At 59.4% G+C, this 57671-nt stretch carries 51 protein-coding genes (2 of these 51 running past the window's edge); 35 read left to right on the plus strand and 16 right to left on the minus strand.

Annotated elements, in window-relative coordinates; genetic code table 11:
- A protein-coding gene (locus KGB18_RS08585; protein ID WP_123723104.1) for a hypothetical protein crosses the window boundary here: on the minus strand, positions 1 to 54 show its 5' end (the start). It extends 390 nt beyond the left edge of the window; the window shows 54 of its 444 coding nt (coding positions 1-54); the start codon lies at positions 52 to 54; its stop codon lies off the left edge, out of view.
- 193 nt (positions 55 to 247) lie between these two features.
- Here KGB18_RS08585 and KGB18_RS08590 point away from each other — a divergent pair, with 193 nt between their 5' ends.
- From KGB18_RS08590 to KGB18_RS08610, 5 genes are all read left to right on the plus strand, one after another.
- Entirely contained in the window at positions 248 to 1240 is a 993-nt protein-coding gene (locus KGB18_RS08590; RefSeq protein WP_123723105.1) for a 2-dehydro-3-deoxygalactonokinase, read from the plus strand.
- Positions 1241 to 1259: 19 nt separating this feature from the next.
- A complete protein-coding gene (locus tag KGB18_RS08595; protein ID WP_123723106.1) occupies positions 1260 to 1880 on the plus strand; it encodes a 2-dehydro-3-deoxy-6-phosphogalactonate aldolase in 621 nt (206 codons plus the stop codon).
- A 45-nt stretch (positions 1881 to 1925) separates the two neighbouring features.
- Positions 1926 to 3074, plus strand: a complete 1149-nt coding sequence (gene dgoD / locus KGB18_RS08600; protein ID WP_007903915.1) for a galactonate dehydratase — start codon at positions 1926 to 1928, stop codon at positions 3072 to 3074.
- 172 nt (positions 3075 to 3246) lie between these two features.
- The gene (locus KGB18_RS08605) at positions 3247 to 4557 is read left to right on the plus strand and encodes an MFS transporter (protein WP_123723108.1); all 1311 of its coding nucleotides are present in this window, start codon (positions 3247 to 3249) and stop codon (positions 4555 to 4557) included.
- A 60-nt stretch (positions 4558 to 4617) separates the two neighbouring features.
- Entirely contained in the window at positions 4618 to 5421 is an 804-nt protein-coding gene (locus tag KGB18_RS08610; protein WP_008012044.1) for an IclR family transcriptional regulator, read from the plus strand.
- Between the two features lie 15 nt (positions 5422 to 5436).
- Here the strand turns inward: KGB18_RS08610 and KGB18_RS08615 are convergent, their stop codons facing one another.
- Positions 5437 to 6489: an NAD(P)-dependent alcohol dehydrogenase gene (locus KGB18_RS08615; protein WP_123723109.1), complete on the minus strand. Its 1053-nt coding sequence runs from the start codon at positions 6487 to 6489 to the stop codon at positions 5437 to 5439.
- A gap of 192 nt (positions 6490 to 6681) precedes the next feature.
- On the opposite strand from KGB18_RS08615, the gene KGB18_RS08620 reads away from it, so the two are divergent.
- Positions 6682 to 7572, plus strand: coding sequence for an AraC family transcriptional regulator (locus tag KGB18_RS08620; RefSeq protein ID WP_123723110.1), 891 nt, complete (start codon positions 6682 to 6684; stop codon positions 7570 to 7572).
- Between the two features lie 182 nt (positions 7573 to 7754).
- Here KGB18_RS08620 and KGB18_RS08625 read toward each other — a convergent pair whose 3' ends face one another.
- A complete protein-coding gene (locus tag KGB18_RS08625; RefSeq protein WP_123723112.1) occupies positions 7755 to 9419 on the minus strand; it encodes an electron transfer flavoprotein-ubiquinone oxidoreductase in 1665 nt (554 codons plus the stop codon).
- A gap of 547 nt (positions 9420 to 9966) precedes the next feature.
- Here KGB18_RS08625 and KGB18_RS08630 point away from each other — a divergent pair.
- The 10 genes from KGB18_RS08630 to KGB18_RS08675 all read left to right on the plus strand — a co-directional run bounded on the left by KGB18_RS08630 (position 9967) and on the right by KGB18_RS08675 (position 19804).
- Positions 9967 to 10716 (plus strand): electron transfer flavoprotein subunit beta/FixA family protein, encoded by a 750-nt coding sequence (locus KGB18_RS08630; protein WP_003226982.1) that lies wholly within the window; start codon positions 9967 to 9969, stop codon positions 10714 to 10716.
- 2 nt (positions 10717 to 10718) lie between these two features.
- Positions 10719 to 11648, plus strand: coding sequence for an electron transfer flavoprotein subunit alpha/FixB family protein (locus tag KGB18_RS08635; protein WP_123723113.1), 930 nt, complete (start codon positions 10719 to 10721; stop codon positions 11646 to 11648).
- An 82-nt stretch (positions 11649 to 11730) separates the two neighbouring features.
- Complete coding sequence (locus KGB18_RS08640) at positions 11731 to 12567, plus strand: substrate-binding periplasmic protein (protein WP_123723114.1); 837 nt, start codon at positions 11731 to 11733, stop codon at positions 12565 to 12567.
- A 9-nt stretch (positions 12568 to 12576) separates the two neighbouring features.
- Positions 12577 to 12933, plus strand: coding sequence for a DUF4398 domain-containing protein (locus tag KGB18_RS08645; RefSeq protein WP_008073146.1), 357 nt, complete (start codon positions 12577 to 12579; stop codon positions 12931 to 12933).
- Positions 12930 to 13742 carry an OmpA family protein gene (locus KGB18_RS08650; protein ID WP_123723115.1) on the plus strand — a complete coding sequence of 271 codons (813 nt, stop codon included), beginning with the start codon at positions 12930 to 12932 and terminating at the stop codon, positions 13740 to 13742. Before KGB18_RS08645 ends, KGB18_RS08650 begins: the two co-directional genes overlap by 4 nt.
- A 286-nt stretch (positions 13743 to 14028) precedes the next feature.
- A complete protein-coding gene (locus KGB18_RS08655) occupies positions 14029 to 15468 on the plus strand; it encodes a PLP-dependent aminotransferase family protein (RefSeq protein ID WP_007903895.1) in 1440 nt (479 codons plus the stop codon).
- Between the two features lie 86 nt (positions 15469 to 15554).
- The gene (locus KGB18_RS08660; RefSeq protein ID WP_123723116.1) at positions 15555 to 16022 is read left to right on the plus strand and encodes a translation initiation factor 2; all 468 of its coding nucleotides are present in this window, start codon (positions 15555 to 15557) and stop codon (positions 16020 to 16022) included.
- 158 nt (positions 16023 to 16180) lie between these two features.
- Positions 16181 to 16435: a YkgJ family cysteine cluster protein gene (locus KGB18_RS08665; protein WP_019582607.1), complete on the plus strand. Its 255-nt coding sequence runs from the start codon at positions 16181 to 16183 to the stop codon at positions 16433 to 16435.
- A gap of 41 nt (positions 16436 to 16476) precedes the next feature.
- A complete protein-coding gene (locus KGB18_RS08670; protein WP_123723117.1) occupies positions 16477 to 17079 on the plus strand; it encodes an START domain-containing protein in 603 nt (200 codons plus the stop codon).
- Positions 17080 to 17710: 631 nt separating this feature from the next.
- Positions 17711 to 19804: an LTA synthase family protein gene (locus KGB18_RS08675; RefSeq protein WP_123723120.1), complete on the plus strand. Its 2094-nt coding sequence runs from the start codon at positions 17711 to 17713 to the stop codon at positions 19802 to 19804.
- A gap of 60 nt (positions 19805 to 19864) precedes the next feature.
- Here the strand turns inward: KGB18_RS08675 and KGB18_RS08680 are convergent, their stop codons facing one another.
- Positions 19865 to 20017, minus strand: a complete 153-nt coding sequence (locus KGB18_RS08680; protein WP_008012020.1) for a DUF3309 family protein — start codon at positions 20015 to 20017, stop codon at positions 19865 to 19867.
- Positions 20018 to 20309: 292 nt separating this feature from the next.
- Here KGB18_RS08680 and KGB18_RS08685 point away from each other — a divergent pair, with 292 nt between their 5' ends.
- The 3 genes from KGB18_RS08685 (at position 20310) to csrA (ending at position 21861) form a co-directional block, all read left to right on the plus strand.
- On the plus strand, positions 20310 to 21125 hold the full coding sequence (locus KGB18_RS08685; protein WP_007899657.1) for an SDR family oxidoreductase: 816 nt from the start codon (positions 20310 to 20312) through the stop codon (positions 21123 to 21125).
- A 64-nt stretch (positions 21126 to 21189) separates the two neighbouring features.
- Entirely contained in the window at positions 21190 to 21522 is a 333-nt protein-coding gene (locus KGB18_RS08690; RefSeq protein ID WP_123723121.1) for a YnfA family protein, read from the plus strand.
- 153 nt (positions 21523 to 21675) lie between these two features.
- Entirely contained in the window at positions 21676 to 21861 is a 186-nt protein-coding gene (gene csrA, locus KGB18_RS08695; protein ID WP_030132007.1) for a carbon storage regulator CsrA, read from the plus strand.
- Between the two features lie 5 nt (positions 21862 to 21866).
- On the opposite strand, the gene KGB18_RS08700 is transcribed toward csrA, so the two are convergent.
- The 5 genes from KGB18_RS08700 to mnmC all read right to left on the minus strand — a co-directional run bounded on the left by KGB18_RS08700 (position 21867) and on the right by mnmC (position 29262).
- The gene (locus KGB18_RS08700; protein ID WP_003199186.1) at positions 21867 to 22094 is read right to left on the minus strand and encodes a YheU family protein; all 228 of its coding nucleotides are present in this window, start codon (positions 22092 to 22094) and stop codon (positions 21867 to 21869) included.
- Positions 22095 to 22283: 189 nt separating this feature from the next.
- Positions 22284 to 23474 carry an osmoprotectant NAGGN system M42 family peptidase gene (locus KGB18_RS08705; RefSeq protein WP_123723122.1) on the minus strand — a complete coding sequence of 397 codons (1191 nt, stop codon included), beginning with the start codon at positions 23472 to 23474 and terminating at the stop codon, positions 22284 to 22286.
- Positions 23475 to 23636: 162 nt separating this feature from the next.
- On the minus strand, positions 23637 to 25382 hold the full coding sequence (gene ngg / locus KGB18_RS08710) for an N-acetylglutaminylglutamine synthetase (RefSeq protein ID WP_123723123.1): 1746 nt from the start codon (positions 25380 to 25382) through the stop codon (positions 23637 to 23639).
- A 3-nt stretch (positions 25383 to 25385) separates the two neighbouring features.
- On the minus strand, positions 25386 to 27158 hold the full coding sequence (locus KGB18_RS08715; protein ID WP_123723124.1) for an N-acetylglutaminylglutamine amidotransferase: 1773 nt from the start codon (positions 27156 to 27158) through the stop codon (positions 25386 to 25388).
- Positions 27159 to 27279: 121 nt separating this feature from the next.
- Positions 27280 to 29262, minus strand: a complete 1983-nt coding sequence (gene mnmC, locus KGB18_RS08720; RefSeq protein WP_201060661.1) for a bifunctional tRNA (5-methylaminomethyl-2-thiouridine)(34)-methyltransferase MnmD/FAD-dependent 5-carboxymethylaminomethyl-2-thiouridine(34) oxidoreductase MnmC — start codon at positions 29260 to 29262, stop codon at positions 27280 to 27282.
- 253 nt (positions 29263 to 29515) lie between these two features.
- On the opposite strand from mnmC, the gene pap reads away from it, so the two are divergent.
- Positions 29516 to 31039, plus strand: coding sequence for a polyphosphate:AMP phosphotransferase (gene pap, locus KGB18_RS08725; protein WP_123723126.1), 1524 nt, complete (start codon positions 29516 to 29518; stop codon positions 31037 to 31039).
- Positions 31040 to 31144: 105 nt separating this feature from the next.
- Positions 31145 to 32329 carry a thiolase family protein gene (locus KGB18_RS08730; RefSeq protein ID WP_123723127.1) on the plus strand — a complete coding sequence of 395 codons (1185 nt, stop codon included), beginning with the start codon at positions 31145 to 31147 and terminating at the stop codon, positions 32327 to 32329.
- A 137-nt stretch (positions 32330 to 32466) separates the two neighbouring features.
- Here KGB18_RS08730 and KGB18_RS08735 read toward each other — a convergent pair whose 3' ends face one another.
- Complete coding sequence (locus KGB18_RS08735; RefSeq protein ID WP_123723128.1) at positions 32467 to 32661, minus strand: DUF6316 family protein; 195 nt, start codon at positions 32659 to 32661, stop codon at positions 32467 to 32469.
- Between the two features lie 201 nt (positions 32662 to 32862).
- On the opposite strand from KGB18_RS08735, the gene KGB18_RS08740 reads away from it, so the two are divergent.
- A complete protein-coding gene (locus tag KGB18_RS08740; protein WP_123723129.1) occupies positions 32863 to 33822 on the plus strand; it encodes a DMT family transporter in 960 nt (319 codons plus the stop codon).
- A 139-nt stretch (positions 33823 to 33961) separates the two neighbouring features.
- Here the strand turns inward: KGB18_RS08740 and KGB18_RS08745 are convergent, their stop codons facing one another.
- A complete protein-coding gene (locus KGB18_RS08745) occupies positions 33962 to 35356 on the minus strand; it encodes a class II fumarate hydratase (protein ID WP_123723130.1) in 1395 nt (464 codons plus the stop codon).
- 192 nt (positions 35357 to 35548) lie between these two features.
- Here KGB18_RS08745 and KGB18_RS08750 point away from each other — a divergent pair, with 192 nt between their 5' ends.
- The 7 genes from KGB18_RS08750 (at position 35549) to KGB18_RS08780 (ending at position 43483) form a co-directional block, all read left to right on the plus strand.
- Positions 35549 to 36073 carry a DUF2059 domain-containing protein gene (locus KGB18_RS08750; RefSeq protein WP_008005911.1) on the plus strand — a complete coding sequence of 175 codons (525 nt, stop codon included), beginning with the start codon at positions 35549 to 35551 and terminating at the stop codon, positions 36071 to 36073.
- Between the two features lie 12 nt (positions 36074 to 36085).
- Positions 36086 to 36385, plus strand: coding sequence for a BolA family protein (locus KGB18_RS08755; protein WP_052964137.1), 300 nt, complete (start codon positions 36086 to 36088; stop codon positions 36383 to 36385).
- 207 nt (positions 36386 to 36592) lie between these two features.
- Positions 36593 to 37534: a rhodanese-related sulfurtransferase gene (locus KGB18_RS08760; protein WP_008005914.1), complete on the plus strand. Its 942-nt coding sequence runs from the start codon at positions 36593 to 36595 to the stop codon at positions 37532 to 37534.
- 39 nt (positions 37535 to 37573) lie between these two features.
- On the plus strand, positions 37574 to 38176 hold the full coding sequence (locus KGB18_RS08765) for a DsbA family protein (protein ID WP_187326510.1): 603 nt from the start codon (positions 37574 to 37576) through the stop codon (positions 38174 to 38176).
- A complete protein-coding gene (locus KGB18_RS08770) occupies positions 38169 to 39986 on the plus strand; it encodes an ABC transporter ATP-binding protein (protein WP_123723132.1) in 1818 nt (605 codons plus the stop codon). Before KGB18_RS08765 ends, KGB18_RS08770 begins: the two co-directional genes overlap by 8 nt.
- 198 nt (positions 39987 to 40184) lie before the next feature.
- Complete coding sequence (locus tag KGB18_RS08775) at positions 40185 to 42644, plus strand: EAL domain-containing protein (protein ID WP_123723133.1); 2460 nt, start codon at positions 40185 to 40187, stop codon at positions 42642 to 42644.
- Between the two features lie 77 nt (positions 42645 to 42721).
- The gene (locus KGB18_RS08780) at positions 42722 to 43483 is read left to right on the plus strand and encodes a TenA family transcriptional regulator (RefSeq protein ID WP_201060665.1); all 762 of its coding nucleotides are present in this window, start codon (positions 42722 to 42724) and stop codon (positions 43481 to 43483) included.
- Positions 43484 to 43692: 209 nt separating this feature from the next.
- Here KGB18_RS08780 and KGB18_RS08785 read toward each other — a convergent pair whose 3' ends face one another.
- The 5 genes from KGB18_RS08785 to KGB18_RS08805 all read right to left on the minus strand — a co-directional run bounded on the left by KGB18_RS08785 (position 43693) and on the right by KGB18_RS08805 (position 48693).
- A complete protein-coding gene (locus KGB18_RS08785; protein ID WP_123723135.1) occupies positions 43693 to 44619 on the minus strand; it encodes a GGDEF domain-containing protein in 927 nt (308 codons plus the stop codon).
- A 374-nt stretch (positions 44620 to 44993) separates the two neighbouring features.
- Positions 44994 to 45734 (minus strand): YciK family oxidoreductase, encoded by a 741-nt coding sequence (locus KGB18_RS08790; protein ID WP_007899713.1) that lies wholly within the window; start codon positions 45732 to 45734, stop codon positions 44994 to 44996.
- 178 nt (positions 45735 to 45912) lie between these two features.
- The gene (gene mupP / locus KGB18_RS08795; protein WP_123723136.1) at positions 45913 to 46584 is read right to left on the minus strand and encodes an N-acetylmuramic acid 6-phosphate phosphatase MupP; all 672 of its coding nucleotides are present in this window, start codon (positions 46582 to 46584) and stop codon (positions 45913 to 45915) included.
- A gap of 4 nt (positions 46585 to 46588) precedes the next feature.
- A complete protein-coding gene (gene ubiG / locus KGB18_RS08800; protein ID WP_007899720.1) occupies positions 46589 to 47287 on the minus strand; it encodes a bifunctional 2-polyprenyl-6-hydroxyphenol methylase/3-demethylubiquinol 3-O-methyltransferase UbiG in 699 nt (232 codons plus the stop codon).
- 71 nt (positions 47288 to 47358) lie between these two features.
- Positions 47359 to 48693 (minus strand): TRZ/ATZ family hydrolase, encoded by a 1335-nt coding sequence (locus tag KGB18_RS08805; protein WP_123723137.1) that lies wholly within the window; start codon positions 48691 to 48693, stop codon positions 47359 to 47361.
- Between the two features lie 109 nt (positions 48694 to 48802).
- Between KGB18_RS08805 and mtnA the strand changes: the two genes are divergently transcribed.
- The 6 genes from mtnA to KGB18_RS08835 all read left to right on the plus strand — a co-directional run.
- Entirely contained in the window at positions 48803 to 49879 is a 1077-nt protein-coding gene (gene mtnA / locus KGB18_RS08810) for an S-methyl-5-thioribose-1-phosphate isomerase (RefSeq protein ID WP_123723138.1), read from the plus strand.
- 426 nt (positions 49880 to 50305) lie between these two features.
- A complete protein-coding gene (gyrA, locus tag KGB18_RS08815) occupies positions 50306 to 52975 on the plus strand; it encodes a DNA gyrase subunit A (protein WP_123723139.1) in 2670 nt (889 codons plus the stop codon).
- Positions 52976 to 53238: 263 nt separating this feature from the next.
- Entirely contained in the window at positions 53239 to 54324 is a 1086-nt protein-coding gene (gene serC, locus KGB18_RS08820; protein WP_038982158.1) for a 3-phosphoserine/phosphohydroxythreonine transaminase, read from the plus strand.
- A complete protein-coding gene (pheA, locus tag KGB18_RS08825) occupies positions 54324 to 55418 on the plus strand; it encodes a prephenate dehydratase (RefSeq protein ID WP_007899727.1) in 1095 nt (364 codons plus the stop codon). The genes serC and pheA overlap by 1 nt, the downstream gene beginning before the upstream one ends.
- 12 nt (positions 55419 to 55430) lie before the next feature.
- Positions 55431 to 56543 carry a histidinol-phosphate transaminase gene (hisC, locus tag KGB18_RS08830; protein WP_123723140.1) on the plus strand — a complete coding sequence of 371 codons (1113 nt, stop codon included), beginning with the start codon at positions 55431 to 55433 and terminating at the stop codon, positions 56541 to 56543.
- 28 nt (positions 56544 to 56571) lie between these two features.
- Positions 56572 to 57671 carry the 5' end (the start) of a bifunctional prephenate dehydrogenase/3-phosphoshikimate 1-carboxyvinyltransferase gene (locus KGB18_RS08835; protein WP_261984325.1) on the plus strand. 1108 nt of this gene lie beyond the right edge of the window, so only the first 1100 of its 2208 coding nucleotides appear in the window; the start codon lies at positions 56572 to 56574; its stop codon lies off the right edge, out of view.

The following is a 57671-nucleotide window of genomic DNA, read 5'->3' on the forward strand; positions in this document are numbered from 1 at the left end:
AGCGTTGATCCAGAGCGCACCGCAGACCAACAATACCTTTAGAGCCGTTTTCATGTTTCTTCCTTGAATATTCGGGGAGGCTGGCACCCGCATGGGCGCAGGGCGGCATTTTAGAGCGTTGTCGGAGAAAATCTTGTCACACTTGTAAATCCCACAATATGGGAGTGATATTTATATATTGAGATTTACCTTCGTCCAGGTTTATAGTCCAGCTCACTCACTGCCAAAAAACAAAACAGGTGAAGCGATGCTGGCGCAATTGATCGCGCTCGATTGGGGGACTACCTCATTACGTGCTTACAAACTCGGCTTCGGCGGCCAGGTGCTGGAACAGCGTTCGCTGTCGTCCGGGATCATGCAGTTGCCAAAGACGCCGCGAATCATCGCCGGCCAGGAATGCGCCGACGGTTTTGAATTGGCCTTCGATGAGGCGTGCGGTGACTGGCTTGACGCACAGCCCGATTTGCCGGTGATTGCTTGCGGTATGGTCGGCAGTGCTCAGGGCTGGCGCGAAGCGGCCTACTGCGACACGCCGGCGAACGTCGCCAATCTCGGAACTTCCCTACAAACCGTTCGCAGTCTTCGCGGTGTCGATGTGCACATCGTGCCGGGCGTGATTCAGCGTTCGCGCTTGCCGAACGTGATGCGCGGCGAAGAAACCCAAGTCCTCGGCGTGTTGCAGAATCTGCCGAGCGGGGCGGGCAACGATCTGTTGATCGGTCTGCCGGGCAGCCATTCGAAATGGGTGGAAGTGGCCGACGGCTGCATTGTGCATTTCGATACCTTCATGACCGGCGAAGTCTTCGCCGTCCTCAGTGAACACAGCATTCTGGGGCGCACTCAGCAGCGCGGCGCGTCTTTTGATGGCGAAGCGTTCGATCGTGGCGTGCGGGTGGCCCTGTCGGCGGACGGCGAAATCGGGCCGCTGTCGACGTTGTTCAGTGCCCGCAGTCTGGGGCTGACCGGTGAACTCACCGCCGTCGCTCAGCCAGACTATCTGTCCGGCCTGTTGATCGGTCATGAACTGTCGGCCCTGGCCAACGTTCAGCGGCGCCGGCGCAACAGCGTGCACCTGCCTTCGATCATCCTCATCGGCAACACCCAACTCTGCGCCCGCTACAGCCGGGCGCTCGACGCCTGCGGTTTTGCCCGGGTGACCCTGGCCGAGCAGGCCACCGAACGCGGGTTGTGGCAGTTGGCGGTCGCCGCCGGACTGATCACGACACCCCCATCCCGTTAAACCTGACTGGAGGTCTGACATGCTCAAGCAAGCACTGGCACAAAACGGTCTGATCGCGATCTTGCGTGGCCTGCGTCCGCAAGAAGCGGCAGCCGTCGGCGAAGTCCTGTACTCGGCCGGATTTCGCGTCATTGAAGTGCCGCTTAATTCCCCCGAACCGTACGAAAGTATCCGCATCCTGCGCAGTACCTTGCCCGCCGATTGCCTGATCGGTGCGGGCACAGTGTTGACGCCGGAACAGGTCGAGCAAGTGAAAGCGGCGGGCGGTCAGGTGATCGTCATGCCTCATAGCGATGCCAAGGTGTTGCGTTCGGCGAAGGCAGCGGGGCTGTTCCTGTCGCCGGGTGTGGCGACGCCGACCGAAGCCTTTGCGGCGCTGGCCGAAGGGGCGGATGTGCTGAAGATGTTCCCGGCCGAACAAATGGGCCCTGCTGTTGTGAAAGCCTGGCTGGCGGTGTTGCCGGCAGGGACGGTGCTGGTGCCGGTAGGCGGGATTACGCCGGACAACATGCAGGTGTTTGTCGAGGCCGGCGTCAAAGGTTTCGGCCTTGGCTCCGGGTTGTTCAAACCGGGCATGACACCTGAGCAAGTGGCAGTAAACGCCAAGGCGTATGTCGCTGCATGGAACGCTCTGCATTAAGACTTTTTGGCGCCGAGCGCGCTACATCTATAAGAGAGATAAAAGATGAAAATCACCAAACTCACTACCTTCATCGTTCCGCCGCGCTGGTGCTTCCTCAAGGTCGAAACTGACGAGGGCGTGACCGGTTGGGGTGAGCCCGTGGTCGAAGGCCGCGCGCACACTGTCGCTGCTGCGGTTGAGGAGTTGTCTGACTACCTGATCGGCAAAGACCCACGCAACATCGAAGACATCTGGACCGTGCTCTACCGTGGCGGCTTCTACCGTGGCGGCGCGATCCACATGAGTGCCCTGGCCGGCATCGACCAGGCGTTGTGGGACATCAAGGGCAAGGCTTTGGGTGTGTCGGTCAGCGATCTGTTGGGTGGTCAGGTGCGGGACAAGATTCGCGTTTATTCATGGATCGGTGGTGATCGCCCGGCGGACACCGCTCGCGCCGCGAAAGAAGCGGTCAGCCGTGGTTTCACGGCGGTGAAAATGAACGGCACCGAAGAACTGCAATTCCTCGATTCCTTCGAGAAGGTCGACCTGGCTTTGGCCAACGTCGCCGCCGTACGCGATGCCGTCGGCCCGAATGTCGGCATCGGCGTGGACTTCCATGGTCGGGTGCACAAGCCCATGGCCAAGGTGCTGATGAAGGAACTCGACCCGTACAAACTGATGTTCATCGAAGAGCCGGTACTCAGCGAAAACTACGAAGCGCTGAAAGAACTGGCACCGCTGACCAGCACACCGATTGCCCTCGGCGAGCGGTTGTTCTCGCGTTGGGACTTCAAGCGGGTGCTCAGCGAAGGCTACGTCGACATCATCCAGCCCGATGCCTCCCACGCAGGTGGCATCACCGAAACCCGCAAGATCGCCAACATGGCCGAAGCCTACGACGTGGCACTGGCGCTGCATTGCCCGTTGGGTCCGATTGCCCTGGCGGCATGCCTGCAACTGGACGCGGTTTGCTACAACGCGTTCATCCAGGAACAGAGCCTGGGCATCCATTACAACGAGAGCAATGACCTGCTCGATTATGTGAAGGATCCGCGGGTGTTCGACTACGACAAGGGCTTCGTGAAAATACCCAACGGGCCTGGCCTGGGCATCGAGATCAACGAGGAATACGTGATCGAACGCGCCGCCGTAGGCCACCGCTGGCGCAACCCGATCTGGCGCCATGCCGATGGTAGTTTTGCCGAGTGGTGATTTCCTCCTGACTCAACACAAATCCCTGTGGGAGCGGGCTTGCCCGCGATAGCGTCTTGTCAGTCACATCAATGCTGAATGTACCGCCGCCATCGCGGGCAAGCCCGCTCCCACAGGGTACACCGCAAGTCTTCAAATTGACCTCAATAAACATAAGAAGAGGCACCCCCCCATGCAACCGCAAACCCTCACCGGGCAGGCGTCGTTGGTGACGCCGAGCCGCAAGCGGTTTTTCATCATGGTCCTGTTGTTCATCACGGTGGTGATCAACTACCTGGACCGCAGCAACCTGTCGATTGCCGCCCCGGCGCTGACCAGCGATCTGGGCATCGATCCGATCCACGTCGGGCTGATCTTCTCAGCCTTTGGCTGGACCTACGCCGCCATGCAGATTCCCGGTGGCTGGCTGGTGGATCGGGTACCGCCGCGCATTCTGTACAGCGTCGCGCTGTTGCTGTGGTCACTGGCCACGGTGATGCTTGGCTTCGCTGCCAGTTTCATCGCACTGTTCGTGCTGCGCATGGCCGTCGGTGCGCTGGAAGCGCCGGCGTATCCGATCAACAGCCGCGTGGTGACGACCTGGTTCCCCGAGCGCGAACGTGCCACGGCCATTGGTTTCTACACGTCCGGGCAATTCGTTGGTCTGGCGTTCCTGACGCCTGTATTGGCCTGGCTGCAGCACCAATATGGCTGGCACATGGTGTTTGTCAGCACTGGCGTGGTGGGCATTATCTGGGCGGTGATCTGGTACGCGGTGTATCGCGAACCGCGTGATTTCAAGGGCGCCAACGACGCTGAAATCGAATTGATCCGCGAAGGCGGCGGCTTAGTGGATATCCAGGCAGAAACCGCGAAGGCCAAGGCGAAATTCAGCTGGACCGATCTCGGCATCGTTCTGACCAAACGCAAACTCTGGGGTATCTACCTCGGTCAGTTCTGCCTCAACTCGACCCTGTGGTTTTTCCTGACGTGGTTCCCGACCTACCTGGTGAAATATCGCGGCATGGACTTCATCAAGTCTGGCTTGCTGGCGTCGCTACCGTTTCTGGCGGCCTTCGTCGGCGTGCTGTGTTCGGGGTTCTTCTCGGACTTTTTGATTCGTCGCGGCTACACAGTGGGTTTCGCCCGCAAGTTGCCGATCATTGGCGGCCTGCTGATCTCCACTTCGATCATCGGTGCCAACTTTGTTGAATCGACGCCGCTGGTGATTGCCTTCCTCGCGTTGGCCTTTTTCGGCAACGGCCTGGCTTCGATTACCTGGTCGTTGGTGTCGACACTGGCCCCGGCGCGCTTGCTTGGATTGACCGGTGGGGTGTTCAATTTCATCGGCAACCTGGCGGCGATCACCACGCCCATCGTCATCGGCTTCCTCGCTTCCGGTGATTCGTTTGCCCCGGCGATTACCTATATCTCGGTTCTGGCGTTGTTGGGTGCGCTTTCCTACGTGTTGCTGGTGGGCAAGGTCGAGCGTATCAAGTTGTAGTCGCGGCCATCGGGCGACCATAATGCCGCCCGTTCACTCGCTCAACGGTAAAGGCTGGATATGCAGGAAGACGCCCCAAAAATCGCCAAGGACGCTGCGCCGACTGGCACCCAGACACTGCTTCGTGGCCTGGGTGTGGTTCAGGCCGTGGCCAGTGGCGCCCGCGATCTCAAGGAAATCGCCCGGCTGATCGGCACGACGCGCAGCACCACTCATCGTCTGGCCAGTTGCCTGGTGGATGAGCGTTATCTGCGGGTGGTGCCGCAAGTCGGTTATCTGCTGGGGCCGAAACTGATCGAGCTGGGTTTCCAGGCTCGTGAAGAGCTGCCGCTGGTAACGCTGGCGGGGCCGTATCTGGATGAGTTGTCGGCGTTGACCGGCGACACCATTCATCTGGCGATTCGTGAAGGCGACGAGGTGCTGTACCTGCATAAAAATCCCGGGCGCAACGGTCCGGAAATGCGTTCGCGAGTCGGTCATCGCATGCCATTGGCGCGTACCGGGATCGGTAAGGCGTTGATGCTCGATGACACGCAGGAAGAATGGCAACGGCTGTACGAAATCAGCTTGCCGGTGGGTGGGAAAAATCAGTTCTGGCCACAGCACCCGGAGCAATCCTGGGAGCAGTTTCAGCAGCGCATGATCGAGTACGTGGCCGGCGGGTACGCGTTCGATCTGGAAGACAACGAACCGTCGATCCGCTGCGTGGCGGCGCCGATCCGCGATGCCAGCAAGCGCATCGTCGCCGGTATCAGCATCGCCAGCACCGTGCCGTACATGCCATTGGAAAAAATGGCCGAGCTGATTCCCCTGATCAAAGGGGTCACAGCCCGGCTGTCGGCGGAGCTCGGCTTGAAGGTATAAGTCGAGCGGGTCTGATCAGACTTTCAGCGTCGCCATGTCGATGACGAAGCGGTACTTCACGTCACCGGCAATCATGCGGGTGTAAGCCTCGTTGATCTGCCGGATGTCGAGCATTTCGATGTCGCAGGTGATGCCGTGCTCGGCGCAGAAATCCAGCACTTCCTGGGTTTCGGCGATGCCGCCGATCAGCGAGCCTGCCAACACGCGACGACCCAATACCAGTTTGGCAGCGTGAACCGGTGGATCGATCGGTTCGATCAAGCCCACCAGAATGTGTACGCCGTCGAAACGCAGCGTATCGAGGTAGGGATTGAGGTCGTGCTGCACCGGAATGGTGTCCAGCAGGAAGTCGAAATGTCCTGCGGCGGCTTTCATCTGTTCAGCATCTGTGGACACGATCACGTGGTCCGCGCCTTGACGACGACCTTCTTCAGCCTTGCTCGCCGAGCGGGTGAACAACGTCACTTCAGCGCCCATCGCCTTGGCGAACTTGATGCCCATGTGACCGAGGCCACCCATGCCGAGAATCCCGACCTTGTCGCCGGCCTTGACGCCGTAGTGCTTGAGCGGCGAGTAGGTGGTGATGCCGGCGCACAGAATCGGCGCGGCGCTGGCCGGATCGAGTTTCTCCGGGATACGCACGACAAAGTGCTCGCTGACCACGATGCTGTCGGAGTAACCGCCCATAGTGTTACTGCCATCGACCCGGTCCGGGGTGGCATACGTCATGGTCGGGCCTTCAAGGCAGTATTGCTCCAGATCCGCCTTGCAGGCTTCGCAGTGGCGGCACGAGTCGACCATGCAGCCGACGCCGACCAGATCGCCGACTTTGTATTGGGTAACATTCGCACCGACCGCGGTGACTTTTCCGACGATCTCATGGCCGGGCATCAGCGGGTAAACAGCAATGCCCCATTCGTTGCGTGCCTGATGGATGTCGGAATGGCAGACGCCGCAGTAAAGAATGTCGATCGCAACGTCGTCGGCCCGAGGGCTGCGGCGTTCGAATTTCATCGGGGCGAGGGGAGTGGTGGCTGACTGAGCGGCGTATCCGATGGCGGTGTACATGGTGAACCTCGCAAAAGCGGTGACAGGTGAGGCGAGCAATTCTGGGCGCCGCACGGGTTACCGGCCATGGCGATTCCTCCGGGTGTCATGCCTAATCCTCCGGCATGTGCGTTTGATGGAGTGCATTGGCCATCAGACCTGCGATGATGTTTTCATCCCTTTTTTCGCGACTTTTTTTGTGAAGAGCTCCTCATGTTGTTGACCCGTCATCTCGATGCCAATGCCACGCTGGTTTCGCTGATTAAGCCTCTGACCACCCGAGACGGTTTCGCTCCTACCACGTTGCCGGGCGTGCAGGTTTTGCGCGCCAGTTGTGATATGGCCCGTGGCCCGCAAATCTACGAGCCAAGCCTGGTCATCATCGCCCAAGGCAGCAAGTTGGCGTATCTGGGGCCGCGTACGCTGGAATATGGTGCCGGGCATTACCTGATTCAGGCGTTGCCGGTGCCCTTCGAGTGCGAAACGTTTTCGGCTCCGGATGGCCCGATGCTGGGCGTTTCCATCGCCATTGACCGGGTGATGCTCGGTGAGTTGGTGCTGGCCATGGGGCTGTCGCCGGGGCGCACTGTTCCCGCACAGACGCCCGAGTCCATGACCTCGGCGGTGCTCGACGATGCCATGCGCGGTTGTGTGGAACGGTTGTTGCGCTGCCTGCACGATCCGCTGGAGTGCCAGATCATGGGCACGGCGCGCTTGCGTGAATTGTTGTTCGTGGCGTTGCGCGGTCCGCAAGCCGATGTGTTGCGAGCGTTGGTGGAGCAACAGGGGCAGTTCGCACGGATCGCGGCGTCCCTAAGTCATCTGCATGCGCATTACACCGAGCCGCTGAACGTCGAGACCCTGGCCAGTTGCGCGAACATGAGCGCGTCGACGTTTCATGAGCATTTCAAACGCAGCACTTTGTTGTCGCCGGTGCAGTATTTGAAGCGTTTGCGCTTGCTCAGGGCCCAGCAGTTGTTGCTGGGAGAGGGGTTGGGCGTGGCCCAGGTGGCGCATCGGGTGGGGTATCAGAGCACGTCGCAGTTCAGTCGTGAGTACAAGCGTTACTTTGAGCGCAATCCTGGGGATGAGCGGGCAGCCTGATACGCCACGAATCCCTGTGGGAGCGGGCTTGCCCGCGATTGCGGTGGGTCAGTCGACTTTGATGTTGGATGATAAACCGTCATCGCGGGCAAGCCCGCTCCCACAGGGTCTTGTGTTGATGCCTGGATTTCGGGCAACAAAAAGGCCCCCATTTAGGGAGCCTTGATGTTCAGCGATTTGACTTACATGTTCGGGTAAGTCGGGCCACCAGAGCCTTCCGGCGCCACCCAGGTGATGTTCTGTGCAGGGTCCTTGATGTCGCAGGTCTTGCAGTGAACGCAGTTCTGGGCGTTGATCTGGAAGCGCTTCTCGCCGTCTTCCTGGGTCACCACTTCGTACACGCCGGCCGGGCAGTAACGCTGGGCAGGCTCATCGTACATCGGCAGGTTCTTGCCGATCGGAATGCTCGGATCGGTCAGCTTCAAGTGGCACGGCTGCTCTTCTTCGTGGTTGGTACCCGAGATGAACACCGAGCTGAGTTTGTCGAAGCTGATCTTGCCGTCCGGTTTCGGGTAGTCGATCTTCTTGCAGTCGGCCGCCAGTTTCAGGCAAGCGTAATCCGGCTTGGTGTCGTGCAGGGTGAACGGCAGTTTGCCGCCGAAGATGTTCTGGTCGAGCCAGTTGAAACCGCCGCCGACGATGGCGCCGAACTTGTGGATCGCCGGGCCGAAGTTGCGGCTGGCGAACAGTTCGTCATAGAGCCAGCTTTTCTTGAAGGCGTCGACGTAAGTGGTCAGTTCTTGCGTGCCGTCCAGATCGGCGAACAGCGCGTCGGCCACGGCGTCAGCGGCGAGCATGCCGGACTTCATCGCCGTGTGGCTGCCTTTGATCTTGGCGAAGTTCAGTGTGCCGAGGTCGCAACCGATCAGCGCGCCGCCCTTGAAGACCATTTTCGGCAGCGAGTTCAGGCCGCCTTTGGAGATAGCACGCGCGCCGTAGCTGATGCGCTTGCCGCCTTCCAGGTATTGCTTGAGCACGGGGTGATGCTTGAGGCGCTGGAACTCGTCGAACGGCGACAGGAAGGTGTTGCTGTAGGAAAGATCGACGATCAGTCCGACGACCACCTGGTTGTTTTCCAGGTGATAGAGGAACGAGCCGCCGGTGTTCTCGGTGCCCATGATGTCCAGCGGCCAACCGGCGGTATGGACCACCAGGCCTGGCTGGTGCTTGGCCGGGTCGATTTCCCAGATTTCTTTCAGGCCGATGCCGTAGTGCTGGGCGTCGGCTTCGCTGTCGAGGTTGAAGCGCTTGATCAGCTGCTTGCCGATATGGCCGCGGCAACCTTCGGCGAACAGCGTGTACTTTGCACGCAGTTCCATGCCTGGGGTGTACAGGCCTTCTTTCGGATTGCCTTCGCGGTCAACGCCCAGATCGCCGGTGATGATCCCGCGAACTACACCGTTCTCGTCGAACAGTGCTTCCTGCGCGGCGAAGCCCGGGTAGATTTCAACGCCCAGGTTCTCGGCCTGCTGGGCCAGCCAGCGGCACAGGTTGCCCAGGGAGATGATGTAGTTGCCTTCGTTGTGCATGGTCTTGGGCACAAAGAGGTCAGGAATCTTCTGCGCGCTGTCGGCGTTTTTCAGAACGAAGATGTCATCGCGTGTAACTGGCGTATTCAGCGGCGCGCCGAGTTCTTTCCAGTCCGGGAACAGTTCGTTCAGGGCACGTGGTTCGAACACGGCACCGGACAGAATGTGAGCGCCGACTTCGGAGCCTTTTTCGACCACGCAGACGCTGATTTCCTTACCGGCTTCGGCGGCCTTCTGCTTCAAACGGCAGGCGGCGGACAGGCCAGCGGGGCCGGCACCGACGATGACCACGTCGAATTCCATGTATTCGCGTTCCACAGGCTATCTCCTACTCAAGGCTCAACAGTTTTTTTTCTAATTGGAGGTTTGGCGTTGCATCCATTATTTCCTCCGGTAACTGCCGGAAGGGACAATGGATGACCCACCTTTCTCTCTAGGTGGCGCATTATATCTACACCACTCCTAGCGTCCAATACAAACGTTTGTTTGAATGGGCTCAAAGCCAGAGAAATCAAAGTCACGCGGCTTATGACTGGCCATTTTGCCGTATTGACCGGAATAGGTGTTCCGGTCAAGATACGGGCGGTTTTGCGCTCGCCGTAGGCTGACTGTTGGTTTCAAGAGCACCTCTAAAGACAGGGCGATGGCAGTACAAGGTGATGCGTAGCACAGGTCAGGCGCGCAGTTTACACGCCGCGATTATGAATGACTTGTCGGTCACCACTGACGAACGGTTATCAGCTTCGTGAGCAACGTTCACCCGATACACCTGCCAGCGTTTTTAGAGGTGCCCTTGCGCCGATGAGCATCAACCGCCAGGTTCGCCTAGGCGACTTTCTTTTCACCGGAGAGTAACGAGGAATCCATGAAGGTTCTTGTAGCTGTCAAACGCGTTGTGGATTACAACGTCAAGGTTCGTGTCAAGGCGGACAATTCCGGCGTCGACCTCGCTAACGTCAAGATGTCGATGAACCCGTTCTGCGAAATCGCAGTGGAAGAAGCCGTACGTCTGAAAGAGAAAGGCGTTGCGACTGAAATCGTCGTCGTCTCCATCGGCCCGTCCACCGCTCAAGAGCAACTGCGCACCGCGCTGGCTCTGGGTGCCGACCGCGCCATCCTCGTCGAATCCGCTGAAGATCTGACTTCCCTGGCCGTTGCCAAGTTGTTGAAAGCTGTTGTCGACAAGGAACAGCCTCAGCTGGTGATCCTCGGCAAACAAGCCATCGACAGCGATAACAACCAGACTGGCCAGATGCTCGCTGCATTGAGCGGCTACGGTCAGGGCACATTCGCTTCGAAAGTCGAAGTGTCCGGCGACAGCGTTGCCGTGACCCGTGAAATCGACGGCGGCGCGCAGACAGTTTCCCTGAAACTGCCGGCCATCGTCACCACCGACCTGCGTTTGAACGAGCCGCGCTACGCGTCTCTGCCAAACATCATGAAAGCCAAGAAGAAGCCTCTCGAAGTGCTGACTCCGGACGCTTTGGGCGTTTCCACCGCCTCCACCAACAAGACCCTGAAAGTTGAAGCGCCGGCTGCACGCAGCGCGGGTATCAAGGTCAAGTCGGTGGCTGAACTGGTCGAGAAACTGAAAAACGAAGCGAAGGTAATCTAATCATGACTATCTTGGTAATCGCTGAGCACGACAACAAGGTTGTGGCTCCTGCCACCCTGAACACCGTTGCTGCTGCCGCCAAAATCGGTGGCGACATTCACGTTCTGGTCGCTGGCCAGAATGTGGGTGCTGTTGCTGAAGCCGCTGCGAAAATCGCTGGTGTGGCCAAAGTGCTGGTGGCCGACAACGCCGCTTACGCTCATCAACTGCCGGAAAACGTTGCTCCGCTGGTTGCAGAGTTGGGTAAGGCTTACAGCCACATCCTGGCTGCCGCTACTTCGAACGGCAAAAACATCCTGCCGCGCGTTGCCGCGACCCTGGACGTTGACCAGATCTCCGAGATCATCTCGGTCGAAAGCGCTGATACCTTCAAGCGTCCGATCTACGCCGGTAACGCCATCGCTACCGTGCAATCGTCGGCGGCCGTGAAAGTGATCACCGTGCGTGCCACCGGTTTCGACCCGGTTGCTGCTGAAGGTGGTTCGGCTGCCGTTGAAGCAGTTGCGGCTGCTCACGACGCTGGCACTTCGAGCTTCGTTGGTGAAGAACTGGCCAAGTCCGATCGGCCGGAACTGACCGCTGCCAAAATCGTCGTTTCCGGCGGTCGCGGCATGCAGAATGGCGACAACTTCAAACACCTGTACGCCCTGGCCGACAAGCTGGGTGCTGCCGTCGGTGCTTCCCGCGCCGCGGTCGACGCAGGTTTTGTACCCAACGACATGCAGGTCGGTCAGACCGGCAAGATCGTTGCTCCACAGCTGTACATTGCCGTCGGTATTTCCGGCGCGATCCAGCACCTGGCCGGCATGAAAGACTCCAAAGTGATCGTTGCGATCAACAAGGACGAAGAAGCGCCGATCTTCCAGGTGGCCGATTATGGCCTGGTGGCAGACCTGTTCGAAGCTATCCCCGAGTTCGAGAAGCTGGTCTAATCCGGCAGCTTGACTTATAAAGAGCCCGACCTTTTGGTCGGGCTTTTTTTTGCGAAAATATTGGGTTGTAGGGAGTGTCGTCATGGATTTGCGCCGCGTATGTGGCTGGTCATTACTGTTGGGGCTGACGTTGTTGCCGGGGCTATCCATAGCCGCGGGCAAATGCGAGCGCCTGGTGGTGACCGGCAGCCCGGACGCGCCGCCGTACCTGTGGCAAGACCCGCATAACCCCAAGTACCTGATAGGCGCGAGCGCCGACCTGTTGCAGCAAGTGGCGGGGGAGTTGGGCATCAAGGTCGAGCTGCTTTATGCCGGCAAACGCTCCCAGGCCCTGGACGAAGTGCGCAGCGGGCGCATGGACATGCTGGCCGATGCACCATTGATGGTCAGTGAGCTGGAAAATCTGGATTACATCCATCCACCGCTGCTGGAAAACGATTATCTGGTCTGGACCCGCAACGACTCGTTACTGGTCTACAACGAAGCGCAAGACCTTCACGGTCATCCCGGTGCCTTGTCGGAAAAGGCTCGAGTGACCCCCTCGTTCGGCACTTTCGCCGAGCAGCAATTGACCCTGGTGCGCACGCCCAATCTGACCCAGGCCTTTCAGAAATTGCTGCTGAACGAGGTGGAATTTGTCCTCGCCGGACGCTACTCGGGCATGGCCATGGTGCAAACGCTGGGCATGGCCGATGACTTGATGGCTCACCCACAACCCATCGACAAACCCGGCCTGTATCTCGCGGTTTCCCATAACTCTGCCTGCAACGATCCTTGGTTGCGCGGACAGCTGGCCAAAAAGATGACAGAATTGCCCGCGTCCGGACTGACGGAAGCTGCGCTGCTGCGCAATATCGAGCGTTGGAAAACGCAACGTTCACAACCGCAGCCACAACCTGTCAGTACCCCAAAACAGTAGGGATTTTTAGTGAGTATTCGACCTCTTTTCGCTGCCCTGGCCGTTCTGGCTCTGGCGGGTTGTGCAGCCGATCCGGCGCCGAATGAACAAATACGCCTGACCGAACAGGCACTCGAACAAGCCAAGGCCGTGGGTGCTACCGCCGACGAAGTGCCGGAACTGAAACTGGCTGAAGACAAGTTCAAGCGTGCCAAGGGCAACATGGCCGACCAGTCCTTCAAGAATGCGCGCATGCGGGCCGAACAGGCCGAGCTGGACGCGCGTCTGGCCGAAGCCCGGGTTCTGACCCTCAAGAGCGAGGAGCAGTTGAACGTGCTCAATACCCGCATCACTCGCCTGCGCAAGCAACTGGGAGATGCCCAATGAGCCTGAAGACCAAAGCACTCGGCGGCTTGATCCTGGCTGGCTGCGCAAGCCTTTATGGCTGCGCCGGTCAACACAGCGAAACCGCATTGCAGCAGGCCGGCACCGACTTCCAGAAGGTCAAGGAAGACTCCAACGTGCTGCGCATTGCGCCCAAAGACGTGATCCGTGCCGGCGAATCCCTGGCCCGCGCCGATCGTCTGTCCAGCTACTGGGGCAGCGGTTCGGACGTTGTGCATTACGCCTACCTGAGCCAGCGCTACAGCGAAATCGCCCGGGAACACACTAATCAAGTGCTCAACGAAGAACGCGCGGCGAAGCTCGAACTCGAGCGTCAGCGCCTGCAATTGGCCCTGCGTGAGTCCAAGCTGCTCAGCGTGCAGCAACAGGGCAAGTGGCTCGAAGAGCAGATCGTGGCGCTGGCGACCACCCAAACCGACCGTGGTCTGGTGATGACCTTGGGCGATGTGCTGTTCGATACCGGTGAAGCAGAGCTGAAAAGCTCGGCAAACCGCGTGGTGCTGAAGATCGTCCAGTTCTTGCAGCTCAATCCCAAGCGCGTGGTGCGGATCGAGGGCTATACCGACAGCACTGGCGGTAAACAGGAAAATCTCAAGCTGTCCCGCGACCGTGCGCAATCGGTGGCGGATGTGCTGATGGACCTGGGCATCGACGACAAACGTATCAAAGTCGAAGGCTACGGCGATGAATACCCGGTGGACGTGAACGCTTCCGAGCGCGGGCGTGCGCAGAACCGTCGAGTGGAAATTGTGTTCTCCGACGAAAAAGGCCAGCTCGGCGCCGCCAGGTAGGAGCTGGCGGAGCCTGCGATCTTTTGATCTTGCTCTTGATACTCAAGTGGGCCTGGAAAGATCGCAGCCTCGTTTCACTCGACAGCTCCTACAACCCGGCCTGTCAGCAGTGCCGGGTTTTTTTGTGCCTGCCAATCAGCGCAATACTCTCCATAAAAACAGTACAGTTTTTGCTGACAATGCACTGTACGGTCGACTATTGTGACAACTGTCCCAGTACACTTCCAAACTGTTCCGGTATTGTTTCACACAAGAATAAAATGCCCGTGAAATCGAGTGCTGCGTCATGACCAATCTCTTGCTCTATCAACGAATTGCTCAGCAACTGGCCGAAGACATCCGCCGCGGTGTCTATCAACCCGGGGAGCGCGTGCCTTCGGTGCGCAAGATGAGCTCGCAGCTCAACGTCAGCCATGCAACGGTGTTGCAGGCCTACGCCAACCTTGAGGATCAGGGGCTGATCCGTGCCCGGCCGCAATCCGGTTACTACGTGCACCAGACGCCAGCGCTCACGGCGCCAACCCCGGACATTGCCCGGGTTGAGCGACCTGGCCTCGTCACCCGCAGCAGCATCATTCAGCAAGTCCTGGTTGAATCCCGCCGCGAAGGCGTCTTCCCGTTGGGCGCCGCCGTACCAAGCGTCGACTACTTACCGGTGCGGGCGCTGCATCAGCAACTGGCCAAAGTCACCCGTTTCCATAGCCCGCGGGCGTTCAGCTACATGTTCAGCCCCGGTTTCGAGCCGTTGCGTCGGCAAGTGGCGATCCGCATGCGCGATGCCGGCGTGGTGGTCGATCCATCGGAAGTGGTGATCACCCACGGCTGCGTCGATGCGTTGCAGATGTCTCTGCGCGTGTTGACCCGGCCGGGTGATCTGATCGCGGCCGAGTCGCCGACCTATTACGGTTTGCTGCAACTGGCCGACCTGCTGGGGCTGAAAGTCATCGAGATCCCTAGCGATCCAGCCACCGGCATGAGCCTCGAGGCCTTGCAGCTGGCGGCCAACCAGTGGTCGATCAAGGCGCTGGTGCTGACCACGCGCCTGAGCAATCCTCTGGGCGGCACCATGCCCGAAGAGCGGCAGAAACAATTGCTGCGCCTGGCCTCGGATTTCGATATCCAGGTCGTCGAAGACGATATTTACGGCGAGCTGATGTTCGAGCAGGGCCGCACCAAATCGCTCAAGGCCTATGACCGTCTGGATCGGGTGATCTATTGCTCCAGCTTCTCCAAGACCCTGTCGCCCGGTGTGCGCATCGGCTGGATGATTGCCGGCAAGTACCAGCAGGAAATCCAGCGCTTGCAGACCTTCAGTACCCATTCAGCCTGCAGCGTCACGCAAATGGGCATCGCGGCCTATCTGGAGAACGGCGGTTACGACCGGCATTTGCGCTACATCCGTCAGGAGTACCGCAAGAACCTCAGTGCTTTTCAGCTGGCGGTGCAGCAGTACTTCCCGGAAGGCACACAGATGACCCGGCCCACCGGTGGCTTCATTCTGTGGGTCAGCTTGCCGGGGCGGGTCAACACGCAGGAACTGCATGTGCGTGCGTTGCAGCAGGGCATCAGCATTGCGCCGGGGCTGATTTTCAGTAATACCGAGCAGTTCAATCACTGTATTCGCCTGAACTGTGGCATCCCTTGGAACCGCGAGGCCGAGCGTGCATTGATGACGTTGGGGTTGCTGGCGACGCAACTTTGTCAGGAGACGGCGAGCGGTTTTTGAGCAGCTGGGCAGTTCTGAACTGGCCGCTTGTCTTGTCGTCTCCAACAGGCGAGCATATAGCCTTCTGTCGTTCACGCGTTGGGTCCATGAAGCCGATTTTTTCTGCCGCCTGGTTGTTGATCTGCCTGTTAATGACCTGTCACCCGGAAGGCGTCATGGCGGCTTCCGTTCAGGAAAAACCGTCAGCCAGCACAACCGCGAAAAAAGCAGCACCGGTCAAAAAGGCCACACCGGTCAAAAAGAAAGCTGCAGCGGTCAAAAAACGTTCCCCCATTGCTTCCAAGTCGAAACCGGCCAGTGAAGTCGTGAAAACCAAACTCCCTTCGGCAAATCTCGATTTGAGCTTGCCCAAGGACATGGTCGAAGAACTGAAGCCGGTCGGCACGGTACAGTTGCCCCGACACGATGCGCTGTTGCCGCAAATGTTCGGTGACAAGAGCAGCCCGTTCCAGCTCAACGGTCGTTTGCTCAGCAACGAAATGCAGCTGCAACTGCGCAATGAAGAGCGTCGGGAAGTTGAAGGCGCGGCGCTGGAATTCGAGTTCAAGCAGTAAATCCCTCCCGTTCGTGACCCGCGGACCAGACACTTTGTCGGAGACTGGTCAGTCACGTTCGTTTGAGCGAAAAAACCTGGGCTCAGGTAATTTAAAACAGTCGTTTTAGCCGTTACTCTGTGCCACGTCCCTTTACCCGTCGCGAGGAGCTTGTCGTCATGAGATGCCGTGAAGGCTGTGGCGCCTGTTGCATTGCCCCTTCCATCAGTTCGCCGATTCCCGGAATGCCCAATGGCAAAGCCGCCGGAGAACGTTGCGTACAGCTGTCTGCCGATAACCTGTGCAGCATTTTCGGCAAGCCGGAACGTCCTGCGGTGTGTTCGGCATTTGAAGCCGATGTCGAGGTCTGTGGAAGCAGCAGCGACGAAGCGATCAAGTTGCTGGGCTGGTGGGAGCAAATGACGGCCGCGTGATGTGTTCAACGAACGGAACTTCAACAATAAGGAATAAGACTATGGGTTCGCTGCATCGTATCGCTGTGCTGTGTGGTTTGACGGTTTTGCTGGCCTCCACGGCCCAGGCCGAAGAATGGAAAACCGCCAAGGAAGAAGAGGGCATCAAGGTGTCCTTGAGTGAAGTGGCCGGTTCCCAATACAAGGCTTACCGTGGCGTGACCGTCATGAAGACCACCATGGCCAAACTGCGTGCATTGCAGGAAGACGTGCCGGGTGCCTGTGCATGGATTCACGAGTGCAAGACTCAGAAGTTGCTCAAGCATGAAGGTAACCAGAGCTGGACCTACACCCAGTTCAATACCCCTTGGCCGGTCACTCCTCGCGACTCCGTGTTGCATGTCACCACCGTTGAAGGCGCTGATGGCAGCCTGACCCGCGAGCTGGAAGGACAGCCGAAGTACCTTCCGGAAGAAAAAGGTTTTGTACGGGTCGCCCAGGTCAAAGGTTTCTGGAAGCTCGTTCCTAAGGGCGATCAAGTCGAAGTGACTTATCAAGCCCATACCGAACCCGGCGGCAGCGTGCCGTCGTGGCTGGCCAACAAGTTTGTGGTCGATGCGCCGTTCAATACCCTCAAAGCCCTGAAAGAACGCGCCGAGAAATAACCACCCAACTCTTTTGATATGGCCTGTTCGACAAACACCCCGATGAATAACCTGTGGCGAGAGAGCTTGCTCCCGCTGGGCCGCGAAGTGGCCCCAAAAATGGGACTGCTTGGCAGTCCAGCGGGAGCAAGCTCCCTCGCCACAGGTTCAGTATCACGGCTTTATTTTGTTTCTGGATATGCGTTGAACGAAATTTTCACAAAGTCTCCAAGACAATTCACCCGCGCCCAACCAGTCCGTCTCCGCAACTTTGCGTCACGTCTCTTGTCCCAGAGCGCTACAAGCGACAGTCGGCCTGCGGGTTAGTAATCAATGGTAATGCCGCGGTTGATCGTGCAACATTTGCGCACCGCGCACGCCCCGGGGCCGAGGATGGCCAACAGAGGGCGAGACAGCTGATGCCGGTTGGTCAAGCGCAATTCATGTGAGAGCGGGCTTGTGGCGAGGGGGCTTGCCCCCGTTGGGCCGCGCAGCGGACCCAAAAATTTGCGAGCGCTGCGCACTCGAACGGGGGCAAGCCCCCTCGCCACATAAGCCCGCTCCCACAGGGTCTGCTCGCTTAACCGACCGGCATCAGGCAAGGCACCGCTGTATTTTTGAAACTTCAACTTCCAATGGGTCCTAAAACGACATGGCAAACCCGGACGCCCTGAGTCAGCAGCGAGCTTCTAGTCGCCTGCTGCAACCGACCGTCAAATCGCATCTGGCCTACACACTGTTGTGTGCCCTGGTCATGATGGTCATGTTCAGCCTGCTGCGCGTGGCGCTGCTGGTCTACAACCGCTCGATGATCCTCGATACACCTGCTTCGACCTTTCTGGAAGCGTTCGCCAACGGCCTGCGTTTCGACTTGCGTCTGGTGGTTTACCTCAGCATTCCGCTGCTGCTGGCATTGTTCAGCGCCCGGGCGATGGCTGCCCGCGGATTCTTCCGGCTATGGCTGACCGTTGCCTCGAGCATCGCGCTGTTCCTCGGCCTGATGGAGATGGACTTTTACCGCGAGTTCCACCAGCGCCTCAACGGCCTGGTCTTCCAGTACGTGAAAGAAGACCCGAAAACCGTGATGAGCATGCTTTGGTACGGTTTTCCGGTGGTTCGCTACCTGTTGGCCTGGGCCGTGGGCACGTTGATTCTGACCCTCGCGTTCAAGGGCGCCGACCGCGCCACGCGTCCTCGCGGGCCGTTCAGCGGTGGCAGCATTAGTACGCGGCAGGTCGCTCCGTGGTATGCGCGCGGTGTGGTGTTCGTGGTCTGCCTGCTGGTCTGCGTGGTCGCCGCTCGTGGCACCCTGCGTCAGGGCCCACCCCTGCGTTGGGGTGACGTTTACACCACCGATTCGAATTTCGCCAACCAGCTGGGCCTCAACGGCACACTATCGCTGATCGCGGCGGCCAAGAGCCGGATGTCCGAACATCGCGACAATGTCTGGAAGGCAACGCTGCCGCAGCCTTTGGCCCAGCAGACCCTGCGCGATTTGTTGCTGACCCCGAGCGACAAGCTGGTCGATCCCGAGACTGCCGCGGTGCGTCGCAACTACAGCCCCGACACCAACAAGACACTGCCGATCAAGAACGTCGTGGTGATCCTGATGGAAAGCTTCGCCGGTCACTCGGTGGGTGCTCTGGGGCGTCCGGGTGAAATCACACCGTACTTCGACAAACTGTCGAAAGAAGGTCTGTTGTTCGACCGTTTCTTCTCCAACGGCACCCATACCCACCAGGGTATGTTCGCCACCATGGCCTGCTTCCCGAACTTGCCGGGTTTCGAATACCTGATGCAGACGCCTGAAGGCAGCCATAAACTGTCCGGTCTGCCGCAGTTGCTCAGCGCCCGTGACTACGATGATGTGTACGTTTACAACGGCGACTTCGCCTGGGACAACCAGTCGGGTTTCTTCAGCAACCAGGGCATGACCAATTTCATCGGGCGTAATGACTTCGTCAACCCGGTGTTCTCCGATCCGACCTGGGGCGTGTCCGACCAGGACATGTTCAACCGTGGTCTGGAGGAGTTGAAGGCCCGCGATGGCAAGGACAAAAAGCCGTTCTATGCCTTGCTGCAAACGCTGTCCAACCACACGCCGTACGCCTTGCCGACGCCATTGCCGGTGAAGCCTGTGACCGATCGTGGCAACCTCAACGAACACTTGACCGCCATGCGCTACTCCGACTGGGCGTTGGGTCAGTTCTTTGAACAGGCCCGCAAAGAGCCGTACTTCAAGGAAACCCTGTTCGTGGTCGTCGGCGATCATGGTTTTGGCAACGAGCAGCAGATCACCGAAATGGACCTGGGCCGCTTCAACGTGCCGATGCTGATGATCGGGCCGGGCGTCCAGGAAAAATTTGGTCAGCTCGACCACACAGTGGGCACCCAGATCGACATCGTGCCGACTATCATGGGCCGTATCGGTGGTGACGTGGTTCATCAATGCTGGGGTCGTGACTTGCTGAACCTGCCGGAAGGCGACAAGGGCTTTGGCATGATCAAACCGTCGGGCAGCGATCAGACGGTGGCGTTGCTGACTGCGGATCGCGTACTGGTATTGCCCAAAGAGATGCCGCCGAAGTTGTATCAATACGAACTGGGCGCCAACCCGAAAGGTGAAGTGATCCCGGCATCGGCTGACGAAGCGGCGCTCAAGCAGAAGCTCGAGTCGTTCATCCAGACGGCCACCAAAAGCCTGATCGATAACACCGCCGGTGTGGTTGACGGCAAGCCGGACTAAGTTTTTGCGCAATACAAAAGAGGCCCCTTCAAGGGCCTCTTTTTTTTGCCGGAAAAATCTTTATATCTTGCCAAGCAGCAGCAGGATCAACAGCACCACCAACACCACGCCGATGATACCGGACGGGCCGTAACCCCAACTTCTGGAGTGCGGGAAGACCGGCAAGCCACCTATCAACAACAGGATAAGAATAACGATAAGAATTGTGCCCATGTCTGTTTCCTTGTTGGAAGCGTTGTGGATTGACCTAGGGTTTAGCCATCAGCTGGACTTGTATTAATCCTAGCTGCTTACAAAATCCGACTCATGGATATGAAGAAAAATTCCAGTTTTTTTTAATGTATTTGGAAAGTATGTTTATTTCTTTTACTGCGTCTCAAAGTTGAAACAACCAGACCGCGCCGTGGTTCATTGCTGGCCATTCAGCAATCTGATGGAGCGTGGGTCGCGCATTATCCTTCGCTACACTCGGTGCATCTTCCCCGGAACAACAAGGCTGTTTGCTATGCAAAATCGCATGATGATCACTGGCGCGGGCTCAGGCCTGGGTCGCGAAATCGCGCTGCGCTGGGCGCGTGAAGGCTGGCAGCTGGCCTTGTCGGATGTCAGTGAACCCGGTTTGCAAGAAACCCTGAAACTGGTTCGCGAAGCCGGCGGTGACGGTTTCATCCAGCGTTGCGATGTGCGCGACTACAGCCAGCTGACGGCTTTTGCCCAAGCCTGTGAAGAGAAGTTCGGCGGCATCGATGTCATCGTCAACAACGCCGGCGTGGCCTCGGGCGGGTTCTTCAGTGAACTGTCGCTGGAAGACTGGGACTGGCAGATCGCGATCAACCTGATGGGCGTGGTCAAGGGCTGCAAGGCCTTCCTGCCGCTGCTGGAGAAAAGCAAAGGCAAGATCATCAACATCGCCTCGATGGCCGCACTGATGCAAGGTCCGGCCATGAGCAACTACAACGTGGCCAAGGCGGGAGTGGTGGCTTTGTCCGAGAGTCTGTTGATCGAACTGGCCCACGAGGAAGTCAGCGTGCATGTCGTTTGCCCGTCGTTCTTCCAGACCAACTTGCTGGACTCCTTCCGCGGCCCGACCCCGGCCATGAAAGCCCAGGTCGGCAAATTGCTGGAAAGTTCGCCGATCAGCGCTGCCGACATTGCCGACTACATCTATCAGCAGGTCGCCGCCGGCGAATTCTTGATCCTGCCTCACGAACAGGGCCGCATGGCCTGGGCGATCAAGCAAAAAGACCCGCAAGTGCTCTACAACGAAATGACCGTAATGGCCGACAAAATGCGCGCCAAGGCCAAACAATCCGCAGGCTGAACTTGCCCGTGCACAATACCGTCGTTAGGGTGGCCGCAACCGGCCATCCTCACGAGACATCTGAATGATCAATTACCTGTGGTTTTTCCTCGCCGCACTGTTCGAAATCGCAGGCTGCTTCGCGTTCTGGATGTGGTTGCGCCAAGGTAAAAGCGCTTGGTGGATCATCCCGGCGTTGCTCAGCCTGATCTTGTTCGCGGTGCTGCTGACCCGGGTCGAAGCAAGCTACGCCGGCCGCGCCTATGCCGCCTACGGCGGCATCTACATCATTGCGTCGATCGGTTGGCTGGCGGTGGTCGAGCGGATTCGTCCCCTGGGCTCGGACTGGATCGGCGTGGCGCTGTGTGTGATCGGCGCGACGGTCATCTTGTTCGGCCCGCGTCTCTCCGCTTCCTGAAGGATCGGTCCTTCATTCAACCGGTTTGTCGGACGCGTCCGTCAGGGTGATAAATCATGGGCTGTAGGGCGGGACTGTTTTGCTGCCACTGCATTGAACAGCCGCCATGCACCGGGCATCTTCAAGGGCCGGTAACCCTGAAGGATGAATGCCATGCTTGTACTCAGTCGCGTTGTGGGCGAGTTGATTTCCATTGGTGACAACATCACCGTGCGGGTTCTCGCCGTTAACGGAAGCAGCGTGCGCTTCGGTGTTGAAGCGCCACAGCAGGTCAACGTACATCGCGCTGAAGTCTATGAGCGCATCCAGATCAAACAGGCCAAAGCCAAAGCCCGTTAAGAACCTCAGTCGAACAGGTGCTTGGGCACGTCGTGCTTGAGCATCAACTGGCATTGCTCGCTTTCCGGATCGAAGACGATCAGCGCCTGGCCCTTGGTCAATGCCTGACGAACACGCAATACGCGGGTTTCCAGCGGAGTGTCATCGCCGTTGTCCGTGCCGTCGCGGGTCACAAAATCCTCGATCAGGCGGGTCAGCGTGTCGACTTCAAGTTGGTCGTGGGGGATCAGCATAAGGCACCTCGGCTAAACAATGGCGCGATGCTACGGCGAATGGGCGGTTGCGGCTAGCCTGGGGCTCATGTGGCGTCTGATCCAGCGCTATCGCGAGCAGGCTCGCTCCCACAGTAAACGGTGTACTCCTGTGGGAGCGAGCCTGCTCGCGATAGCGATATTTCATGCGCTACACATCTCGAATTTGACTCAGCCCTCCGAACGCTGCCCAATCAAACTATCCACCGACGGCACCCGCGTATCGCTTTCCATCTGCGTCTCGTGTTCGATCTGGTGACTGAACCGGTCCAGCGATCCCTTGGCCGGTTGTGCATCGCTGGCGAACACCGGCGGGCTGAGGATGTAGGCGCCGAGCAGGCGGCTGAGGGCGGCGAGGCTGTCGATGTGCGTGCGCTCATAACCGTGGGTGGCGTCGCAACCGAAGGCCAGCAGAGCGGTGCGAATGTCGTGACCGGCAGTGACGGCCGAGTGAGCATCGCTGAAGTAATAGCGGAACAGGTCACGGCGCGCCGGCAGTTCGTTGTCGCTGGCCAGGCGCAGCAGGTGGCGCGACAGGTGATAGTCATAAGGCCCGCCGGAATCCTGCATTGCCACACTCACCGCGTGTTCGCTGGAGTGCTGGCCGGGCGCGACCGGCGCGATGTCGATGCCGACGAATTCGCTGACATCCCAAGGCAAGGCCGCCGCCGCACCGCTGCCGGTTTCTTCGGTGATGGTGAACAGCGGATGGCAGTCGATCATCAACTCTTCGCCGCTGTCGACAATCGCTTTCAGCGCCGCCAGCAGGGCGGCAACGCCGGCCTTGTCATCGAGGTGGCGGGCGCTGATGTGGCCGCTTTCGGTGAACTCCGGCAACGGATCGAAGGCGACGAAATCACCGACGCTGATCCCCAGCGAATCGCAATCGGCGCGGGTGGCGCAGTAGGCGTCCAGGCGCAATTCGACGTGATCCCAGCTGATCGGCATTTCATCCACGGCAGTATTGAACGCGTGCCCGGAAGCCATCAGCGGTAACACGCTGCCGCGAATCACACCGTTGTCGGTGAACAGACTGACGCGGCTGCCTTCGGCAAAACGGCTGGACCAGCAACCGACCGGCGCCAGGGTCAGGCGACCGTTGTCCTTGATTGCGCGAACTGCTGCGCCAATGGTGTCCAGGTGAGCGGAGACCGCGCGGTCCGGGCTGTTTTTCTTGCCTTTGAGGGTGGCGCGGATGGTGCCGCGACGAGTCATCTCAAAGGGAATGCCCAGCTCTTCGAGACGCTCGGCGACGTAACGCACGATGGTGTCGGTGAACCCGGTGGGGCTGGGAATGGCGAGCATTTCCAGCAGGACTTTTTGCAGGTAATTGAGGTCCGGTTCGGGAATTTTGCTGGTCATGGAAACTCCTGATGAAGTGAGAGCATCGATGGTTTCGATGAGGGAAAGAGTGTGTGACCTGTCAGGGCCCCATCGCGAGCAGGCTCGCTCCCACAGGGGAATGCGGTCAAATGTGGGAGCGAGCCTGCTCGCGATGGCGATGGAACAGGCGACACATCAATGTCAAACCGCCGGCTGACTATGCGGAAACAACAAATCCACAAACCGCTCGGCCGTCGGCTGCGGTTCGTGGTTGGCCAGCCCGGCGCGCTCGTTGGCTTCGATAAACACATACTCCGGCTGATCGGCGGCCGGCACCATCAGGTCGAGCCCGACCATCGGAATATCCAGCGCCCGCGCCGCGCGCACCGCCGCATCCACCAAGGTCGGATGCAGAATCGCCGTAACGTCTTCAAGAATGCCGCCGGTATGAAGATTCGCCGTGCGCCGCACGAACAGATGCTCACCGGCCGGCAAAATGCTGCTGTAGTCGTAACCCGCAGCCTGCAACGTGCGCTGGGTCTCATGGTCCTGCGGGATTTTGCTTTCACCGCTGGTCGCCGCCTGACGGCGACGGCTCTGGGCTTCGATCAGCGCACCGATGGAATGCTGACCATCGCCCACCACTTCCGCCGGCCGGCGAATGGCGGCCGCGACCACTTCGAAACCGATCACCAGAATCCGCAAGTCGAGGCCTTCGTGAAAACTTTCCAGCAGCACTCGACTATCGAATTTACGAGCGTTTTCGATGGCTTGCTGGACCTCTTCGATGGTCCGTAAATCAACCGCCACCCCTTGGCCCTGTTCACCGTCCAGCGGTTTGACCACCACCCGTTCGTGCTCGTCGAGAAACGCCAGATTGTCGTCCGCGCTCCCCGCCAGTTGTTGGGCGGGCAGCTTAAGACCGGCGTTTTTCAGCACCTTGTGGGTCAGGCTTTTGTCCTGACACAAAGTCATGCTGATGGCGCTGGTCAGATCGCTCAAGGATTCGCGGCAACGTACCCGACGACAGCCATGGATCAAGGTGAACAGACCGGCTTGCGCGTCATCCACTTGCACATCAATGCCGCGCCGATGAGCCTCCTCGACGATGATTCGCGCATACGGATTGAACTCGGCTTCCGGGCCGGGGCCGAGAAACAACGGCTGGTTGATGCCGTTTTTGCGCTTGATGGCGAAGGTCGACAAGTTGCGAAAACCGAGCTTGGCGTAAAGACTTTTCGCCTGACGGTTGTTGTGCAGCACAGACAGGTCCAGATAACTCAGGCCACGGCTCATGAAGTGTTCGATCAAGTGCCGCACCAGCACTTCACCGACGCCTGGGCGGGAACATTGTGGATCGACCGCCAGGCACCACAGGCTGCTGCCGTTTTCCGGGTCGTTGAAGGCCTTGTGATGATTCAGGCCCATGACGCTGCCGATGATCGCGCCGCTGTCCTCATCTTCGGCCAGCCAATAAACCGGGCCGCCCTGGTGATGAGGCGTCAGCAAACTCGCATCAATCGGTAGCATGCCGCGCGCCTGATACAGCTGATTGACGGCCTGCCAATCCGCTTCGCTTTGCGCCCGACGGATGCGGAAGCCGCGAAACACCCGGGTGGCCTGGCGGTAATCGCTGAACCACAGGCGCAAGGTGTCGGACGGGTCGAGGAACAGTTGGGCCGGCTCCAGCCCCAGCACTTGCTGGGGCGCGGCAACGTACAAGGCGATGTCCCGTTCACCGGGCTGCTCATTGAGCAGCTCTAGGGCAAGGCTCGCGGCATCGGGAAAGGTATGGCCGATCAGCAACCGGCCCCAGCCGCAATGCACCGCGATTGGCGCGGCGCCCAATTCACTGCCGTCTTCGGCCAGGCGCGCCTGCAAGCGTTCGTAGGAGGGCGCCTGACCGCGCAACAAGCGTTGGCTATAAGCCGTAGCGTGAGGTTTCATCGATCAGATTCCTTGTTCACTGAGCCACAGGTTCAGGGCTGCCAATTGCCACAGCTTGGAGCCGCGCAACGGGGTCAGTTGACCTTGCGGATCGGTCAGCAGGCGATCGAGCATGGCGGGGTTGAACAGACCACGATCCTGACTCGGATCGAGCAGCAGTTCACGTACCCAGTTCAGCGTGTCGCCCTGCAAATGCTTGAGGCCAGGGACCGGGAAGTAACCCTTTTTGCGGTCGATCACTTCACTCGGAATGACCAGCCGCGCCGCTTCTTTCAAGACTTGCTTGCCGCCATCCGGCAGTTTGAATTTGCCCGGCACCCGCGCCGACAATTCCACCAGGCGATAGTCGAGAAACGGCGTGCGCGCTTCCAGGCCCCAGGCCATGGTCATGTTGTCGACCCGCTTGACCGGGTCATCCACCAGCATCACGGTGCTGTCCAGACGCAGGGCTTTGTCCACGGCTGCGTCGGCACCGGGCTGAGCGAAATGTTCTTTCACGAAGTCGCCGGCCGCGTCGTTGGCCGTCAGCCATTTCGGCTGCACCGTGGCCGCGTAGTCGGCGTAGCTGCGGTCGAAAAACGCATCGCGATACGCGGCATACGGATCGCTCGCACCGTCCACCTGCGGATACCAGTGATAACCGGCGAACAACTCGTCCGCGCCTTGGCCGCTTTGTACCACCTTGCAGTGCTTGGCCACTTCGCGAGACAGCAGATAGAACGCGATGCAGTCATGGCTGACCATTGGCTCGCTCATGGCGCGGAACGCCGCGGGCAGTTGCTCGATGATTTCTTTCTCGTCGATGCGCAGCTGATGATGCTGTGTGCCGTAGTGCTTGGCGATCAGATCCGAATATTGAAACTCGTCACCGCGCTCGCCGCCGGCATCCTGAAAACCGATGGAAAAGGTCGACAGGTTTTCAACGCCGACTTCACGCAACAGACCGACCAGCATGCTCGAATCGACACCACCGGAAAGCAGCACGCCAACATCCACCGCCGCCCGTTGACGGATCGCCACTGCATCACGGGTGCTGTCGAGCACGCGATCGCGCCAGTCTTCGAGGGTCAGATTCAGCTCATCGGCGTGTGGGCCGTAGGGCAGGGTCCACCAGGTTTTCTGCTCGGTGGTGCCATCCGCGTCGATGCGCATCCAGCTCGCCGGGGGCAGCTTTTCGATGCCCGCCAGCAAAGTGCGCGGGGCCGGGACCACGGCGTGGAAATTCAGATAATGATTGAGCGCCACCGGATCGAGGATCGGGTTGATGTCGCCGCCCTTGAGCAATGCCGGCAGGGCCGAGGCAAAGCGCAGGCGCTGGCCGGTGCGCGACAGGTACAACGGCTTCACGCCGAGACGGTCGCGGGCGATGAACAGACGCTTGGCGTCGCGCTCCCAAATAGCGAAGGCGAACATGCCGTTGAGTTTGGGCAACAAGGCTTCGCCCCAGGCGTGATAACCCTTGAGCAGCACTTCGGTGTCGCCGCCGGAATAGAAGGCGTACCCGAGGTTTTCCAGTTCGGTGCGCAGTTCCGGGAAGTTGTAGATCGCGCCGTTGAAGGCCAGGGACAGGCCCAATTGGTTGTCGATCATCGGCTGTGCCGAGCCGTCCGACAGGTCCATGATTTTCAGGCGCCGATGGCCCAGGGCAATCGGCCCTTGGCTGTGGAAGCCCCACGCATCAGGGCCGCGAGGGGCCAGGTGATGGGTGATTCGTTCTATGGCTGCGAGGTCCGCAGGTTGATGGTCGAAACGTAATTCTCCAGCTAATCCGCACATAAGTCCTTACCGGTTTTTCCGTTGGGGAGGGTCAATCGATACCCGCCAAAAACGGCGGGTACTCAGAAACTGACCCACGTGAATCCCTGGAGTTTTAGACCGATAAGTTATAAGGCGCGCGTCAGACTTTTCCGCGGATCAATTGGCGCAAGGCAAAACGGTTGGGATGGCAGGCCTCGGCCACTGTTTTTGGCAACGGCAACGGCTCGTTTTCAAGCCATGCCGCTAACAGCTCGCTAGACAACGGCGCGGTGATCAAACCGCGAGAGCCATGACCGCTGTTGACGTAAAACCCCTCGAGCCATGGGCAGGGCACATCGGGCACTTGTCGGGCATCTTTGCTCAGCGCGGCATAGGCCTCGGCGAAGGCGGCCTGTTCGGCCAACGGTCCGACGATCGGCAGGTAATCCGGGCTGGTACAACGGAATGCCGCGCGTCCTTCCAGTTGCTGCGGGTCCAGGTCTGGAACATGCAGACGGGCGACCAGGTCAGTGGAAATTTCCTCGAGCAACGCCAGGTTGCCGAGGTGTTCGGCGACGGTCGGGGTCAGCTCATCGCTTTTGAAATCGAAGCTGGCGCCGAGTGTGTGTTCGCCCAAGCGTGCGGGCGCCACATAGCCTTCGGCGCAGACGACGGTCGCCAGGCTCTGGCTTTCAGGGGTTTGCGCCAGTCGGGTGATCTGGCCGCGAATGCGTTTGAGGGGGAGGTCGGCGCTGTATGGAAAACGCTTGATCTCGGCGGCGCCGGCCAGAATCACCACGGGCGCACTGGCCAGCAATGCATCGCCGTCCCAGGCCTGCCACTGATCATCGACCTTGCGCAGTTCCAGCACGTCGCGATGGGGCAGCCACTGGATGTTCGTTGAGGCCGCTTGCCACTGGCACAACGCGGGCGGATGAACCCAGCCGCCCTCAGGGTAGAACAAGCCGCCGTGCGCCAACTCGATGCCGGCCCGGGCCTGGGCCTGGGGTTGATCGAGCAGGTGCACCAGGCTCGGTGAAAAGGCCGCAGCCAATTGCGCCTGACGCTCGGCTTCCTTGGCATTGAAGGCCAGTTGCAAGACCCCGCAATCGTCCCAGTCGACGCCACGTTGCAGCTGTTCCAGCAGGCGTCGGGTGTAGCCAAAACCGCTGACGATCAATTGCGACAACGCCGTGCCATGGGCCGAAAGCTTGAGGTACAGCACACCCTGAGGATTGCCCGAGGCTTCCTGCGCCAGTGCTTCGTGGCGGTCCAGCAGGCTGACTTGCCAACCCCGAGCGGCGAGGCTGGCGGCGCTGGCGCAACCGGCCAGCCCGGCGCCGATCACTAGGGCGCGGCGTTCGCCGGTCAGCGGTTGTGGGCGAGCGAACCATGGTTTTGTCGCGGCTGGTTTAGCGGCCTCTTCAGGCCAACCGAGGAATGTGCCCCGTAGAATTTCCCACTTGTGGCCGATGCCGGGCGTGCGTTTCATCTTGAAGCCCGCCGCGTTCAACAGGCGGCGCACCCAGCCGGTGCTGGTGAAGGTACTGATGGTCGAGCCGGGTGCCGCCAGGCGAGCCAGTTCGGCAAACAATTCGGCGGTCCACATGTCAGGGTTTTTCGCCGGGGCGAAACCGTCGAGAAACCAGGCGTCGATCTGTGCATCCAGTTGCGGCAACTGCTCAAGTGCATCGCCGACCAGCAAGGTCAGGGTGACGCGGCCGTTGTCCAACACCAGGCGCTGAAAGCCTTGATGGATCGCTACGTATTGCGCCAGCAATTGATCGGCAAACGGCTTGAGCTCCGGCCATAAGGCCAAGGCTCGTTGCAGATCGGGCGCGCTCAGCGGGTACTTTTCGACACTGACAAAATGCAGCCGCGCACCGGCCACCGCGTGCTGTTCGAACAACTGCCAGGCACAGAGAAAATTCAGCCCGGTACCGAAACCGGTCTCGCCAATCACCAGTCGACCATCCACCGGCAAGGCGGCGAAACGGTCACGCAAATCGTTTTGCTGCAGAAACACGTAACGGGTTTCTTCAAGGCCCGACAGGTCGGAAAAATACACATCATCGAACACCCGCGAACGCGGGCGACCTTGGTCGTCCCAGTCGAGCTGGGCGTGGGGCAATACAGGTTTCATGGCAGGCTCGGCAACGGCAAGGTGGCCATTCTAGCCGATCGCTGCTGCGGTGCTTGATCCATGGCAAGACGCCGGGCCAACCGCCTGCTCAGAATGGTGGTTACCGTAAAAGATCGCAGCCTTCGGCAGCTCCTACAGGTGTACACCGGTCCCATGTAGGAGCTGCCGAAGGCTGCGATCTTTTGATCTTTTTTACATCACCGCAAACCTCCATCTTCCGCTAGTCTTGCTCAATCCTGGAAGGAGCTGCTCTATGTTCGAATCCGCCGAAATCGGTCATGCCATCGACAAAGAAACCTATGACGCCGAAGTGCCCGCTCTGCGAGAAGCCTTGCTCGAAGCGCAGTTCGAACTTCGCCAGCAACACCGCTTTCCCGTCATCGTTCTGATCAACGGCATCGAAGGGGCCGGCAAGGGCGAGACGGTCAAGTTGCTCAACGAATGGATGGACCCGCGCTTGATCGAGGTCCGCACCTTCGACCAGCAGACCGACGAAGAGCTGGCACGCCCGCCAGCCTGGCGATACTGGCGGATGCTTCCGGCCAAGGGCCGCATGGGGATTTTCTTCGGCAACTGGTACAGCCAGATGCTGCAGGGACGGGTTCATGGCCTGTTCAAGGATCCGCGACTCGATCAAAGCATCAACGGGGCCGAGCGGTTGGAGAAGATGCTCTGCGACGAAGGCGCGCTGATCTTCAAGTTCTGGTTTCACCTCTCCAAAAAACAAATGAAAGCGCGGCTCAAGGCGCTGGCTGACGATCCGCTGCACAGTTGGCGCATCAGCCCGCTGGACTGGCAACAGTCCCAAACGTACGACAGGTTTGTGAAGTACGGCGAACGTATATTGCGCCGCACCAGCCGCGACTATGCGCCGTGGCATGTGATCGCCGGCGTGGACGCGCACTATCGCAGTCTGACGGTCGGCAAGATCCTGCTCGAAGGCCTGCAGACTGCGCTGAAGAGGCCCAGGATTCACCCGCACAAAGTCAGCGCAGCGCCCTTGTTCCCCAGTGTCGATCAAGTCAATCTGCTCGATAGCCTGGACCTGACCCAGCAGCTGGACAAGGACGATTACGAAGAGCAACTGATTACCGAGCAAGCACGCTTTTCCGGGCTGATGCGCGACAAACGCATGCGTCGCCACGCGTTGATCGCGGTGTTCGAAGGCAACGACGCGGCAGGCAAGGGCGGGGCAATCCGTCGGGTGGCCGCGGCGCTCGATCCACGCCAGTACGACATCATTCCGATCGCCGCGCCGACCGAGGACGAACGGGCGCAACCGTATCTCTGGCGGTTCTGGCGGCATATTCCGGCCCGGGGAAAATTCACCGTGTTCGACCGTTCCTGGTATGGCCGGGTGTTGGTGGAACGCATCGAAGGCTTTTGCAGCAAGGCGGACTGGATGCGCGCCTATGGCGAGATCAACGACTTCGAAGAGCAGATCGCCGATGCCGGAGTGATCGTGGTCAAGTTCTGGCTGGCCATCGACAAACAGACTCAGATGGAGCGCTTCCAGGAGCGCAAAGAGATCCCCTTCAAGCGCTTCAAAATCACTGAAGACGACTGGCGCAATCGCGACAAATGGGACGATTACCGCGCCGCCGTCGGCGATATGGTCGATCGCACCAGCACCGAGATATCGCCGTGGACTCTGGTGGAAGCCAACGACAAGCGCTGGGCGCGGGTCAAGGTTCTGCGCACCATTAACCAGGCGCTGGAAGAGGCCTTCGAAAAGTCCGACAAACGCGAGAAAAAACTGCAAAAGCGCAAGCGCTGAACCGATGGCTACGCATACGCGGGGTGAATGATTGTCGCGGTCAGTCATAGGGTGGACTTATGCTCGGTCCAACTCCTGACTCACAACAACAATGAGGTGTATGCCATGCGTGAAGTGGTGATCGTCGACAGCGTACGGACCGGCCTGGCCAAATCCTTTCGCGGCAAGTTCAACATGACCCGTCCGGACGATATGGCGGCCCACTGTGTCAACGCGCTGCTCACGCGCAATGACGTCGACCCGGCCAGCGTCGAAGATTGCATCGTCGGCGCCGGCTCCAACGAAGGCGCCCAGGGCTTCAACATTGGCCGCAACGTCGCGGTGCTGTCGCACCTGGGCATCGGCACGGGCGGCATGACGCTTAACCGCTTCTGTTCGTCGGGCTTGCAGGCCATCGCCATTGCCGCCAATCAGATTGCCTCGGGGTGCAGCGACATTATTGTCGCTGGCGGCGTCGAGTCGATCAGTCTGACCATGAAAAGCGTCAACACCGACAACCTGATCAACCCGCTGTTGAAAGAACAGGTGCCGGGAATTTATTTCCCCATGGGCCAGACCGCCGAGATCGTCGCGCGTCGTTACGATGTCAGTCGCCAAGAGCAGGATTTATACGCTCTGCAAAGTCAGCAGCGTACCGCCCTGGCGCAGGCCACCGGGTTGTTCAACGATGAAATCGTACCAATGGCGGTGAAGTATCGCGTTGAGGACAAGGTCACCGGCCAGGTGCAGATACTCGACGGCATCGTCGATCACGACGACTGCAACCGCCCGGACACTACGCTGCAAAGCCTGGCCGGGTTGAAACCGGTGTTTGCCGAAGACGGCTCGGTGACCGCCGGCAACTCGTCGCAACTGTCCGATGGCGCTTCGATGACCCTGGTGATGAGCCTGGAGAAAGCCCTGGCGCTGGGGCTCAAGCCCAAAGCCTTCTTCCGCGGTTTTGCCGTGGCCGGGTGCCAGCCGGACGAAATGGGCATCGGCCCGGTGTTCTCGGTGCCGAAGTTGCTCAAGGCCAAGGGGTTGCAGGTTGCCGACATTGATCTGTGGGAGCTCAACGAAGCGTTCGCCTCGCAATGCCTGTACAGCCGCAATCGGCTGGAAATCGACAACGACAAATACAACGTCAATGGCGGTTCGATTGCCATCGGCCATCCGTTCGGCATGACCGGTTCGCGTCAGGTCGGGCACATCGTGCGAGAGTTGCAGCGGCGTAACCTGCGGTACGGCATCGTCACCATGTGCGTGGGGGGCGGGATGGGGGCTACCGGGTTGTTTGAGGCGGTGCGGTAAGTACCCTGATTATGTAGAGACTGTTGCATTGCTATCGCGGGCAAGCCCGCTCCCACAGTAATTGGCGGCGATCACAAATACAGCGAACGCCACAAACCCTGTGGGAGCGGGCTTGCCCGCGATGCAGGCGCCACGGTTTACCGGCTCATGCACAAGAACTGCATCCGCTCGACATACGCCTGAATTTCACGCATCGCTGCCTCCCGGTTTTCAAACGGCCCCTCCAGCGTGTGCTCCCGCGTGGTGAAATACAGCTCTCCATTCACACGACACAAGCGGTCACAGCGAAAGTGGGTGGCGGGGGCGTTGTCTTGGGCGCGCATGCCGTACATGGGCGATCTCCTGCGGGTGACGGTTTCAATGAGCTTATGCATGAACCACTTGCCCCGCCTGGCCACCTGATCGACGGCATATCGTCAACTTTATGCTGCGACCTGCACAGTTTCATTCGCGGCCCGTTGGCAACTGTCCCTGTGTCGCGCCCCGGTCTGAGCCTAGAATGACCGATTTCGCCAATCGGCTTTGGGGTCAGCATGCATATTTCATCGGGTCGCTGGGTTTATGGTCTGTGCCTGGCCTTGCTGACTGCGTTGCTGTGGGGAATCCTGCCGATCAAGCTCAAGCAAGTACTGCTGGTGATGGACCCGGTGACGGTGACCTGGTTTCGCCTGCTGGTGTCCGGCGGTTGCCTGTTCATTTATCTGGCAGCGACCAAACGCCTGCCGAGTCGCAAAGTTCTCGGCCCGCGCGGTGGCTGGCTGGTGTTGATGGCGGTACTCGGACTGGTCGGCAACTACGTGCTGTACCTGATGGGCCTGAACCTGCTCAGCCCCGGTACCGCGCAGCTGGTGGTGCAAATGGGCCCGATCATGTTGCTGATCGCCAGTCTGTTCGTGTTCAAGGAACGGTTCAGCGTGGGGCAGGGGATTGGCCTGTTGGTGCTGCTGATCGGCTTTGCGCTCTTTTTCAATCAGCGCTTGAGTGAGTTGCTCACCTCCCTGACCGATTACACCGCCGGTGTGCTGATGGTGCTGTTGGCGTCCACGGTCTGGACCTTCTATGCCTTGGGCCAGAAGCAGTTGCTCACGGTGTGGAATTCGTTGCAGGTGATGATGGTGATTTACCTGTTTTGCGCGCTGTTGCTGACGCCATGGGTGCATCCGCTGGAGGCGCTGCAACTGAGCCCGCTGCAAGGCTGGCTTCTACTGGCGTGCTGTTTGAACACGTTGATCGCTTATGGCGCCTTTGCCGAAGCGTTGGCCCATTGGGAGGCTTCGCGGGTCAGTGCGACGCTGGCGATCACACCGCTGGTGACCTTTGCCGCCGTGGCCGTTGCCGCGTGGTTATGGCCGGAGTATGTGCATGCCGAGCAGATCAATGGCCTGGGTTATGGCGGGGCGGTGTTGGTGGTGCTTGGGTCGGCGCTGGTGGCGTTGGGGCCATCGTTGATGGCGGGGCTTCGTGCCCGGCGGGTGCGGATGGCGGCCAGTTAGACCGCGTTATCGTTCTTCGCGGGCAAGCCACGCTCCCACAGGTTTTGCGTCGATCACAATATTCGGGATCGACACAAAACCTGTGGGAGCGTGGCTTGCCCGCGAAGACTGACTGTCAGGCACTAAATCACTTTCAGATTCACCCCTGTTTGCCAGCCTCCAACATGTCCTCCGGCCTTACCCAGGTATCAAACTCTTCATCCGTTAGATACCCCAGCTGCAACGCCGCCTCGCGCAAGGTCAGCCCCTCGCTGTAAGCCTTCTTGGCAATCTCGGCCGATTTGTCGTAGCCAATATGCGGATTCAGCGCCGTCACCAGCATCAAACCTCGCTCCAGATGCTCAGCCATTTTCTCGGCATCCGGTTCCAGCCCGGCGATGCAATGCTGCTGGAAGTTACTGCAACCATCGCCCAGCAATCGGATCGATTGCAGCAGGTTGTGGATGATCACCGGTTTGAACACATTCAATTGCAGGTGGCCCTGACTGGCCGCAAAACCGATGGCAACGTCGTTGCCCAATACCTGACAGGCCAGCATCGACAGCGCTTCGCACTGAGTCGGGTTGACCTTGCCGGGCATGATCGAGCTGCCGGGCTCATTGGCCGGCAGTTTCACTTCGGCAAACCCTGCTCGCGGCCCGGAGCCCAACAGACGCAGGTCGTTGGCGATTTTCATCAGGGTCACGGCAAGGGTTTTCAGGGCGCCGGAGAGGGTGACCAACGGTTCGTGACCGGCCAGGGCGGCGAATTTGTTGTGGGCGGTGACGAACGGCAGGCCTGAAAGGGCGGCCAGTTCAGCAGCGATCGCTTCGCCAAAACCGTGGGGCGAGTTCAATCCGGTGCCGACCGCAGTGCCGCCCTGAGCCAGCTCACAGACGGCCGGCAACGCGCTGCGGATCGCCCGCTCGGCGTAATCCAGTTGTGCGATGAACGCCGAGAGTTCCTGGCCGAAGGTAATCGGCGTGGCGTCCATCATATGGGTACGACCGGTCTTGACCAGTTTCATGTGCCGTGCGGACAACTCCGCCAACCCGCCAGACAACTCGCTGATCGCCGGCAGCAAATGCTGCTGCACCGCCTTGGCCGTCGCGATGTGCATAGCCGTGGGGAAGCAATCGTTGGAACTCTGGGAACGGTTGACGTGATCGTTGGGGTGCACCGGACTCTTGCCGCCGCGCGGGTTGCCGGCCAGTTCGTTGGCGCGGCCGGCGATAACTTCGTTGACGTTCATGTTGCTCTGGGTGCCGCTGCCAGTCTGCCAGACCACTAACGGGAACTGCTCGTCGTGATCGCCGTCGAGCACTTCGTCAGCGGCTTGTTCGATCAGCCGGGCGATGTCAGCGGGCAGGTCGCCATTGCGATCATTGACCCGCGCCGCGGCTTTCTTGATCAGGGCCAGGGCGTGCAGCACCGCCAGCGGCATGCGCTCGTTGCCGATGGCGAAGTTGATCAGCGAGCGTTGCGTCTGAGCGCCCCAGTAAGCGTCATCCGGGACTTCCACCTGGCCCAGGCTGTCGGTTTCGATACGGCTCATCATGCACACTCCCGTAGGTCTGATAGCGCAGTTTAGGCCGTGATCGTCGGCCGTGGTTCCATCAGTCTGGAATTTGACCGTTCACCCCCTCTAAATCAGGCGCGACAAGGCTTGGGGTTGAGTGACACACTTTTTTAGGTGCAGAATGGACGCCCTTGAGGTTTTGCCTCGCCTGCTAGAAAAGGAAACTCGATGACTCGTCTTCGTGCCATCTGTACCGCGGTTGCACTGGTTTGCGCCAGCGGCCAGGTTTTTGCCGATACCGCCAGCCACAACGCCAGTGCCGAAGCTTTCCTGACCCTGGCGCACGCTGACAAATTGGGCACTCCGGTGTACATGCAAGTGCAGCAAATGTTCGCTCAGCGCTTTGAACAGACCAAAGCCCCTGAATCGAAAAAAGCCCTGCTGGAAACCTATCAAGCCAAGGCCAACGCCGCTCTGGACGCAGCCATTGGCTGGAACAAGCTGAAACCAGACATGGTCAAGCTTTACACCACCAATTTCAGCGAATCCGAGCTCAAGGATCTGGTTGCGTTCTACCAGTCTCCACTGGGCAAGAAAGTCCTGGAAAAAATGCCGCAGCTGACTCAGCAATCGGCCCAGATGACTCAAGCCAAGCTGGAAAGCGCGGTGCCTGTAGTCAACAAACTGCTGGCTGACATGACGGCCGAGCTGGAGCCTAAAGGCGCCGCTGCTCCTGCCAAGAAAAAGCCTTAAGCGGAGTTCGGGATGACCATGCAACAACGCATCGAATCGACACTCGGACTGCTACAGCCCGAGCATCTGCAAGTGCTGGATGAAAGCCACATGCACAGCCGTGGGTTACAGACCCACTTCAAGGCGGTGGTGGTCAGCCAGCAGTTCGAAGGCCTCAATCGCGTCAAGCGTCACCAGAAGGTGTACGGCACTTTGGGCGAACTGATGGGCGAGTTCCATGCGTTGGCGCTGCATACCTACACGCCGGAAGAATGGGCACAGATCGACGCGGCTCCGGCCTCGCCGACCTGTGCTGGCGGCAGCAAACATTAAGCAGATCAAAAGATCGCAGCCTGCGGCAGCTCCTACAGGGTTGCGCAAGGCCGTGCTTTTGTAGGAGCTGCCGAAGGCTGCGATCTTGGCCATCTAAAGCCAATCGCTGCTGTTTTTTGCTAGAATCCGCAACGCGCCGCTCACCCGGCGCGTTTTTTTTCGCATCCGGTTCACCCCTTACGAGGGTAGCCACCTGGAGAATTACCCATGACACAACAGATTGTCGTGGCGGCACTGTATAAGTTCGTCACCCTGGAAGATTACGTCGCCTTGCGCGAGCCGTTGCTGCAAGCAATGGTCGACAACGGCATCAAAGGCACCCTGCTGATCGCCGAAGAAGGCATCAACGGCACCGTGTCCGGTAGCCGCGAAGGCATTGACGGGCTGATGGCGTGGCTCAAGAACGACCCACGCATGGACGACATCGACCACAAAGAGTCGTACTGCGACGAGCAGCCGTTCTATCGCACCAAGGTCAAACTCAAGAAAGAAATCGTCACCCTCGGCGTCGAAGGCGTGGACCCGAACAAAAAGGTCGGCACCTATGTGGATCCGCAGAACTGGAACGCGCTGATCAGCGATCCTGAAGTGCTGTTGATCGACACCCGTAACGACTATGAAGTCTCGATCGGCACCTTCGAAGGCGCCATCGATCCGAAGACCACCAGTTTTCGCGAATTCCCTGACTACATCAAAGCCAATTTCGACCCGGCCGTGCACAAGAAAGTCGCGATGTTCTGCACCGGCGGCATTCGCTGCGAAAAGGCCTCGAGCTACATGCTCAACCAGGGTTTCGACGAGGTTTATCACCTCAAGGGCGGCATTCTGAAGTACCTCGAAGAGGTGCCGCAGGAAGAAACCAAATGGCAGGGCGACTGCTTCGTGTTCGATAACCGCGTGACCGTTCGTCACGATCTCAGCGAAGGCGACTACGATCAATGTCATGCCTGTCGTACGCCCGTCAGTGTGGAAGACCGTGCATCCGAGCATTACGTGGCTGGCATCAGTTGCCCGCATTGCTGGGATAAGCTGAGCGAGAAAACCCGTCGCAGTGCCATCGACCGGCAGAAGCAGATCGAACTGGCCAAGGCGCGCAACATGCCGCACCCGATCGGTTACAACTACAAGCAAACTCCTTCCGAGGCTTGAACCATGTCTGCACGTCGCCTGCTCTATGTGATGGACCCGATGTGTTCCTGGTGCTGGGGTTTTGCGCCAGTGGCCAACGCGCTGGTCGAGCAGGCGCAGGCAGCGGGAGTGGACGTGCATCTGGTAGTCGGCGGTTTGCGCACCGGCAGCGGCTCAGCGCTGGAGCCGACTACCCGGCGCTACATCCTTGAGCACTGGCAGGCGGTCCACGAGGCCACCGGCCAACCGTTCAAGTTTGAAGGCGCGTTGCCCGACGGGTTTGTCTACGACACCGAGCCTGCATGTCGGGCGCTGGTGACGGCGCGCAGCCTGGCACCGGATTGCGCGTGGAAACTGCTCGGGTTGATCCAGCATGCGTTCTACGCAGAAGGTCGCGACGTTACCCACGCCAGCGTGTTGGTCGAGCTGGCAGAGCAGGCTGGTTTGCCGCGCATCGAGTTCGCTGCAGCCTTCGACCGTGCCGATCAGCACGCAGCCACCGCTGCTGATTTCACCTGGGTCCAGGACCTGGGCATTGCCGGTTTCCCAACCTTGCTGGCAGAGCGTGATGGTCAATTGGCGTTGCTGACCAATGGGTATCAGCCTCTGAGTGTGTTGTCACCGTTGCTCGGCCGCTGGCTGGAGCGCGCTGCCTGTGCATGATCTGCCCGACGACGTTCCAGCCCCTGCACGTGTCGACCGTCTGAGCTGGGCGGAAATCCGTCGTCTGGCCCTTCACCATAAAAAATCCTTGTGGATCGCTAACGGCGTCGCTGTATTGGCAACGCTGTGCAGCGTGCCGATCCCCTTGCTGTTGCCGTTGCTGGTCGACGAAGTGCTGCTGGGCCACGGCGACGCCGCGCTGAAAATCATGAACCTCGCGCTGCCTGACGTCTGGCAGAAAGCCGCGGGTTACATTGGCCTGATGCTGCTGGTGACTCTGGCACTACGCTGTGCGGCGTTGTTGTTCAACGTTGTGCAGGCGAAATTGTTTGCGGCGCTGGCCAAAGACATCGTGTATCGGATCCGGGTGCGGTTGATCGAGCGGCTCAAGTGCATCTCGCTGGGGGAATACGAAAGCCTGGGCAGCGGCACGGTGACCACGCACCTGGTGACCGACCTGGACACGCTGGACAAATTCGTCGGCGAAACCCTCAGTCGTTTCCTCGTGGCCATGCTGACGCTGGTGGGCACCGCCTCCATCCTGATGTGGATGCACTGGAAACTCGCGCTGCTGATCCTGCTGTTCAACCCGCTGGTGATCTATGCCACGGTGCAGTTGGGCAAGCGGGTCAAACACCTGAAGAAACTCGAGAACGACAGCACCTCGCGCTTCACCCAGGCCTTGACCGAAACCCTGGATGCCATCCAGGAGGTGCGCGCCGGTAATCGACAGGGCTTTTTCCTTGGACGGTTGGGGCAGCGAGCGCGGGAAGTACGCGATTACGCAGTGAACTCGCAATGGAAAACCGATGCATCGAACCGTGCCAGCGGCTTGCTGTTCCAGTTCGGTATCGATATTTTCCGTGCCGCGGCCATGCTCACTGTGCTGTTTTCCGACCTGTCCATCGGCCAGATGCTGGCCGTGTTCAGCTACCTGTGGTTCATGATCGGTCCGGTGGAACAGCTGCTCAACTTGCAGTACGCCTTTTACGCCGCTGGCGGTGCGCTGTCGCGGATCAACGAGTTGCTGGCCCGCGCTGACGAGCCGCAATACACCGGCAGTGTCGACCCGTTCCAGGGGCGCGACACGGTGGGCATCGAAGTTCAGGGGCTGAGTTTCGGCTACGGCGACGAGTTGGTGTTGAACCAAATGAACCTGTCGATTGCCCCCGGTGAAAAAGTCGCGATTGTCGGCGCCAGCGGGGGAGGGAAAAGCACCTTGGTGCAGTTGCTGCTCGGTTTGTACACGCCGCTGGCCGGCACCATCCGTTTCGGTGGTTCGACTCAGGAAGAGATCGGTCTGGAAACCGTGCGCGAAAATGTCGCCGTGGTCTTGCAGCATCCGGCACTGTTCAACGACACCGTGCGCGCCAACCTGACCATGGGCCGCGAACGCAGCGACGAAGCCTGCTGGCAGGCATTGGAAATTGCTCAACTGCACAACACGGTACGTGAATTGCCCAATGGCCTGGACAGTATTGTCGGGCGCTCCGGTGTGCGTTTATCCGGCGGGCAGCGTCAACGCCTGGCGATTGCGCGAATGGTGTTGGCCGAACCCAAGGTGGTGATCCTCGACGAGGCCACGTCCGCCCTGGACGCAGCCACCGAATACAACCTGCACCAGGCACTGGCGCGGTTCTTGAGCAACCGCACCACGCTGATCATTGCGCACCGGTTGTCTGCGGTGAAGCAGGCCGACCGGGTGCTGGTGTTCGATGGTGGGCAAGTTGCCGAGGATGGCGACCATCAGCAATTGATTGCTGATGGTGGGTTGTACGCCAAGCTTTATGGGCATTTGCAGCAGCACTAGATGAGGGCCACAGGACGCTCAGGGCGTTTTCCCCGGCAAGGATGAGCACATGAGGATGAAGCCCAGCCCCGAAGCGCTGGGACTATGCTGCTGTTGAGCATGAGCTTCCCCGGCTTGCCTAGAGTGAGAACCCATCCTAGTCTAGCGGTAGCGTTTTCGTCCGGACGACGATCGAGCAGTGTCAAGACAAGGGACCTCATGAAGCAAAAAAGGACTCTCGGAACCCCTCGGTTGTTGGGCATCGTCTGGCCTTTTATCGCCGTCGTGTTATTTCAGGCATTGTTGGGGGGCGTCAGTCTTTACGTTCTTTCGGCGGTTCGCAGCTACGTCGGTGGTGAAAGCCTGTGGTCCAAGGGCCAGAAAGACGCCATCTATTACCTCAATCTCTACGCCGACAGTCGCGACGAAACGATTTTTCTCAAATACCAGAACGCGATTGCGGTACCTCAGGGTGGCCATGAATTGCGTCTGGCGCTGGATCATCAGCCACCGAATATCGAGGCAGCGCGGATCGCGATCCTCAAGGGCGGCAACCACCCGGACGATGTCTCCAGCGTGATTTGGCTGTACCTCAATTTTCGGCACTTCAGCTACCTTGAAAAAGCCATCGACCTCTGGACGGTCGGTGACGCGTATCTGGTGCGACTCGATGATGTCGCACGGGAGATGCACCAGCGCATTGCCGATAGCCAGGCCACCGATGCCGACGTCAAACGCTGGAAAGACCAGATTTTCGCCATCAACGATGGCGTGACGCCCGCCGCCAAAGCGTTCAGCGATGCCTTGGGCGAAGGCTCGCGGGTGATTCTCCGGCTGCTGTTGGTGACGAACCTCGCCACTGCGCTGGGTCTGATTGTGTTGGCCTTGCTGCGCACTCATAAACTGCTCAAGCAACGCCATGCCTTCGCCGATGCCTTGCAGTTGGAGAAAGACCGGGCACAGATCACTCTGCAATCAATTGGCGACGGGGTGATCACCACGGATGTCGAGGGTGCGATCGCCTATATGAATCCGGCCGCCGAGGCCATGACTCACTGGAAGGCCGAACAGGCGGCGGGGTTGCCATTGGCGGCGCTGTTCAATCTGTTGGACGAGGACGCTCAGGCCGACGGCTTTACCTTGATCGAGCACATTTTGAGCGGTCAGCTCAGCGGTGGCAGCGAGCATTCCAAACTGATCCAGCGTCTGGATGGCAGCACGGTGTCGGTCACTCTGGTCGGCGCGCCAATCCGCAATACGGGCAAGGTCAGTGGCACCGTGCTGGTGCTGCACGACATGACTCAGGAGCGGCAGTACATCGCCAATCTGTCCTGGCAGGCGACCCATGACGCCCTGACCGGGCTGGCCAATCGCCGCGAATTCGAATATCGCCTCGAACAGGCCCTGCATAACCTGACGCGCCAGGCGGGGCGTCATGCCTTGATGTTTCTCGATCTGGATCAATTCAAACTGGTCAACGACACCTGCGGTCATGCGGCGGGTGACGAGCTGTTGCGGCATATCTGTGCGTTGTTGCAATCGGGCTTGCGCGAAGGCGACACCCTGGCTCGATTGGGTGGCGACGAGTTCGGCATTCTGTTGGAAAACTGCGCGCCGGAAGCGGCCGAAAAAATCGCCGAAGTCCTGCGCCAGACCGTGCAGAACCTGCACTTTGTCTGGAAAGGCCGGCCGTTCGTGACCACCGTGAGTATCGGTCTGGTGCATGTGGCCCAGAGCCCGGTCACCCTCGAAGCTTCGCTGCGGGCCGCTGACATGGCTTGTTATATGGCCAAGGAAAAGGGCCGCAACCGGGTTCAGGTCTATCACGCCGACGACTCGGAGCTGTCCCTGCGCTTTGGTGAGATGGCCTGGGTGCAGCGCCTGCATGTAGCGTTGGAAGAAGACCGCTTCTGCCTGTACGCCCAGGAAATCGCGCCCCTTGGCGCTGACGAACAGGGCCGCGGGCATATCGAAATCCTGCTGCGCCTGCATGACGAAGCGGGGCGCATGATTCTGCCGGACAGTTTCATCCCGGCCGCCGAGCGTTACGGTTTGATGACGTCGATTGACCGTTGGGTAGTGGAGAACGTTTTCAAAGTCATTGCCCAGTGCATCGCTGAAGAGCGCGAAGGACCGTTGGCCATGTGTGCGATAAATCTGTCAGGTACTACTATCGGAGATGAGGCGTTTCTGGACTTCCTTCGTGAACAGTTTGTTGCATATTCAATTCCGCCCGAAATGATTTGTTTTGAAATTACAGAAACCAGCGCGATTTCAAATCTGGGTAGTGCAATTAGATTTATTAATGAACTCAAAGGCTTAGGTTGTCATTTTTCGCTGGATGACTTTTGCGCCGGTATGTCCTCATTCGCTTACTTGAAACATTTACCTGTAGACTTCCTGAAGATCGACGGGAGTTTCGTAAAGGATATGCTGGACGACCCGATTAACCGCGCCATGGTCGAAGTGATCAATCACATCGGTCATGTCATGGGTAAGCGCACGATTGCCGAGTTCGTTGAAACACCTCAGATCGAGCAGGCATTGCTGGAGATCGGGGTGGATTACGCTCAAGGGTATGTGATTGAACGCCCGCATCTGTTTACCTGGGATAGTTTGCAAAGTCGTCCTGCCCGGCCCCGACCTTTGTTGTTCAAGGCGCCGGGCACGTTCCGTTGAAACTCTTGCTGATCTAAAAAATCACAATCAAAAGGAGCGCGACAGTGATCGACACATTCAACAGAACCGGACCACTCATGGAAGCTGCAAGTTATCCCGCCTGGGCTCAGCAACTGATCCAGGATTGCAGCGAGAGCAAGCGCCGGGTTGTCGGACACGAACTGTATCAACGCATGCGAGATAACAAACTCAGCGCAAAAACCATGCGTCAGTACCTTATTGGTGGCTGGCCGGTGGTCGAACAGTTCGCTTTATACATGGCACAGAACCTGACCAAGACCCGTTTTGCGCGCCACCCTGGCGAAGACATGGCGCGTCGCTGGCTGATGCGCAACATTCGCGTCGAATTGAACCATGCCGATTACTGGGTGCATTGGAGCCGTGCTCACGGTGTCAGCCTGGAAGATCTGCAAGCCCAACATGTGGCCCCTGAGCTTCACGCCTTGAGCCACTGGTGCTGGCACACCAGTTCGTCGGATTCGCTGATCGTGGCCATCGCCGCCACCAACTACGCCATCGAAGGGGCGACGGGGGAGTGGTCGGCCCTGGTTTGCTCCAATGGTGTCTACGCGGCTGCGTTCCCCGAGGAAGATCGCAAGCGGGCCATGAAGTGGTTGAAGATGCACGCCCAGTATGACGATGCCCATCCATGGGAAGCGCTGGAAATCATCTGCACCCTGGCGGGCATGAACCCGAGCAAAGCGCTGCAAGTGGAATTGCGCCAGGCTGTCTGCAAAAGTTACGACTACATGTATCTGTTCCTGGAACGTTGCATGCAGTTGGAGCTGGCAGTGAAAACCCCGGTAGTCCGTGAGCGGATGGAGTTGGCTGAAAGCTGATCTGAAGACTACGCAACACAACTGTGGGAGCGAGCGTGTGGCGAGGGGGCTTGCCCCCGTTGGGGCGCGAAGCACCCCCTAAAACCAGTCACCGCGATCTTGAGTTTAGAAAGCGGTGACCGGTTTTACGACTGCTTCGCAGTCGAACGGGGGCAAGCCCCCTCGCCACACAGGCTCGCTCCCACATTGTTATTCGGTGTTGCCCGGACTCAGCCCGCCATCGCAAGGCGGTTACGCCCCTCACGCTTGGCCACATACAACGCACTGTCGGCCCGTCGCAACAAACTCTCGGCAGACTCGCCGGGTAGCAGTGTCGAGCAACCGATGCTCACCGTCAGCTCGATCATCTTGCCCTCGGCCTCGTAGTCCTGAGCCTGCGTCGCAAACCGCAGTCGTTCACCGATCATGGCCGCAGCTTCCCGACTGGTGTTGGAAAGCAGGATCAGGAATTCTTCGCCACCAAACCGGAACACCATGTCGACGTTGCGCAGCTGGTTTTTGATTGAGGTTGCGACGGCCTTCAGCACTTCGTCGCCGGCGCTGTGCCCGTAGGTATCGTTGATGTGTTTGAAGTGATCGATGTCCAGCATCAACAGCGACAGGGGTTGCGAGTGTCGCCGCGACATCTCGATTTCCCGTTGCAGTGTCTGATCCATAGCGATGCGGTTGCCGGTATCGGTCAGCGGATCACGCAATGCACTTTGGGTTGCCGCTCGGTAGAGCAGGGCGTTTCGCATGGGGAAGAGCAGGGTCGACAGCAGTGACTCCAGGTTGCCCTGTTCTTCTTCGCTGAAACGCTGATTGCGACGGAATACCAGCTCACCCAATTGCTCGCCTTCATGGCTGAGGCTGTAGCTGATTGAATGATGACCCCGTGCACCGAATTGCAGGCGCAAGTCGCTGGGCTGATGTTCGTAACTCAAGGCATCCAGCGGCACAATGCGCTGAATTTCACGGAAGAAAAGTCCGAGAATGCGTTGCGGCTCAAGACTGGTTTGCAGTTGCAGGCCCAGCGCTTGGCGCAACTGCGCAAGACTGACGGGCCGCTCCAGGAGGGGAGGCTGCTGACCAAAGCCCAGGCGTTGCAATTTGGCACTGTCGAAGTCAATTGCGTTGGTCTGGGAAGGTGATTTCATATGGCGTGAGCCCCTAAGCAGTAAGGCTGTCTTACAGGCTGGGTGAGAGCGGCTTTGGGCTGCGCGTCATACTGGTCCATCAGTCCCGTAGGACATTTGGCACGAGTTTAGTCCGCTTTGCCGAAGATTAGTAACCTCTCGGCCGAAGCTCCGCTTCTTCTGCTTTCACACGGCGTGTCTGAACAAAATTAGAGCGAAAGTCGTGCCATTCGGTTCAGTCGAATAAAAAGCTTTAAAAATCAAAATGCTGGAAGGTCATGCGAGAGGAGTTGCGGAGGGAGATGACATTTATTTGACTTGAAGCAGGGGTAGTTACCACCGAGTTTGAGTGCCGCGGCGGGAAGCCGTCGCGGCAGAAAAGCGACGCACGGGCGTTACTGAGCGTTGAACGCCTGACCATTGATGCCGGTACTGTCCGGACCCATCAGGTAGAGGTAGACCGGCATGATCTCCTCGGGTGTCGGGTTGTTCAGCGGGTTTTCACCGGGGTAGGCCTGAGCGCGCATGCTGGTGCGGGTAGCGCCGGGGTTGATGCTGTTGGAGCGCACCGGTGCGACTGTGTCTACTTCGTCGGCCAGGGTTTGCATCAGGCCTTCGGTCGCGAATTTGGAAACGCCGTACGCGCCCCAGTACGCACGACCCTTGCGACCGACGCTGCTGGAGGTGAATACCACCGAGGCGTCCTGAGACAGCTTGAGCAGAGGCAGCAGGGTGCTGGTGAGCATGAACATGGCGTTGACGTTGACGTGCATGACGCGCATGAAGTTCTCGCCGGACAACTGCTCGATCGGTGTACGCGGCCCGATGATCGAGGCGTTGTGCAGCAAGCCGTCGAGATGGCCGAACTCGGTCTCGATCATGGCTGCCAGTTCATCGTATTGATGAGGCAGTGCGGTTTCCAGATTGAACGGGATCACGGCGGGTTGTGGATGCCCGGCCGCTTCGATCTCGTCGTAGACCTGAGTCAGATTGGCTTCGGTCTTGCCCAGCAACAGCACGGTGGCGCCATGGGCGGCGTAGGTTTTTGCAGCGGCAGCACCGATGCCACGGCCAGCGCCGGTGACCAGGATGACCCGGTCCTTGAGCAATTCAGGGCGGGCGGAATAATCAAACATAAAAAACCTCACAAAAACAGAAGACAGATCGCGGCGCGGCCAATCGCGGGCAAGCCCGCTCCCACAGGATCCCGTTGTCGGGCAAAGAATGTGTGAACACTCTCGGTCCTTGTGGGAGCGGGCTTGCCCGCGAAGGCGTCATCATTCACGCCACATCCCCGGAGCTTGAAACCGGGTCTCAGCAGCTACAGAGGGCGCTATCCAGCACCTGGCGCAACTCCAGCGGATGATCGACCACCACATCCGCGCCCCAATGCCGCGGGTTATCGTCTGGATGAATATAGCCGTAGGTCACGGCAGCCGTTTTGGTGCCCGCATCGCGGCCGGACTCGATGTCCCGCAGGTCATCGCCCACAAACAGTACACTGGCCGGGTCCAGGTCGAGCATCTTGCACGCCAGGATCAACGGCTCCGGGTCCGGTTTGCTGTTCTTCACATGATCCGGGCAGATTAGCAGCGCCGAACGTTCAGCCAGCCCCAGTTGCTGCATGATCGGCTCGGCGAAGCGCAGCGGCTTGTTGGTGACCACGCCCCAGATCAGGTTGGCCTTCTCGATGTCGGCCAGCAATTCGCCCATGCCGTCGAAGAGCTTGCTGTGAACCGCGCAACCTTTGACATAGCGCTCCAGAAACTCCAGGCGCAGCTCCTCGAAACCCGGCGATTCCGGGTCCATGGAGAAGGTCACCGCGACCATCGCCTTGGCACCGCCGGAGATCTCGTCACGGATGTGTTTGTCGTTCATCGGCGGCAAACCACGATCAGCGCGCATCGCCTGGCAGATGGCGATGAAATCCGGCGCGGTGTCGAGCAGGGTGCCGTCCATGTCGAAAAGGACTGCTCTGATACGCATCGGCTTACTCCTCGCGCAGGGTCTGGATCATGTAATTGACGTCGACATCGGCCGCCAGTTTGTAGTGCTTGGTCAGCGGATTGTAGGTCAGGCCGATGATGTCCTTGACGGTCAGGCCGGCCATGCGGCTCCAGGCGCCAAGCTCCGAAGGGCGGATGAATTTCTTGAAGTCGTGGGTGCCGCGCGGCAGCAACTTCATGATGTATTCGGCGCCGACGATGGCGAACAGATAGGCCTTCGGGTTGCGGTTGATGGTGGAGAAGAACACCTGGCCGCCCGGTTTGACCATTTTGAAACAGGCGCGGATCACCGACGACGGATCTGGCACGTGTTCAAGCATTTCCAGGCATGTCACCACGTCGAACTGCTCGGGCATTTCTTCGGCCAGGGCTTCGGCGGTGATCTGCCGGTACTCGACGCTCACGCCGGATTCCAGCTGATGCAGTTGAGCGACCGCCAGGGGCGCTTCGCCCATGTCGATGCCCATCACGGTCGCGCCGCGCTGGGCCATGGCTTCGCTGAGGATGCCGCCGCCGCAACCGACGTCGAGGACTTTCTTGCCGGCCAGATGGACGCGCTCGTCGATCCAGTTGACCCGCAGCGGGTTGATGTCGTGCAGCGGTTTGAACTCGCTTTCGCGGTCCCACCAGCGATGGGCCAGGGCTTCGAATTTGGCGATTTCGGCGTAGTCGACGTTGCTCATGGTGTCAGTCCTCTAAAACTTGAAAAATCCTGTTGCCCCGGTTTTGGTCCAGGGTGCTTACAATTCGGTGCTTACGATTCGGTATGGCCGCTGATGCGCTGGCCCCAGGCCTTGGCAGTGGCACACAGTTGCGCCTCATCCAGGCGGGTCAGGCGGCGATCGTCGAGCAGTTGCTTGCCGGCGACCCAAAGGTGTTTAACGCAATCGCGGCCAGTGGCATAGATAAGCTGCGAAACCGGGTCGTAGACCGGTTGCTGTGCCAGGCCCGACAGGTCGAACGCAACGATGTCCGCCGCTTTGCCGACTTCCAGCGAACCCGTCTCAGCTTCGATTCCCAGTGCACGGGCGCCATTGAGCGTGGCCATGCGCAGGGCGCGATGGGCGTCCAGCGCCGTGGCGGAACCGGCGACGGCCTTGGCCAACAACGCAGCGGTGCGGGTTTCACCGAGCAGGTCGAGGTCATTATTGCTGGCCGAGCCATCGGTGCCGACCGCCACGTTGACCCCGGCCTGCCACAAGCGCTCGACCGGACAGAAACCGCTGGCCAGCTTCAGGTTCGACTCCGGGCAATGAATCACATTGGTGTTACTTTCTACCAGCAGCACCAGGTCTTCATCGCTGATCTGGGTCATGTGAACGGCCTGGAGGCGCGGCCCGAGCAGGCCCAGGCGACCGAGGCGGGCCAGCGGGCGTTCGCCGCATTGCTCGACCGACTGCTGCACTTCGAAAGCGGTTTCATGGACGTGCATGTGAATCGAGGCGTCCAGTTCTTCGGCGATCACCCGGATTTTTTCCAGGGTTTCGTCGCCCACGGTGTAGGGTGCATGGGGCCCAAAGGTGATTTTGATCCGCTCGTGATGCTTGAGATCGCCAAATAATTCAACGCCCTGACGAATGGCTTCATCCGCCGTGGCGGCGCCTGGAATCGGGAAATCGAGGATCGGAATGGCGATCTGGGCGCGAATGCCGCTGTTATGTACGCGTTCGCTGGCGACCTTCGGGAAGAAATACATGTCGGAGAAACAGGTGATGCCGCCTTTGATCTGCTCGGCAATGGCCAAATCAGTGCCATCACGTACGAAAGCCTCGTCGACCCACTTGGCTTCGGCCGGCCAGATGTGGTTTTCCAGCCAGGTCATCAGCGGCAGATCGTCGGCCAGCCCACGGAACAGCGTCATTGCCGCATGCCCGTGGGCGTTGATCAGCCCAGGGGCGAGCAACATGTCCGGCAATTCGCGGACTTCGGTTGCGTTAAACTTCAAGGCTGCTGCGCGCGGGCCGATAAATACGATACGACCGTCGCGGATGCCCAGGGCATGCTCTTTAAGGACCACGCCAGCCGGTTCGACGGGTACCAGCCAGGTCGGCAGCAATAACAGGTCGAGCGCAGCGGTGGGGGTCGGCATCGAAAGTCGGTTCCAGTGCTTTTGTAAAGGATGGCGAAGTATACCCGAGCGTCTTCGCGGGGGGATCGCTATAATCGGCGGCTTTTGTTCATGAGTGCGGGGTAAGTGGATGCGCGATCGACTGTTGGCTGCGGAGAAGGTGAAGGCCATCGATTGGCGTGATGGCGCCCTGTATCTGCTGGATCAGCGTATTTTGCCGTTCGAGGAAACCTGGATCGCCTACACCAGCGCTGCGGGTGTGGCTGAGGCCATTCGCTCGATGGTGGTGCGCGGCGCCCCAGCCATTGGTATCAGTGCCGCTTATGGCGTAGTGCTGGCGGCCCGCACTCGCTTTGCCGAAGGCGGCGACTGGCAGGCGGCGCTGGAAGAGGATTTCGCGCTGCTCGCCGATTCTCGTCCAACCGCGGTCAACCTGTTCTGGGCTCTGGGTCGCATGCGCGAACGGCTTGAACGCTTGAAGGAGCACGCCGATCCGCTGGCGGTGCTGGAAGCTGAAGCCATCGCCATCCATGAAAGCGATCGCGAAGCCAACCTGACCATGGCCCAATTGGGCGTCGACCTGATTCGCAAACATCAGGGTAATGCCCAGGCGATCCTCACGCACTGCAACACTGGCGCGCTGGCCACCGGCGGCTTCGGCACGGCGCTGGGGGTGATTCGCGGGGCTTTCATCGAGGGCATGGTCGAACGCGTTTACGCTGATGAAACCCGGCCATGGCTGCAAGGTTCACGATTGACCGCATGGGAATTGGCCAATGAAGGCATTCCCGTGACCCTCAATGCCGATTCCGCCGCTGCGCATATCATGAAAACCAAGGGTGTGACCTGGGTGATCGTCGGCGCTGACCGCATCACCGCCAATGGCGATGTGGCGAACAAGATCGGCACCTACCAACTGGCGGTCAACGCCATGCACCACGGCGTGCGTTTCATGGTGGTGGCGCCGAGTTCGACCATCGACATGAACCTGGCCAGCGGTGACGAGATCCCCATCGAAGAGCGCGACGGCCGCGAATTGCTGGAAGTCGGCGGCAAGCGGGTAGGGGCGGATGTCGATGCGTTCAACCCGGTGTTCGACGTGACGCCTGCGGATTTGATCGATGCGATTGTGACCGAAAAAGGCATCGTCGAACGGCCGGATACGGCGAAAATGGCGCAGTTGATGTGCCGCAAGCGGTTGCATTAAAGATATCTGGCGCCTGATCAATCGCCATCGCGGGCAAGCCCGCTCCCACAGGTTTTGTGAGCGCTGCAAAACTCTGTGGGAGCGGGCTTGCCCGCGATTAGGCCCTGAATGTCAATGAAACAAGCCGAATCTGCCCTGAATTCTCCATTCAACACGGCTCTAAGCCCCTCTCGTCCCTTTCAAGCCTGTCACCGGTCAACTAACTATGCTCCATGCGCATCTGGGGGATAGGTGCGTGGCGGCTCTTGTGATAACATCCGGCGGTTTCCAGGGTAGCCTGATGTGGCTGCCTTTACTGCGCAGATCCATGGCATAACTCGTTGATTTGTCGTAAGTCGGTGCATGGCACTCAGTCTGCATCGGCGAGCTTCGTTCGTCCCATATGGATGTGACGAAGTTTCACCAGAAAAAGGAATCAGGCTTCTCATGGGCGAACTGGCCAAAGAAATCCTCCCGGTCAATATCGAAGACGAGCTGAAGCAGTCCTACCTCGACTACGCGATGAGCGTAATTGTCGGGCGGGCACTGCCGGATGCGCGCGATGGCTTGAAGCCCGTGCACCGGCGTGTGCTGTTCGCGATGAGCGAGCTGGGCAACGACTTCAACAAGCCGTACAAGAAATCTGCCCGTGTTGTCGGTGACGTGATCGGTAAGTATCACCCTCACGGTGATACCGCGGTGTACGACACCATCGTTCGGATGGCGCAGCCATTCTCGCTGCGTTACCTGTTGGTAGACGGTCAGGGCAACTTCGGTTCGGTGGACGGCGACAACGCCGCGGCCATGCGATACACCGAAGTGCGCATGACCAAGCTGGCGCACGAGCTGCTGGCTGACCTGCACAAAGAAACCGTGGACTGGGTGCCGAACTACGACGGCACCGAAATGATCCCGGCGGTCATGCCGACCCGTATTCCCAACCTGCTGGTCAACGGCTCCAGCGGTATCGCGGTGGGCATGGCGACCAACATCCCGCCGCACAACCTCGGTGAAGTCATCGACGGTTGCCTGGCACTCATCGACAACCCGGAACTGACCGTCGATGAGCTGATGCAATACATCCCCGGTCCGGACTTCCCGACCGCCGCGATCATCAACGGTCGCGCCGGCATCATTGAAGCCTACCGCACCGGTCGCGGGCGCATTTACATGCGTGCCCGCTCGATGATCGAAGACATCGACAAGGTCGGTGGTCGTCAGCAGATCGTCATCACCGAACTCCCTTACCAGCTGAACAAGGCCCGTCTGATCGAGAAGATCGCCGAGCTGGTAAAAGAGAAGAAGCTCGAAGGCATCACCGAGCTGCGCGACGAGTCCGACAAGGACGGTATGCGCGTCGTGATCGAATTGCGTCGCGGTGAAGTGCCTGAGGTGATCCTCAACAACCTCTACGCCCAGACCCAGCTGCAAGCGGTGTTCGGTATCAACATCGTCGCGCTGATCGACGGCCGTCCGCGGATCCTGAACCTCAAGGACCTGCTGGAAGCGTTCGTTCGTCACCGTCGCGAAGTGGTTACCCGTCGTACCGTGTTCGAACTGCGCAAAGCACGTGAGCGTGGCCACATTCTGGAAGGTCAAGCGGTTGCCCTGTCGAACATCGACCCGGTCATCGCCCTGATCAAGGCTTCGCCAACGCCGTCGGAAGCCAAGGAAGCGCTGATCAAGACTGCGTGGGAATCTTCCGCTGTAGTTGCGATGGTTGAGCGTGCCGGTGCCGATTCGTGCCGTCCAGAGACCCTGGACCCGCAATACGGTCTGCGCGAGGGCAAGTACTTCCTGTCGCCAGAGCAGGCACAAGCCATTCTGGAATTGCGTCTGCACCGTCTGACCGGTCTGGAACACGAAAAGCTGCTGGCCGAGTATCAAGAGATCCTCAACCAGATCGGCGAGCTGATCCGCATCCTCAGCAGCGCCACGCGCCTGATGGAAGTGATCCGCGAAGAACTGGAAGTGATCCGCGCCGAATACGGCGACGTGCGTCGCACCGAGATTCTCGATGCCCGTCTCGACCTGACCCTGGGTGACATGATCCCGGAAGAAGAGCGCGTCGTGACCATTTCCCACGGTGGCTACGCCAAGACCCAGCCATTGGCTGCGTATCAGGCTCAGCGTCGTGGCGGTAAAGGCAAATCGGCTACCGGTGTCAAGGATGAGGACTACATCGCTCACCTGCTGGTCGCCAACAGCCACACCACGCTGCTGCTGTTCTCCAGCAAAGGCAAAGTGTACTGGCTGAAAACCTACGAAATTCCGGAAGCGTCCCGCGCTGCCCGTGGTCGTCCGCTGGTCAACCTGCTGCCGCTGGACAGTGATGAATACATCACCACCATGCTGCCGGTCGAGGAATACACCGAAGGTCACTTCATCTTCATGGCCACTGCTAAAGGCACCGTGAAGAAGACCCCGCTGGAATCCTTCAGCCGTCAACGCAGCGTCGGTCTGATCGCGCTGGAGCTGGACGAAGGTGACGTACTGATCTCTGCTGCCATCACCGATGGCGAGCGCGAAGTCATGCTGTTCTCCGACGGTGGCAAGGTGACTCGCTTCAAGGAAACCGATGTCCGCGCCATGGGCCGTACCGCTCGCGGTGTCCGCGGCATGCGTCTGCCGGAAGGCCAGAAGCTGATTTCCATGCTGATCCCGGAAGAAGGCAGCCAGATCCTCACCGCTTCGGCGCGTGGTTTCGGCAAGCGCACCGCGATCACCGAGTTCCCTGAGTACAAGCGTGGCGGTCAGGGCGTTATCGCCATGGTCAGCAACGAGCGTAACGGCCGTCTGGTCGGCGCAGTCCAGGTGCTCGACGGCGAGGAAATCATGCTGATTTCCGACCAGGGTACTTTGGTTCGTACCCGTGTCGACGAAGTGTCCAGCCTGGGTCGTAATACCCAGGGAGTGACCCTGATCAAGCTGGCCAGCGATGAAACGCTGGTGGGCCTGGAGCGGGTTCAAGAGCCGTCGGAAGTCGAAGGCGAAGAGCTGGAAGGCGAAGGGCTCGAAGGTGAAGAGGGTGCAGTGTTCGACGGTGAGGTCGTGATCGACGACGTTGCCGAAGACCAGCAACTCGACGCCGCCGCTGACGAAGAGCCGCAAGAGTAAGCGGGCAAGCAGGGGGCGGATGAAGATTCGCCCCCTTGTTGTTTGTCCCTCAGGAACTATGGAATTGTTTTTAATGTAGGACTGTAAACCTGTAGGAGCTGTCGAGCGGAGCGAGGCTGCGATCTTTTCGTTCTGCCCACCAAGGCAAGAGCGACAGCAAGATCAAGAAATCGCAGCCTCGCTCCGCTCGACAGCTCCTACAGATCCACCTACAGATTCACAGATTTATTGCGTGATACCACCAAATCAGAGCGAGATTGGATGTGAGCAAGAGAGCCTATAACTTCTGTGCCGGTCCTGCGGCGCTTCCCGAAGCTGTCCTGAAGCGCGCCCAGGGTGAACTCCTTGATTGGCACGGCAAGGGCCTGTCGGTCATGGAAATGAGCCATCGCAGCGATGAGTTCGTGTCCATTGCCACCAAGGCCGAGCAGGATCTGCGTGATCTGCTGAATATCCCCTCGAACTATAAAGTGCTGTTTCTGCAAGGTGGCGCGAGCCAGCAATTTGCTCAGATTCCTCTGAACCTGTTGCCGGAAAGCGGCACCGCCGACTATATCGACACCGGTATCTGGTCGCAGAAAGCTATCGAAGAAGCCTCGCGCTACGGCCACGTCAACGTTGCCGCCACCGCCAAGCCTTACGACTATTTTGCTATCCCCGGTCAGAACGAGTGGAGCCTGTCGAAAGACGCGGCCTACGTTCACTACGCACCGAACGAAACCATTGGCGGCCTGGAATTCCAATGGATTCCGGAAACCGGTGATGTGCCGCTGGTTGCCGACATGTCCTCGGACATTCTCTCGCGTCCGGTGGATGTTTCGCGCTTCGGCATGATCTACGCCGGCGCCCAGAAAAACATCGGCCCGAGCGGCGTCGTCGTGAACATCGTTCGCGAAGACCTGCTGGGTCACGCCCGTTCCATTTGCCCGACCATGCTCAACTACAAGGTCGCGGCCGATAACGGCTCGATGTACAACACCCCGCCAACCCTGGCCTGGTACTTGTCCGGTCTGGTGTTCGAGTGGCTGAAAGAGCAGGGTGGTGTCGAAGCCATCGGCAAGCTCAATGAAGTGAAGCAGCGCACGCTGTACGACTTCATCGACGCCAGCGGCTTGTACAGCAACCCGATCAACAAGTCGGACCGCTCGTGGATGAACGTGCCGTTCCGTCTGGCCGACGATCGTCTCGACAAGCCGTTCCTGGCTGGCGCCGACGAACGCGGCCTGCTGAACCTCAAGGGCCACCGTTCCGTGGGCGGCATGCGTGCCTCCATCTATAACGCCGTCGATATCGTTGCAGTCAATGCACTGGTTTCGTACATGGCAGAGTTCGAGAAGGAACACGGTTAATGTCTGAGCAAGAACTCAAGGCACTGCGCCTGCGCATTGATGCTCTGGACGAAAAAGTCCTGGAGCTGATCAGTGAGCGCGCACGTTGCGCCCAGGAAGTTGCGCGAGTAAAGATGGCCTCGCTGGCCGAAGGCGAAGTGCCGGTGTTCTATCGTCCTGAGCGTGAAGCTCAGGTGCTCAAGCGTGTGATGGAGCGTAACCAGGGGCCGCTGGGCAACGAAGAGATGGCGCGGCTGTTCCGCGAAATCATGTCCTCGTGCCTGGCCCTCGAGCAGCCGCTGAAAGTGGCTTACCTTGGCCCTGAAGGTACATTCACCCAAGCTGCGGCCATGAAGCACTTCGGTCATGCGGTGATCAGCAAGCCGATGGCAGCGATCGACGAAGTGTTCCGTGAAGTCGCGGCCGGTGCGGTGAACTTTGGCGTGGTCCCGGTGGAAAACTCCACCGAGGGCGCGGTCAACCACACCCTCGACAGCTTCCTCGAACACGACATGGTGATCTGTGGCGAAGTCGAGTTGCGTATTCACCATCACCTGTTGGTCGGTGAAAACACCAAGACCGACAGCATCAGCCGCATCTATTCCCACGCCCAGTCCCTGGCCCAGTGCCGCAAGTGGCTGGACGCCCATTACCCGAATGTCGAGCGCGTGGCGGTTTCGAGCAACGCCGAAGCGGCCAAGCGGGTCAAGGGTGAGTGGAACTCGGCGGCGATCGCCGGCGACATGGCCGCTGGTCTGTACGGGTTGACTCGACTGGCCGAAAAAATCGAGGATCGTCCGGACAACTCCACGCGATTCCTGATGATCGGCAGCCAGGAAGTGCCGCCGACCGGCGACGACAAGACCTCGATCATCGTTTCCATGAGCAACAAACCCGGCGCGCTCCACGAGCTGCTGGTGCCGTTCCACGACAACGGCATCGACCTGACGCGCATCGAGACCCGTCCGTCGCGCAGCGGTAAATGGACCTACGTGTTCTTCATCGACTTCGTCGGCCACCACCGCGACCCGCTGGTCAAAGGTGTACTGGAAAAGATCAGTCAGGAAGCAGTAGCACTCAAAGTGCTGGGTTCCTACCCGAAAGCAGTTCTCTAAGGGCGGTAGCAAATGAGTGGCAACTTCCTCGCTCTGGCACAGCCGGGCGTGCAACAACTTTCGCCTTACGTTCCGGGCAAGCCCGTGGACGAACTGGCCCGTGAGCTGAACCTCGATCCGGCCAATATCGTCAAACTGGCGAGCAACGAAAACCCGTTGGGCGCCAGCCCCAAGGCGCTGGCCGCGATTCGCGAAGCGCTGACCGAGCTGACCCGCTATCCGGACGGCAACGGTTTTGCACTCAAGACCCTGCTGGCCGATCAGTGTCGCGTCGAGCTGAACCAGGTGACGTTGGGCAACGGCTCCAACGACATTCTGGAGCTGGTGGCGCGTGCTTATCTGGCGCCAGGCCTGAACGCGGTGTTCAGCGCGCATGCGTTTGCGGTCTATCCGATCGTCACCCAGGCCGTCGGTGCCCAGGCAAAAGTGATCCCGGCCAAAGACTGGGGTCATGATCTGTCGGCCATGCTGGCCGCAATCGATGCCGATACTCGCGTGGTGTTCATCGCCAACCCGAACAACCCGACCGGGACCTGGTTCGACGCCGAAGCGCTGGATGATTTCCTGCAGGACGTACCGGCCCATGTGCTGGTGGTGCTGGACGAGGCCTACATCGAATACGCCGAAGGCAGCGACTTGCCCGACGGCCTGGAGTATCTGGCGGCCTATCCGAATCTGCTGGTCTCGCGCACCTTCTCCAAGGCCTATGGTCTGGCGTCGCTGCGGGTTGGTTACGGCTTGTCCTCGGCCATCGTCGCCGATGTACTGAATCGCGTGCGTCAGCCATTCAACGTCAACAGCCTCGCGCTGGCTGCCGCTTGTGCCGCGTTGCAAGACTTCGAGTACCTGGCCGAAAGCCGTCGCCTGAACGAGTCCGGCATGCAGCAGCTGCAAGCGGGTTTCCGCGAGCTGGGTCTGAGCTGGATTCCATCCAAAGGCAACTTCATCTGTGTCGATCTGGGGCGCGTTGCGGCTCCAGTGTTCGAGGGGTTGCTGCGCGAAGGCGTGATCGTGCGTCCGGTGGCCAACTACGGCATGCCGAACCACCTGCGTATCACCATCGGTTTGCCGGCTGAAAACAGCCGCTTCCTCGAGGCGCTGACCAAGGTTATGGCTCGTGGTTGACGTCACTGCACTGCAATCTGCTCAACCTATGATCGGTCGCCTGGTGGTGGTCGGCCTGGGGTTGATCGGCGGTTCGTTTGCCAAAGGCTTGCGTGAAAGCGGTCTGTGCCGCGAAGTGGTCGGGGTCGATCTCGACCCACAGTCGCGCAAGCTGGCGGTCGAGTTGGGCGTGGTGGATCGCTGCGAAGAAGACCTGGCGGCAGCTTGCCAGGGCGCTGACGTGATTCAGCTGGCGGTGCCGATCCTGGCCATGGAGAAGTTGCTGGCCAAGTTGGCGGGCATGGATCTGGGGCAAGCGATTCTGACCGACGTCGGTAGCGCCAAGGGCAATGTGGTGCGCGCGGCGACCGAAGCGTTTGGCGGCATGCCGGCGCGTTTCGTGCCGGGGCATCCGATTGCCGGATCCGAGCAGAGCGGGGTGGAAGCCTCCAATGCCGAACTGTTCCGCCGCCATAAAGTGATTCTGACGCCGCTGGATCAGACCGATCCGGCCGCGTTGGCGGTGGTCGACCGGTTGTGGCGCGAATTGGGTGCCGACGTCGAGCACATGCAGGTCGAGCGTCACGACGAAGTGTTGGCGGCGACCAGCCATTTGCCGCACTTGCTGGCATTCGGTTTGGTCGATTCGTTGGCCAAACGCAATGAAAATCTTGAGATCTTCCGTTACGCTGCGGGCGGTTTCCGCGATTTCACAAGAATCGCCGGTAGCGACCCGGTCATGTGGCACGACATCTTCCTCGCCAACCGCGAAGCTGTCTTGCGCACACTCGATACATTTCGCAGCGACCTCGACGCCTTGCGCGACGCGGTCGATGCAGGGGATGGGCACCAATTGTTGGGCGTGTTCACTCGCGCCCGGGTTGCCCGCGAGCATTTCAGTAAAATCCTGGCCCGCCGGGCCTATGTGGACGCTATGAATTCCAACGATCTGATTTTCCTGGCACAACCTGGTGGCCGCCTGACTGGGCGGATTCGTGTACCGGGCGACAAATCGATTTCCCACCGTTCGATCATGCTCGGTTCCCTGGCCGAAGGCGTCACCGAAGTGGAAGGTTTCCTCGAGGGCGAAGACGCTCTGGCGACCCTGCAAGCTTTCCGCGACATGGGTGTCGTCATCGAAGGTCCGCA

It is taken from the genome of Pseudomonas sp. BF-R-26, from assembly GCF_019947395.1.
GTDB classification, from domain to species: domain Bacteria; phylum Pseudomonadota; class Gammaproteobacteria; order Pseudomonadales; family Pseudomonadaceae; genus Aquipseudomonas; species Aquipseudomonas farris.

Bases quoted from the DNA above. Each gene is read 5' to 3' on its own strand.
- KGB18_RS08590 (WP_123723105.1), top strand. From the start codon at position 248: ATGCTGGCGCAATTGATCGCGCTCGATTGGGGGACTACCTCATTACGT.
- KGB18_RS08595 (WP_123723106.1), top strand. From the start codon at position 1,260: ATGCTCAAGCAAGCACTGGCACAAAACGGTCTGATCGCGATCTTGCGT.
- dgoD (WP_007903915.1), top strand. From the start codon at position 1,926: ATGAAAATCACCAAACTCACTACCTTCATCGTTCCGCCGCGCTGGTGC.
- KGB18_RS08605 (WP_123723108.1), top strand. From the start codon at position 3,247: ATGCAACCGCAAACCCTCACCGGGCAGGCGTCGTTGGTGACGCCGAGC.
- KGB18_RS08610 (WP_008012044.1), top strand. From the start codon at position 4,618: ATGCAGGAAGACGCCCCAAAAATCGCCAAGGACGCTGCGCCGACTGGC.
- KGB18_RS08615 (WP_123723109.1), bottom strand. From the start codon at position 6,489: ATGTACACCGCCATCGGATACGCCGCTCAGTCAGCCACCACTCCCCTC.
- KGB18_RS08620 (WP_123723110.1), top strand. From the start codon at position 6,682: ATGTTGTTGACCCGTCATCTCGATGCCAATGCCACGCTGGTTTCGCTG.
- KGB18_RS08630 (WP_003226982.1), top strand. From the start codon at position 9,967: ATGAAGGTTCTTGTAGCTGTCAAACGCGTTGTGGATTACAACGTCAAG.
- KGB18_RS08635 (WP_123723113.1), top strand. From the start codon at position 10,719: ATGACTATCTTGGTAATCGCTGAGCACGACAACAAGGTTGTGGCTCCT.
- KGB18_RS08640 (WP_123723114.1), top strand. From the start codon at position 11,731: ATGGATTTGCGCCGCGTATGTGGCTGGTCATTACTGTTGGGGCTGACG.
- KGB18_RS08650 (WP_123723115.1), top strand. From the start codon at position 12,930: ATGAGCCTGAAGACCAAAGCACTCGGCGGCTTGATCCTGGCTGGCTGC.
- KGB18_RS08655 (WP_007903895.1), top strand. From the start codon at position 14,029: ATGACCAATCTCTTGCTCTATCAACGAATTGCTCAGCAACTGGCCGAA.
- KGB18_RS08660 (WP_123723116.1), top strand. From the start codon at position 15,555: ATGAAGCCGATTTTTTCTGCCGCCTGGTTGTTGATCTGCCTGTTAATG.
- KGB18_RS08665 (WP_019582607.1), top strand. From the start codon at position 16,181: ATGAGATGCCGTGAAGGCTGTGGCGCCTGTTGCATTGCCCCTTCCATC.
- KGB18_RS08670 (WP_123723117.1), top strand. From the start codon at position 16,477: ATGGGTTCGCTGCATCGTATCGCTGTGCTGTGTGGTTTGACGGTTTTG.
- KGB18_RS08675 (WP_123723120.1), top strand. From the start codon at position 17,711: ATGGCAAACCCGGACGCCCTGAGTCAGCAGCGAGCTTCTAGTCGCCTG.
- KGB18_RS08680 (WP_008012020.1), bottom strand. From the start codon at position 20,017: ATGGGCACAATTCTTATCGTTATTCTTATCCTGTTGTTGATAGGTGGC.
- KGB18_RS08685 (WP_007899657.1), top strand. From the start codon at position 20,310: ATGCAAAATCGCATGATGATCACTGGCGCGGGCTCAGGCCTGGGTCGC.
- KGB18_RS08690 (WP_123723121.1), top strand. From the start codon at position 21,190: ATGATCAATTACCTGTGGTTTTTCCTCGCCGCACTGTTCGAAATCGCA.
- csrA (WP_030132007.1), top strand. From the start codon at position 21,676: ATGCTTGTACTCAGTCGCGTTGTGGGCGAGTTGATTTCCATTGGTGAC.
- KGB18_RS08700 (WP_003199186.1), bottom strand. From the start codon at position 22,094: ATGCTGATCCCCCACGACCAACTTGAAGTCGACACGCTGACCCGCCTG.
- KGB18_RS08705 (WP_123723122.1), bottom strand. From the start codon at position 23,474: ATGACCAGCAAAATTCCCGAACCGGACCTCAATTACCTGCAAAAAGTC.
- ngg (WP_123723123.1), bottom strand. From the start codon at position 25,382: ATGAAACCTCACGCTACGGCTTATAGCCAACGCTTGTTGCGCGGTCAG.
- KGB18_RS08715 (WP_123723124.1), bottom strand. From the start codon at position 27,158: ATGTGCGGATTAGCTGGAGAATTACGTTTCGACCATCAACCTGCGGAC.
- mnmC (WP_201060661.1), bottom strand. From the start codon at position 29,262: ATGAAACCTGTATTGCCCCACGCCCAGCTCGACTGGGACGACCAAGGT.
- pap (WP_123723126.1), top strand. From the start codon at position 29,516: ATGTTCGAATCCGCCGAAATCGGTCATGCCATCGACAAAGAAACCTAT.
- KGB18_RS08730 (WP_123723127.1), top strand. From the start codon at position 31,145: ATGCGTGAAGTGGTGATCGTCGACAGCGTACGGACCGGCCTGGCCAAA.
- KGB18_RS08735 (WP_123723128.1), bottom strand. From the start codon at position 32,661: ATGTACGGCATGCGCGCCCAAGACAACGCCCCCGCCACCCACTTTCGC.
- KGB18_RS08740 (WP_123723129.1), top strand. From the start codon at position 32,863: ATGCATATTTCATCGGGTCGCTGGGTTTATGGTCTGTGCCTGGCCTTG.
- KGB18_RS08745 (WP_123723130.1), bottom strand. From the start codon at position 35,356: ATGAGCCGTATCGAAACCGACAGCCTGGGCCAGGTGGAAGTCCCGGAT.
- KGB18_RS08750 (WP_008005911.1), top strand. From the start codon at position 35,549: ATGACTCGTCTTCGTGCCATCTGTACCGCGGTTGCACTGGTTTGCGCC.
- KGB18_RS08755 (WP_052964137.1), top strand. From the start codon at position 36,086: ATGACCATGCAACAACGCATCGAATCGACACTCGGACTGCTACAGCCC.
- KGB18_RS08760 (WP_008005914.1), top strand. From the start codon at position 36,593: ATGACACAACAGATTGTCGTGGCGGCACTGTATAAGTTCGTCACCCTG.
- KGB18_RS08765 (WP_187326510.1), top strand. From the start codon at position 37,574: ATGTGTTCCTGGTGCTGGGGTTTTGCGCCAGTGGCCAACGCGCTGGTC.
- KGB18_RS08775 (WP_123723133.1), top strand. From the start codon at position 40,185: ATGAAGCAAAAAAGGACTCTCGGAACCCCTCGGTTGTTGGGCATCGTC.
- KGB18_RS08780 (WP_201060665.1), top strand. From the start codon at position 42,722: ATGGAAGCTGCAAGTTATCCCGCCTGGGCTCAGCAACTGATCCAGGAT.
- KGB18_RS08785 (WP_123723135.1), bottom strand. From the start codon at position 44,619: ATGAAATCACCTTCCCAGACCAACGCAATTGACTTCGACAGTGCCAAA.
- KGB18_RS08790 (WP_007899713.1), bottom strand. From the start codon at position 45,734: ATGTTTGATTATTCCGCCCGCCCTGAATTGCTCAAGGACCGGGTCATC.
- mupP (WP_123723136.1), bottom strand. From the start codon at position 46,584: ATGCGTATCAGAGCAGTCCTTTTCGACATGGACGGCACCCTGCTCGAC.
- ubiG (WP_007899720.1), bottom strand. From the start codon at position 47,287: ATGAGCAACGTCGACTACGCCGAAATCGCCAAATTCGAAGCCCTGGCC.
- KGB18_RS08805 (WP_123723137.1), bottom strand. From the start codon at position 48,693: ATGCCGACCCCCACCGCTGCGCTCGACCTGTTATTGCTGCCGACCTGG.
- mtnA (WP_123723138.1), top strand. From the start codon at position 48,803: ATGCGCGATCGACTGTTGGCTGCGGAGAAGGTGAAGGCCATCGATTGG.
- gyrA (WP_123723139.1), top strand. From the start codon at position 50,306: ATGGGCGAACTGGCCAAAGAAATCCTCCCGGTCAATATCGAAGACGAG.
- pheA (WP_007899727.1), top strand. From the start codon at position 54,324: ATGTCTGAGCAAGAACTCAAGGCACTGCGCCTGCGCATTGATGCTCTG.
- hisC (WP_123723140.1), top strand. From the start codon at position 55,431: ATGAGTGGCAACTTCCTCGCTCTGGCACAGCCGGGCGTGCAACAACTT.